This window comes from Brevibacillus sp. FIR094 (genome assembly GCF_050477165.1).
GTDB lineage: Bacteria > Bacillota > Bacilli > Brevibacillales > Brevibacillaceae > Brevibacillus.
The window spans coordinates 1-54,703 of the sequence record NZ_JBEAES010000021.1 but is presented as its reverse complement, the minus strand read 5'-3'; the positions used below and the strand labels follow the sequence as shown (position 1 = coordinate 54,703).

Below are 54,703 nucleotides of genomic sequence, written 5' to 3'. Positions count from 1 at the left end.
AAACTCACAGCCACCACCGACCGCTGCACCGTTAATCATGGCAATCACCGGTTTGGAATTCTGATCAATGGTGGACAAAAGCCCTGTCACTTTACTGAGCAATGGATGCGCCTGTTCAAAGCCGCGCGCTGCAATAAACTGATTCAAATCGCCTCCGGAAACAAAGCTCCTGCCTGTCCCCGTCACAATCAGAACCTTTACCTCAGGATCGGCTTGGCAGTCTCGCAAGACCTGATGCAGTTCATCAACCAGCTCCACGCTAATGGCATTATGTACATGCGGTCGATTTAATGTGATCGTGGCGATACCGTCCTGTTTTTGCAAAAGCAAGGTCTCCATCAAAACACCCACCTTTTTATCAGCTTGTGGCTTTATTTTACCCTTCGATGGACAAACAAAAAAGAGGAGGTCTTTCCCCCCTCTTCATTAGGACAGCAGATTTTTCATGGCGGAAGAATTGAATCCGACGATCAGGTTTTCACCGTCAGTCAGGATGGGACGCTTCAAAAGCTGAGGCTCTTCACTAAGCATTTCGAGCAGTTCCTTCACCGACATATCATTAACATCGACATCCAGGTTTTTAAAACGCTGACTTCTCGTCGACAAGATTTCATCCAAGCCATTTGAAGTCATTTTAATAATATCAAGCAGTTCTTCTGCTGTCGGTGGATTTTTGAACAAGTGACGCTCTTCGTAATTCACTCCGTTTTCTGCCAGCCATGCCTTCGCTTTGCGACAGGATGTGCAGCTAGGATAAGTGAAAAACGTTAATTTTTGTGTTTGTGTACGTTCAGCAACGGCCATTGGTTACCCCTCCATCTCATCTATCACAAATGATTTCATCTATAAAAAGCTTGCCATTTGCAGTTCTTGATGTTATGTTCAAGCTCTTACAAAAAGTTAGCCAATAAAATTTCCTTCCTTACTTTGGATTTTAATGCTTGATTAACACTATGTCAATAGTAGTTAATCTAAAAACTAGACGAAAATTTATGCGATATGCTGTTGTAGCACACTGCTACCTTAACAAGTAACACAAAATGGGATACACTTATGAAGATTGTTTTGAGAAAGGGGTATCGGCATGGACCACGATGCGCAAAAGTTAACCAGTGCTTTAGCTGACCCCACCCGTTTTTCCATTTACCAATTTGTCGCCTACAGTAAAGATTCCATCACGGTTCAGGATATAGCTGATCACTTCTCTATCCATCCTAATGTGGCACGCTTGCATTTGACGAAGTTAGAGGACGTGAATTTACTCACAGCTGTTACAGACAAAAGTGGTAAGGGAGGACGTCCCAGTCGGTTGTACTCACTGTCTGAACAGGTTGTGAGTCTGCAATTCCCACCTCGTGACTATCAGCTGTTGGCAGATATTGCGATTGAAAGTCTGCTCTCGCTCGGCGAAGCTGGCGAAGCCGCTCTAATTAAAATGGGACATCGCATTGGAACAGAGATGGCAAAACGGGCGGTTGTCCGAAGCGGAATGAATTTAGAAATAGCCTCTATGGAAGAAAAATTGGATCTGATCCATCGGATTGTCGTGGCTCAGGGATTGAAACCAGACATCGAAGCAATGGATGAAGGAAAGCTGCGGTTTCGCGTAAATAATTGCACCTTCTCTGACAGCGCAAAAAAATATCCGAATGCCGTATGCCAAATGCACAACGCTCTGTTGATGGGAATATTCGAAACGTACTTGGGGAACATTGAATTACGTGAGGATGATTCCAAAATTCGCGGATGCCAATCCTGCAACTATACGGTGATTCAGTATTAGCACCGCAAGTCCAGTCTCTCCTCCCCGGGTGACAACAATCCGTCATACCTTTATCGTTTACACGTGTTCACCTGTCCTATATAATGAGGGAGGAATCTTGTAAATCTTACCGGTCGAGGCAAAAAGGGGGGACAAAAATGGATCGTATGTATCGCGTTCTTGGTTTCTGGACCATCGTGATCGCGTTGATGGCGTTTTGGGCAGAATTGTACCCGATGGCGCTCATCTTCTTCAGTTTGACTGCTTTCTTCGTAGCGTTGAGCTACATGAATCTGACTGAACGAGTATACCTAAACATTTTCTTCGGCTTCATGTTCCTATCTTTTGTTGGATTCACGTATTACACGTTCTTCGTGATGCCTGTAGGACCACAAGAACACGCATTGCTACAATTGATCATGTAAGAAAAAAGATGCTCGCCATGAGCATCTTTTTTTGTTCTATTCTTCTTTTTTTACTCCCCGATGTCTTTCCCTTGGACCATGACCCAAAAACGCCCACCCAATCCAGCAGGATCAATCAACTGCTGGATCGCTCGATTCCGTTTCATCGCAACGCTCGTGAAAGGGTCTGTATCCATATGCGCGACTGCTTTATGAAGCAAGCCATTCCGCATCAAAAACCGATCCTGTCTCATATAGTCTATTTCCCGTAAACCAACGTTTTCTCCATACTTCTTCCACGCAGAAAAATTCACATGTGTCGTCAAGTCTTGTTCACCTATGTTGATATACGGATTCGTATGCGCCTGATGACGATGGTAGCACATCAGTGTTCCATTTTTTCGACTGGGGTGGTAAAGCTCTTCTTGCAGATCACCGTAATCAATCGTGATGACGAACCCTTTTTTCAATAGGCTGGAAACTTCTTGTCCAGCTTGCTCCATCGCCATATTTATCTCGATCCGCATGCCGATTGGCAGCTTCAAGTCCAGCTCGCGCAAGTATTCTCCTAGCGCTGGAGTCATCTCCCCCAAATACTCTTCCAACCCGTCCTCGCCAACACGGACCCATACTTCCTGCCAGCCGGCTCTGGTTTTCTCCACAATATGTACTGGAAATGCGTCCAGCCATTCATTCGAGAAAATAACCCCTTCTATTTTTTCATGCTTGGCAGCTTCATTCACGGAAGAATACCAGCGCTTTGGACCCTCGTGCCACTGAAGCGCCTCCTGCTGCATTTTCCGGTGATAGGGACTCGCCTCTATCAAAATGACCGTCAGCTCTTTGTATACCTCTGGCTTGTTCTCACGGATGCGCTCCAGCATGTGACGGCAAACAGCCCCGGTTCCACCACCGATCTCAACGAGCACAGGCGAAGTGATATCCGCCTTCTCCCATAATGCCAAGACAGCATCTGCGATTGTTTCCGCAAAGACCGGATGCACCGATGCACTCGTATAAAAATCTCCCGCTTTGCCTACTTTGGGTTGTTCGACCATATAATATCCATACGTGTCATGATAGAGGGCCAACTCCATAAAGCGCGCGAACGTAATCGCTTTCCCTGGTTGGCTTGCTATTTCCTCGCGAATCAGTTCGATCATCGTCATAAGCTCTTCTCCTGCTATCCAAATTCAACTAGATAAGGCTATAATACGAAAAGAAGCATACAATATGGAAAGGCAAAAGCAAAAGGTGAAATCATGCGCAAATTTCTTCTCGTCTTATTCCTACTTGTATGTCCACTGACGGTGTTCGCCCAGGAAGAACCCCCTACTCCTCTGGAGCAGCTCATCCTGCAGCAGCATTTTACACAAAAAGAGCTGGAGCGAACCCTCACCTTACTCAAGGAAGAAGAGACGCGGACATACGGGGAAATCGCTCAAATGGATCTTGATTTGCAACGACAAAAGCTGGTGATGGAAGCGACGCAACGCCGGGCCGGTGAGGTAGCGCGGGCCTATTACATGGGCGAGCGTACTAATCTTCTGACGTTACTATTAAATGCGGAAAATTTCAATCAGTTCTTATTGATGTACGACTTCTACGAGATCTTGTACGAGCGTGACATGTCTCGACTAGAGTCCTATCATACTGAGCGCACCAAGCTCACCGCGATGCAAACTGATAAAAAGAAGCGATTGGACCAACTTCAAACACTGCGAAAAAAATACGAGCTTCAATTAGCAGAAATGCTCGCTGTTGCTGCTGAAAAAGAAAAAAACGTACAAAAACTGGATAACCCGACGGTTGTGGAATCCATGATGAATCACTTGATTTTAGACTGGGAAAAACGTGGTTTGCCCGCTTTCCAGACCTTCTTCGGAATGCTCGCGCAGGTTATGGTTCAAGTTCCCGAGTTGGCGACGCCGGATCGAATTCAGTCGGAAGGTCTCCTCAAGCATACGTTAACCATCAACCAGACTGACTTCAACAATTTTCTGATAGAGAAAGACGCCTTGTTTAAACAATCCCATTTCTCTTTTGAGGATAACAAGCTGACCGTGGAAGGCACATATGATCAGATGGAGCTAAAGCTCGTTGGTAACTATGAGCTCGTCTCTCCTACCCAACTCAAATTCCACATTACCGAGCTGTACTTTGACGGCTTCGCCTTGCCTCAATCGACCGTGGAGGAAATGGAGGAAGCGTACGATCTCGGATTTTATCCAGAGCTGATCTCCCCCAATATCCAAGTGCAAGGCATCACGCTGATGGACGAAGAATTAAAACTCCAGCTACAATTCAATCTTCCATTTGGATTCGGAAAGAAGTAAAGCCAGCTATTTGTTAGCTGGCTTTTTTCTTGGAAACAACCTTATTGACATGAGCCGGCATTTCCTTCTGCAATTGTGTCATGTACTGGATCGCTTCTTTCGTCAGCGTAGGGTATTTCTGCCCCTGCTTCAGCTTCTCCAATGTTTCTGAAACTGGGTAAATGACATAGTTGCGCTTGTTATTTTTCCGATAAAAATGAACGTAGGTCGGAATCATTTCAGCACTTTCGATGCTGGCCTCTCCTGACTCATTCTTGTACAGCACAAGCTTCAGGATTGCTCCAACATCCTTGTAGTCCCAACGCTGCGCAGAGATGAAATTACCCAACGAATAGGCGATCAGTCCTTTGTGTTGACGTCCATCTTCGAGGGTAACCGTCTTCCATTCGTAAGGTTGTACCACATGTGGATGCGCCCCCAAAATCAAATCCGCTCCAAATGTTAGAGCTTGCTCGGCGGTCTTGATTTGTTCAGGACTAGGCATGCGTTGATACTCATTTCCGAAATGAAGCGCCACTGCAACCAGATCGGCTCCTTTTTCTCTTGCCCGTGCAATGTCTTTTTTCATCAGCGCAGGCGAAATCAGATTGACCAGATACGGCTTGCCTTCTGGAATCGCGATTCCATTCGTTCCGTACGTATACGACAGCAAGGCTAGTGTGAATCCGTCCTTGGTCAACAACAAGGGCTCATCTCGATCCTCGGGACTTGCAAACGTTCCCGTGTGTGGAAGACCGGCTTCATCGAGATATTTGATGGTTTGCAGAACCCCTTGTTCTTTGCGGTCCATCGAATGGTTATTCGCTGTCGATACCGCAGTAAAGCCAATTTCCTTCAACAAATGTGCAAGCGACTCAGGAGAATTAAACATCGGATAGCCTGAGTATTTGGCCTTGCTACCACTCATCGTTGTCTCAAGATTACCGATGACCCAGTCTGCCTCACGGAACATCGGGATGACATTCGGGAAGAATCGTTGAAAATCATAGCTTTTCGTCGCTGGGTCCCAGACGGCATCCAACTGCTCCTGATGCATCATGATATCCCCAACGGCAAGAAGGGAGATACGCTGTTCCGGAAATCTTGATGGCAAAGTCGGAGGTTGTGTCTCCTGATGATTGGGCGCTGTCTGCGGTGGTGTCGCGGGATCAGGCGCTTTCACGTTGGGAGCTTGGTTCGTCTTATCTGCTTGGGCGATGGGTGCTGCACACCCAACCAGACTCGTGCAGGCGATAACGAGAATGAGTGCCCATTTCCATGTTCGATTCATAATGAATAGCTCCTTTAGTAAATGGTGACCCCCTTCCTTTTCTCCACCATCTGACAAAATCCTCTCCCAACCTTTATAAAGAATGATGAAGTGACTTAACGAAGCATGCCTGTGACAAACGGATTGTACGTTTTCTCGTAGTCAATCGTCGTCTTCGGCCCATGTCCTGGGTAAACAATGGTTTCATCATCGAGCTCAAACAGCTTGTCTTGGATACTGATCATCAGTGTTTCGTAATCTCCTCCGAAGAGATCCGTACGCCCGATGCTCTGGTTAAACAGAACGTCACCACCGAAGCAGTGCTGGCCAATTACAAATGAACAGCTACCTGGTGAATGACCTGGCGTATGCAGCACCTGAATGTGAAATCCTGCCAGTTCCAGAGTCTGACCATCCTCCAGTTCATGCTCCGCCCGCTCACATACGATGAGTTCAGGCAAATTCCAGCGTCGAGATCCGTTCAGATCAGGGTTTGTGAGCCATTCCTGCTCTAATGGATGAATGTAAACCGGTGCTTTTGTCAATTCTCTTACTTGGTTGAGACCACCAATATGATCCAAGTGTGCATGCGTCAAAAGAATGGCAACGACGTTTTTATTCGCAAGAGCGCGAAGCAACTGATCTGGCTCCATGCCAGGGTCAATCACAATGGTTTGGTTAGTATCGGTGTTTGTCACCACATACGCATTGGTTTGAAATGCTCCCAACGCATAGGATTCAATGGCAAGATTTTGATTCGTCATAGGAAACCTCCTTGATTTTTTGATACGATAGAAAAAACACGCTTGCAAACATGGGGGTATAACATGCGCCATATGTACGGAATTGAACTGAATGTACCAGCGGGGAAGCTTCCTGGCTTCTATGCTCAAGTCATACATAAAATCGGAGATCATGTCAATGTCTTTGATCGGGACAAACTGCTTTTTATTGTAGAAAATCAAGCCGAGCTGGAGAAGCTGGAAAACATTTTGGAAAAGTTCAACATGTTAGGCGATGCCTTTTCCCTATTGCTGCTCCCATCAACAACCACAATCGATCAACTCGATGATATCGGTTTTGTCTCCCAAAATGAACATTTGTATGTATATGCAGATCAAGTTGCCATCGTAACGCTCGAGGCTTCACCCCAATCAGAAGATCAGTGGGCTGCTGTGGAGCAACTCCGCGAGCATGTTCTAGGCGTGATACCCGAAAATATACAACAACCCGATGCCTACCTGATCGATCAAAGCTTGATTCCACTGGCAGAGGGAATCGCGAAGGCTTATCAAGTGAAGCTCGTTTGGCTCCATCCGACTAAATGAATCCTGCAAAAGCAAAAAAAAGGGAGTTCTTGATAAGCGAACTCCCTTCTCCCTCTTACAATGATTTACGATCAAATCGGAACCACGCTACTTGATTGTCCACAAGACCAAAATTGGCGGTGTATTTGCTGCCTTCATATATCACTTCTTGTTCGCCTTTTCCTTTTCCATACAGCTTCTCTAACTGTTCAGCACTGTCAAACATAGCGAGTCCTCGATATGTTTTGAATTTTTGCGCGTCCTCACGTGGAACTCCTCCCAGCATGATCGATGTCAATTCACCTTTGTGTACTTTGAGCATTACCTGGGTCTGATCAACCAGTAGCATCCCCATCACAGCATCTCCCGCACCCTGCGACATCTGCTCTACCGTGTAGCTTTGCCTTGTCACCATATCCATAAAATCAGCTTTTGTCGGCTTCAAAATTTCCATCGCTTCTTTTATGTTCTGCCCGAGATAAATGCCATTTACTCCGTATTCCTTTTGATTTTCGGGGTCAAATGTAGCAGTTAGTTCCGACTGGGTCGAACACGCCGCCAAGAAAACGACTGTTAATACCCAAATCGCACTCATTCGCAAGTATTTCCACATCATTCACCTGTGCCCACCTTTGCTACCGCTCTTTTGGTTATCTTAGCGTACTCCGCAAGCATCGGGCAACCATTGGGAGACGAGCTTATTCTCGTGTTCCGCTGACTTTGCGGCGCGGTCGATTAGGCGGCAGGTTACTGTCCACCGATTGTTTGAAGTTCTCTAGTATTTTGAGGAGTGATGCGAAAAACGGTGAGCCAAACACCGCAACAATTCCCCACATCCAGGTTCCTAACTGCCACGAATTTTTTACATAAGCGGATTCAGAGCCAGTTAAAATGAGAGCCGGGTCCAGACCAAGCATGCCAAAAATGACTCCAGCAGCCAATACGGAAATAAGCAGATTGAAAAAGCGCTTGTAGTGCATCAATCGAGCAGCATGATACTGATCCTCCCAGCAATTTTCTTTCGCCTCATAGTCCGTCGCCAAAAAGGGAACGACTGATTTAAATGCTTCTGTGACACCTGCTGCAGCGCTGGACACCGCTGTTATATAAATCAAAAAAGAAATGGATGAATCCAACGTAACCATCATTCTCCCCTCCTTTGTACATATGTATGGAGATGGAGGGACAACTTGCAAATTTTTTTGCAGTTTGTATATTTCCCCTTTTCTGTTTATGCGGTAACATGTTGTTGCATGTAAATATGAGGAAGGGCAGGGATTGCTATGCAGGACTTTTCTTTTGTATGGAATCAGTACGACTTGATTCGCGGAATGTTTTTGGCGAGATTGACGGAAATAACCGAGGAAGAAGCAGACGTGGTTCCAGATGGCTTTAAAAACAACATTCGCTGGAATATTGGTCATATTCTCCTGACACAAGAATACTTGCTCCTCGGACCAGAAGGAATGAAATGTCCTCCGTATTACGCAGCGATGTTCTCGCCAGGAACCAAGCCTGCTGATTGGCAAAAAGAAGGACCTTCCCTCGAAACCTTAGCTGCAGAGCTAAAAGAGCAACATGTGCGTATTAAAGAAGAATTGCATTCCCGATTGAATGATCCATTGCCAAAACCGTTTGAACTAGGAGACAAGGGCACTATGCATACTTATGGGGAAATGATGGTCTTCACTCTTTTCCATGAAGGAATGCACATCGGATGTATTTCGTCATTGCGAAATGCGATCGTAGCTGCTAAATAAGGAATATTGATCAAAGACGCGGGTATTTTTTATCCGCGTTTTTCTTTTTACCTCCGAATCTGCAAAAAATGAAAACCGCTCCAATGAGGAGCGGTCCTTGTCGAGCCCGAATTGCTTATGGGGTTCTACCGGTTATTCTCTTTGGCTCTTCAACCTCCATCGTAGAGAAAAGTAGCTAAAGGAATCGGTTTATCTCCATACGACTTTCGTCGATTGCTTGATCATGATTATCCACGGATCTTCGCCTCCTGCAAGGCATTTCGCCGTTTACTTACATGAACCATCGGGCTCGACAAGAATAGTATGACCCCCTCGCTGCTTTTCATACATCCTCTTTACAATAAATCTGCGGCCAGTTGTGCAAGCACACTTCGTTCTCCTTTTTCCAACTGAATATGTCCAGCCAGCTTTTGGTCTTTAAATACTTCTACCACGTAGGTTAAACCGTTGTTGCTCTCATCCAGGTATGGATGATCAATCTGCTCTGGATCACCCATTAGCACAATTTTCGAGCCGTCCCCCACCCTCGTCAGGATCGTCTTCACTTCATGCTTTGTCAAGTTTTGGGCTTCATCAATGATTATAAATTGTTCTGGGATGGAGCGCCCACGAATATACGTCAAAGCTTCCACCTGTAAACTTCCCATGCCTGCCAAAATTTTATCCAGATCACCTGGGCGCTTTGTGTTGAATAAGTATTCCAAATTATCATAAATCGGTTGCATCCACGGTCGAAGCTTTTCTTCTTTTTCGCCGGGCAAATAACCGATGTCTTTTCCAAGCGGAACGATAGGTCTTGCCACTAACAGTTTTTTGTATTTTTGCTGGTCCTCGATTTGCAGCAGGCCCGCTGCTAATGCCAGCAAGGTTTTTCCTGTACCGGCCTTGCCGGTCATAGTTACTAAAGGAATATCATCTCGTAACAGCAATTCGGTTGCCATTCGTTGCTGCACGTTACGGGCTCGGATGCCCCAAATCGGATCATCATCTGATACAAGCATTTCTAGCATTTTTCCGTCCGGGTCGACTTTTCCAATCGCTGAAATAGATGGGTTGCATTCGTCCTTCAGCACTAAAAATTGATGAGGGTAAAAACGATAGCGTGGAAAACAGGAGGCCAGCTGCAGCTTTCTTGTTGCGTAGTAAGTCTTGATGATGTCGGACGCTACCATCATCTTCTGATACCCAGGGTAAATACTGGAGAACTCCCCCACAACTCGATCCGAAAGAAAATCCTCTGCGGAAATATTCAATGCATCAGCCTTGACTCTCATGAGAGCATCCTTACTTACCAAAATGACTGGTCTTGGCTGTGGTTTTCCGTTTTCCTCCTCCTGTAAGTTTAGTGCGACCGCCAAAATGCGGTTGTCATTACTCATTTCCGTGAATTGTTTCTGAAGGCGGTGGAAAGAGGAATGATTCAATTCCACCCGAAACAGCCCACCTGTTTCTAGGGTAATGCCAGTGTGCAATTGCCCCAGCTCACGAAAACTGTCAAAGAGCCGAGATACGTACCGAGCATTGCGGCCAATTTCATCCATGTACCGCTTTTTGGAATCGATTTCTTCTAATACGACTGCTGGTATGACTATTTCGTTGTCAGCGAAAGAAAACATCGCCCTTGGATCTTGCAGGAGTACGTTGGTATCCAGTACGTAGATTTTCTTCAATATCTCGCCTCCTATTACCCTTCTTATATACCCTATGCAATTTTTGGAGGGATGCTCAAGTGCGGCGACGTGATGTACTACAGTCTATGTTCAGGTCGACAGAGATAGACGACCCATTGGCAGAATGAAAATGGGCAGCCCAGAACAAAATACTTGTAACCCTGCCCTCCTCACGAAGGAAGGCAATACTGGGAAAGGGAGAATGCCTGTGAAACGGATCATGATCTACTGCCTCGGTTTTAGCTTGTTGCTTACAGCATGTATGTCGGGCAATAAACCCCCGGCGAATCAGGCTACACAACAGCCGAAGCATGCCACTCATACTCAGCGCGTTCAGCAAACAGCTCCTGAGCCTGCTTACAATCAATCTTCCCAAGCCACTGCTGATCGTCTCGCCCAACTAGCAACACGTGTGAAAAGGGTACACAGCGCCACTGCAGTGGTCTTAGGCAAATATGCGGTAGTCGGTATTACTGTGGATCCGAATCTGGATCGCCCTGAAGTTGGCGTCATTAAGTACACGGTTGCGGAAGCTCTGAAAGAAGACCCTCAAGGAGCAAATGCTGTCGTAACTGCAGACCCTGCCATCGTACAGCGGTTACGAGAAATGAGAGATGATATTCGTCGCGGCCATCCTGTTGCCGGTGTTACGGAAGAGTTAGCGGATATCGTAGGTCGGATCATTCCCCAACTGCCGCGCAGTGTGCAGCCTCGAGAAGAAACCCCTTCTCAAGTAAAAGAAAAACGCATGCACAAAGAGCCGCAAGGACAAAACAAAATCAATGCAAATCGTACAGGAACGCCTTAAAAGAAAAGAGGTATCCCCCGGATTTAAGCCCGGGAGAATACCTCTTTTTCTTTATGGATGGGTGCTTCAGATGGCAAATGATCCAAAGCTTGCTTCAAATCTGCCACCAAGTCCTCGTAATCCTCTAAACCAGCTGACAACCGGATCAAACCATCTGTAATTCCCCTTGCAGCCCTTTCCTCAGCAGGCATCGCTGCATGTGACATCGTAGCCGGATAGGAGAGAATCGTTTCCACTGCCCCGAGGCTGACAGCCACAATCGGCAATTTCACACGATCAAACAACGCTTTTGCTCGATCACGGTTCCCTACGTCAAAAGAAAGAACTGCCCCATGACCAGTCGCTTGTTGTGTTTGAATCAGATGACCAGGATGATCCTCCAGTCCTGTATAGTAAACGCGGCTTACTTGTGGATGCGATGACAACCAGTCAGCCAAGCTCGCGGCTGTTTTCGTGCTGACATCCAGTCGGGCTTTCAATGTTTTGAGACCACGCATCACCAGCCAGCAGTCCTGCACACCCAATATCGCTCCCATGCCATTCTGGATAAAATAGAGCTGCTCCCCTAACGCAGCCTCTCTGGTCACGGCCAGACCTGCCACGACGTCGCTATGCCCTCCGATAAACTTCGTTGCACTATGAATGACCACATCTGCACCAAGTTCCAATGGCCGCTGGTAATACGGGGTAAGGAATGTATTATCGACAATGACCAGCAAGCCGTACTCCTTCGCGATACGAGAAACCGCTGCAATATCTGTCACCTTTAAGGTGGGATTGGAGGGGGTCTCCAGGTAAATCCCTTTCGTCACCGGTGTAATGGCCGCACGAACAGCTTCTGTATTTGTTGCATCCACGAATGTAACGGAGATGCCCATTCTCGACAATACCTTGGTCAAAAACCGAAACGTGCCACCGTATACATCTTCCGCCACTACAACATGGTCTCCGGCTGAAAACAGCATGAACACGCTGGAAATGGCAGCCATGCCAGATGAGAATGCGAAACCGCGTGCGCCCCCCTCCAGAGACGCAATGGCTTCCTCCAAAGCCTGCCTCGTTGGATTGCCTGATCTGGCATAATCGAATGTTCCTGGCTGATCGATATCTGCCTGATGAAACGTCGAAGCTTGATAAATCGGAACCGACGACGCACCTGTGAACGGGTCAATGCAAGTCGAACCGTGGAGGATCTTGGTTGCAAAATTCATCGTACACTCCCCCCTACGACCAAACTAGCATTCAATGCCTGAAACAAATCGGCTACGACATCATCTGGATGCTCGATGCCAACCGACAGTCGCAACAATCGATCACAAACACCGACATGCTCTCTGACTTCTTGCGGGATATCGGCGTGAGTCTGCGTCGCCGGATACGTACACAATGACTCGACACCACCCAGACTTTCCGCAAAGGATACGATTTGCAGATTTTGCAGGAACAATCCCACCTGCTCTACATCGCGTACCCGGAACGATACCATCCCACTATGCCCAGTCGCTTGATTCACCTGTATTTCATGCCCCGGATGCTCTGGCAGACCTGGATAAAATACCTCCGCCACTGCCGGATGCTCACGCAGCTTTTCCGCTACAATCAAGGCATTGGATTGGTGACGCTCCATCCGCAGTGCCAATGTTTTCATCCCGCGAACGAGAAGCCAGCAATCTTGTGGTCCGAGCACAGCACCGATTGAATTGTGCAAAAACCGGATTTTTTCCGACAACTCTTCCCCTTTTGTTACGATGAGACCAGCCAGCACATCGTTATGTCCTGCCAAATACTTGGTTGCACTATGTAAGACGATATCTGCACCAAGCTCTAGTGGGCGTTGACAATACGGGGTTAAGAATGTGTTGTCTACAATCGTAAGGAGACCGTGCTGTTTCGCCAATTGCGTTACTGCTCGAATATCCGTAATCTGCATGAGCGGATTGGTTGGTGTCTCGACGAAGATCGCCTTTGTATCTGGGCGAATCGCATTTTTGAGTGCACCAATGTCACGCAAATCTACATACGAAAACGTCAAACCATAGCGAGAGAGCACTTGCTCGAACAATCGATAGGTTCCTCCGTACAGATCGAGTGAAACGATCAGATGATCCCCTTGGGAAAACAAGCCCATAACGGTATGAACAGCAGCCATTCCTGAGGCGCAAGCGAATCCTGCATCTCCTGATTCCGCTTCAGCGATGGTCTCCTCCAGAATGGTGCGAGTAGGATTAGCGGTGCGCGTATAATCATATCCAGTGCTCTGGCCCAAGGCAGGATGGCGATAAGCCGTTGCATAGTAAACAGGAAAGCTCACCGCCCCTGTTTTTTCGTCTCTGCCTACTCCCGCCTGAATCAATTTCGTTTCCAATTTCATGTCTGTTTCTCTCCCTCCAATAGTGTACGAGGGCATCAAAAAAGCCCCCTTTCCTCTGAAAGAAGGCTTTGTTTACGTCACCGTAAGCAAATCCTTCTCATCTTTCAGAGTTTGATAACTCTGCAGGAATTAGCACCATTATCTCCCTGTTAAAATACAGGTGATTGGTTGCCGGGCATCATCGGGCCAGTCCCTCCGCCGCTCTGGATAAGAAGATTGCTATTCAATTTGATTGACCCTAATACTAAAGGATCGGCAGGATTCTTGTCAACAATTTATTTCCACATGTTAATTTGCATCTTTCAAGGCGGTCATAACTTGATTGTCCAGCTTCGCTGCTGCGTTTTTGTCATACGTCTTTTCATATTGTGGTTCTACGGAAATACGGGAACCGTAAAACATAATATCACGAACGGCCTCAATTTTGATTTCTGCCATGGCCAGCTTGAGCGGAACTCCTTCCAGTCGGTCTGTTTTGACGAAAGCACGACCATTAATAGCAAAAGACGAGCCGGCACCGATCAAATGCAGGACAACTTGCGGTTCCTTCGCAATATTAGCCAAAATACGTGAGCGATTATCTACGGCAAAACGAATCGTATCGGCGCTGACAGCATACGTCCAGGACAAGGAGCTGAGCGATGGTGCCCCTGACTCATGGTCTACTGTGCCCAAGGTAACAAAACGCTCCTTTTGCAAGAGCTTGAATAAATCTTCGGAAAGAGATTGGGAAACAGTTTCAGCCATTTCAAAGCCTCCTAACAAACGTTTTGTACGTTCATTTTACCCTTCGCCTAGCTGATAGGCAAACGTTTCCTCTCCACCTTGATTCTGGTTGTCTTTTTCCCTAGACTGGTAGGTAACGATACCGAATGATGGAAGGGGATGGACAGCTTGTCGCCTACAGACCGCCTTATGCAGCAAATTGATCAAGTTCTTGAAGAGCTTCAGGAAGTTCGGAAGGTAAATGAGCGGATGCATAAAATTGCGATGTTCCTGGAAGATATCCGACTAGCAGATGTGATTCAAAATTACACAGCCCCGCGCAAGCTGCTCTGGATCAATTTCCTCGCAGGTCTTGCCCGGGGTCTGGGGTTGACTATTGGTACTGCTATCGTATTGGCATTCCTCGGCTCTCTCTTGACGCAATTTCTTTCCATCCCCATTCTGGGGGATTACATCAGACAATTGGTGGAGTACGTCGAGACTTACAAGCAGCGGCCTTAACGTTAGCGACTAGTCTCTGTCGTCGTTACGATCGTCATCGCCCTGGTCATCATCGTCATCATGATGTTTGTCGTGCTTTTTCCAATAACCATACGCGTTGCCATTGGGATGCTTATCTTTCTGCTTCCCTTTTTCTTTTTTCTTTTTGTCATCATCTTCGTCTTTATCCTCGTCTGTTGGCTTCACAGGCTCGACAATGACTTTTGTGCTTAATGCAACGTCAGTTTTCTTAACCAGCTTATCGTCTTCATACAATTCGACTTGAATTGTTTTGGCACTAAAGGAATGATTCTTGTACGACAATGTCAGCGAAAACTCGCCTTTGTCATTTGGTTTCATCTCTTTTTTCTTCCCGTCAGGAGCGATCACAAATAGTTCAGTATCGTCCTTTTTATTCCAGCCGCTTACTGTCCCCTTCACCTGTATGGACTTGGCGGCAGGATTGTTTACAGCAGTCGCCTTGATGGCATATACGGTCGCTTGATCCTTGTCAGGAGCGTTGACGATTTCTACCTGAACGGATTCGGAATCAACCTTCTTGCCATCCTCGTAAACCTCGATCAAGGCTTTTTGATCTTTTGCTGCTTGTACATCCTTTACTGAAACCGTGAAGCTGCCTACGCCATCCCACAGCTTCTTCACGTTTGCGTCTTTTTTCACGCCATTATAGGTGACAGTTACTTTGTCTGCCCCCTGCTTGACAATTCCTTTTACTTTTAATTCCTTTTTCTTCGCATCCAATACGGACATGGTATGGATGATCATTTCCTTATCTTCTTCTGCTTTTGGAACGATCTTTACCTTTTCGCTATCGACCAGCTTGCTGCCTTCATAGGCACTCACGGTTACATACGGTTCATAGGATGCATCAGGAGCTTCAAAGCTGACCGTAAAAGAGTGCTCCTTGGTCGGAACGACTTCAATGATGTCGGAATTCGGCTTTTTCACTACCACCTTGGTGACATCCGAAGTCACAATCCCCTTTATGTACACCTTGTTATTTTCAGTCTTGGCATTTACACTCACGATTTCTTCAGCATTCTCTGTCAGGCGCACTTCCAGCCAAATATCGCTGTAGTACTCATTGTAGATACGCTCCCACTCCGCTTTGTTTTCTTCCATAAACGCTTGGAGCTTCGTATTCAAGTTGATTTCTTCTACAATGATGTACAAGTGATCCGCTTGATTTTTCAAGAGCATGTTCAGCGTGGTTGGATCATTTTGAGCAAGTTCCTTCAGATTGTAGCGTGTGACTTGCTTTCCCTCGTCATTCATGACTACCTTTGTGGCACTTGGACTAGCAATCGAGCTTGCATCGGCAAAAATTGGCGTCAAACAGCCAAGAATACCTGCAGCTGTCACCACTGCTAATACGGGCTTGGTCATGTACTTTTTCAATGGTAGTTCCCCCTTCTAGTCTGCAAAAATCCCCCTGGTTGCTTGGGGCATGAATATTGACGGGAAATCATTTTCAAAAGTTGCATCATCCAAGAAACCGCGTCTTATTACCTACGAAAAGCGCTTGATACAAAAAAACTCCACCCAACTTCCGAATCATTTCGGCAAGTGGAGGGGAGTCTTTGGCCCGTTAGTTGCAGTTGTACTTGGGTTCACTTTCAATCGCGACCAATAAAGATTCGACTGATTCAGCAGGGTATCGAACTTCCACGGACTGTGAATCAGCGTTCCCAAATAGCACGTACCAGCTGCCTTCCTGACGATAGCCGATATCGCTCATTTGATGATCCTCTTGCAGCAATTGCAAGAAAAAAGCAGCTGTTTCCAAAGCAGAGCGGTCTTCTGGTCGAGCATCGGCAACCACTTGAATTTGGAGCCAGTTAAAAAGTGCATCTTCACGCTTCACGCGGTTCTCCTCACTTTCGCCCAGTTTGCTCCGGCTTGATCCGTACCTTTACAATCACGAGAATCGCGATCGCTACGAACATTGCACTTTTCACAGGAAGCTGCACATCCAAAATAGCGAAAATGAGCGCTCCAGCAAACAAAAGGATGTACAAGAGCAAGTTTTTCAAAATAGGCATGCGGATACGGGTAGCAAAGCCAAGATAATAGACGATAATTAATTCCACAAACAAAATCCAAGCCCGATATTTATCAGCCCATATGCGAAAGCTGTCATATGCGGTGAGCTGATCTGGATTCGTTGGCACATAGGTTGATGCGATTTGTATCCAGTCCATCACTTATCTCTCCTGTCTTCAAGCGGTGAAACTCCTACCGCTTCACATGCCACCTCATAGGCGGAATGAAACGAATAGTCACTCCTTTTTTCTTAGGAAAACGCTATCTTTCTTACTTTATCAGGTGGTGGATTCTGTGTCAAAAAACGGTAGGCTCTTCCATGTTGCTGGCATGAATTTTGCCGTACATGCTATGATGAAGATATGTCAGTAGAAAAAGGTGGGAATAAAATGAGCTTGTATGATATTGCCGTCAAAACCATTTCCGGTGAAGTGAAGACGTTAGCCGCCTTCAAAGGGCATGTCCTGCTAATCGTGAACGTCGCCAGCCAATGCGGCCTTACCCCTCAATACAGAGGGCTACAGGAGTTGTATGAGCGTTATCAGGATAAAGGTCTCGTCGTTCTCGGCTTCCCTTGCAACCAGTTCGCTGGACAAGAGCCAGGAACAGAAGAAGAAATCGCAACGTTCTGCGATCGAAATTACGGCGTGACGTTCCCGCTGTTTGCAAAGATCGATGTCAATGGTCCTGATACTCACCCGTTGTATCAATACTTGAAGGAAAATGCCCCGAACGAAGAAAATCCAGATATCGAATGGAACTTCGCCAAATTCCTCGTGGATAAAGACGGTCAGGTTGTAAAACGCATCAGTGCTCGTACTCAACCTGAAGAGCTCATCTCTGCTATTGAAAGTCTGTTGTAAGGACAGCCCAAACAAAAACGCCACTTCATCCCCAACAGGATCAAGTGGCGTTCTTCTTTCATGCTTATGCTTGCGGTTGTGCTTCCCAGCGTCTTTGTTTCTCATAGCGCTCACGATCTGATTTGTTCAGATATTTTTTGCGCAGACGAACGGATTGAGGTGTTACTTCACACAACTCGTCGTCGTTCAGGTATTCCAGTGCCTCTTCCAAAGACAACATGCGAGGAGCCTTCATTTTGACAGTCTCATCCTTGGTCGCAGAACGTACGTTGGTCGCATGCTTTTCTTTACATACGTTAACAACAAGATCGTTGTCACGGTTGTGCTCGCCCACGATCATGCCTTCGTATACTTCTGTACCTGGGTGAATGAACATCGTTCCGCGATCTTCTACGGACATCAAACCATACGTGGTAGCTGTTCCTGTCTCGTGGGAAATAAGTACCCCTGCGTGACGTCCTCCTACCGCTCCTGGTACAAGTGGACGATAGCTGTCGAAGGAGTGGTTGAGAATACCGTAACCGCGTGTAATCGTCAAGAACTCTGTACGATATCCGATCAATCCGCGGGATGGAATAATGAACTCCAGACGAACTTGTCCGAAGCCATTGTTGATCATGTTAACCATCTCGGCTTTACGTTGACCCAATGTCTCCATTACTGGCCCTGTGTATTCCTCAGGCACATCAATGATCAACAGCTCAGCCGGTTCCATTTTTTGACCATCGACCATACGAATGATAACCTCTGGCTTGGACACACCCAGCTCAAAGCCTTCACGACGCATGTTCTCTACCAAGATGGACAAGTGCAATTCACCGCGTCCAGAAACCACATACGCATCTGGTGAATCTGTTTCATCTACACGAAGAGATACATCTGTCTCCAGCTCAGACATCAGACGATCGCGCAGCTTGCGGGAAGTTACGTGCTTACCTTCGCGACCAGCAAACGGGCTGTTGTTCACGAGGAACGTCATCTGCAGGGTAGGTTCGTCAATTTTCAAGAGTGGCAATGCCTCTGGATGATCAATGTGGCAAACCGTTTCCCCTACGTTAATATCATCAATACCAGAAATCGCTACGATATCTCCCGCTCTTGCTGTTTTTTGCTCAACACGTTGCAGACCGGAGAAACCGAACAGCTTTTGAATCCGCGCTTTTTTCACTTCGCCTTCGCGCGTAGTGACGGATACCATTTCATTCAAGTTCATAGTTCCGCGATAGATACGGCCAATCCCGATACGACCCAAAAAGTCGTTGTAGTCCAGCATGGTTACTTGCATTTGGAGTGGAGCAGATTCGTCTGCGTCAGGTGCAGGCATATGCTCTACGATGGTGTCAAACAGTGGGCGAAGGTCGCCTTCCAGCTTATCTGGTTCAAGTCCTGCAATCCCTTGCAAACCTGAAGCATATACGATTGGGAATTCCAGTTGGTCTTCCGTCGCATCCAGATCAATGAACAGGTCGTACACTTCGTTGATAACTTCTTGAGGACGTGCATTGTCGCGGTCTACTTTGTTCACGACAACGATAGGGGTAACTTTTGCTTCCAGCGCTTTTTTCAATACAAAGCGTGTTTGTGGCATACAGCCTTCGAAGGCGTCGACGATCAACAAAACGCCATCCACCATGCTCATGATACGCTCAACCTCGCCACCGAAGTCAGCATGGCCTGGTGTATCCAAGATGTTAATCGTGAAATCATTGTATTTAACAGAAGTGGTTTTCGCCAGGATCGTAATTCCACGCTCGCGCTCCAGGTCGTTAGAGTCCATCATTCTCTCTTCTACCTGTTGGTTCGAGCGGAATGTGCCCGATTGGATCAAAAGTTTGTCAACCAGCGTGGTTTTTCCGTGGTCAACGTGGGCAATAATTGCAATGTTGCGTATGTCAAGACGCTTCATGTGAACCTCCTCTATTATGCATACCTTCCATATTAACAGGTAGTGAAACGCGGCACAATGGGCAGTTTTTTACGGGAGCCACTTCCTGAGTAAGGGACTTTATTTTCGTCATACTAAGGAAATGGAGGTGGCATACTTATGAAACGGTACGGCCCGAAATATTTGGTTGGCTTGCTTACGATTGCAACCATGGTGACTGGATGCGCAAGCTCGAGCAGCCATCCAAAAAATCAAGCACGCACACAAAGTACCACCTATCAGCAAGCCCCAGGTGCAAGGACAAGCCTCGCTCATGACTATCATGCCTACACTGGCGGAATCAATGCCCGCAATTATCGAAATGGATATACGGTCAATGGTTTTAATCAGGATTTAGCTGAACAACTCACCATGGTCGCAGATGACGTGCCTGGTGTAGAGCGTGCTACTGTTCTCGTGAGTGGCACAGATGCCGTCATCGGAATTCGTGTTCGGAAAAATTTTGGTCCTGAGCAAACGCGCATAATCGAACAGCAAGTCCACTCAGCCGTTCGTTCACGTGTTCCGAACTTCTCGATCCAAGTAGCCTCCGACGCAGCCACATTTGACCGGATTCGTGCCATCCATGCAGATATTTATGAAGAAGCCACGCATCGGACCAATCAAGTTGATGTGAGACCCGACATGAAAAGCCAGATCACCAATACATCCACGGAATTTCGTTCTCTGCTCCACGATATTGGCCGCAGAGTTCCTACTGTCACTCCATGATGACAAATAGGAATCGAATCTCCATATAAAAGAGGTGCGGAATCAGCCCGCACCTCTTGAAAACTTTTCCATTTGTTACTTACTTTGCCGCTTCAACCAGTTTCATTTCTGGCTCAACAACTTGCAGTTCACCCAAACCACGAACTAATTTCTTCGCGTAAGTTTTTTCCGGCTTCAGCACGGATACCAAGTAGTCGATGGCGATTTGCGGATCAACGGTTTCCCCACACGTGTAGCAATCCAGAGCAGCAAAGCCGCGCTCAGGATACGTATGAATGGACAGGTGGCTTTCCGAGAGAAGAACTAGTACGGTAGCACCCTGAGGAGAAAACTGCTTCGCTTGCACACTCAGTACCGTAGCACCGCATGCCTCAGCAGCCTCAATCATTTCCTTTTTCAAAAATTCTGCGTCGTTCAACAAATCAAACTGAACTCCCCATGTGTCAACAGCAACGTGTCTTCCGAAAGTCGAATATTCCATCTTTCGGTTCCCCCTTCCTAACGAGTGTGATATTAAACATCGCTAGGACCTGCGTCATTCACTAACGGGGGCGGTTTCCGTTGTTATCCACCCTTTAAAGTGAATCCTGGTTCCTAATCCTGTTTCCAACGAAAACAACAATACCATGCATCGGCCTAGTTTGACAATACCCTTTTTGAAGATTAAACAAGAACTATAAAAAAAAATTGATCAGTCGCTCGACAGTATGAAGGCACCCCCTTGCTGCAAGCGCCTTTCGTTGACATCAAATAGGTAAAGTTCTAAACTTTTCGAGAAAGGAACAAACGAGAATGGAGAGGATCGGAACACATGATCACTATCCGCAATGCCAAAGCAGAAGATTTGCCAGCACTGATCGCCATCGAGCAGCTTTGCTTTTCACCAGAAGAGGCAGCGACACCGGAAGCATTTGAGAAACGCATTCGATTGATTCCAGACAGTTTTTTTGTAGTGGAAGAGGATGGCGTCATTGCGGGGTTGGTGAATGGACCCGTTACCGAATCCCCCTTCATTACGGATGATTTGTTTCAAGAGATTAAAGAAAATCCGGCATCGGGCGGGCATCAAACCATTTTAGGATTAGCGGTTTCTCCCGCTTTTCAAAAACGAGGCATTGCTTCCATGCTCCTCACGCACCTGGAAGCCTCAGCAAGAGTGGCCGGTCGCGAGACGATCACGCTTACGTGTAAGGAGAATTTGATCGGCTACTATGAAAGTCATGGATACTTCAACAACGGTGTTTCCAGCTCAGATCATGCTGGAGCTATTTGGTACAATATGAGCAAATCATTGCAATTGCGCTAAGTGAAGGGCAAAAAAGCAAAAGCGGGCACCTCTTGTTAGGAGGAAACCCGCTTTTTGTTATCCGCTGTGTAATCACATACATAAAAAAGGGCGCCCCAGGCACCCTTTTTTCTAAACTTCTAATTCAAATAGACGTCGCGATAACGTTGCTAATCGAACATCAATTGCTGGAAGTCTTTCCGGGGCAGTTCTCTTTGCCCAATTACGCAAATCCAGCCATCGGTCCGTTTCTTGACGTAAGGACTCAATCTCCTGCTCGCTGCCATCCTGCTGGAACAAAGCCTCCAGCTCATTGGCCATGTGCAGAGAGTTATTTTCAAAGATGGACACTTCTTCGTCTCCGGTTAGCTCCTGAATGCTCACAACCGATCCTTGATCGTAGTGATACACCATTGTGAAGCCGTCATAAATCCGGTGGACAATTCCATAGCCTCGGAACGCTTTCATTGCTTTTCTCATGGCATTTGCCAGCTGCTGATCTCGGATCAGATACGAGCTGTCGCATGAGTAGCGGCTGCCAACCCGACAGAAACTCAATTGAATTTCGCCGTTCTTGTCATTCAAGATTACGTCACGATCGCCATTGTCACACACTTTGACTTGGACTGAAATGTGTTCATTGGTGAAAAGCGAAACGAACTGGTTCAGCTCTTCTTCATTCACCGTAAAATAGGCCGAGGCGTAATTAGTTGCTAAACGCTGTGCCATAAATATCTCCTCAATTCTTTTGGTTTGCATGGGTCGAGTACGACCGAACAGTTATCCAAATCAGAGGAGATACGCTAAGTGTCAACAAAAGAACGCTGTAGAACCTGGCCTTGCCCCGCGAATCGAAAATCGATTTGGGTAATGAAGGCGGATCACCTACTTTTTGTTTTTCAAGCCATTTTTGACATCTTTATTATACCTCAGGTGCCCTCAAAAGTCTTGAGCAAAATGACGATGAATTTTAGCAAAAAACCGGAATATCCGCATTCAGACGCAGGGAAATGAAAAGAACTCCCTGATTCATTCATATGCTTGCTGTTTCATTGAAATTCAGAGGGACCTATATCCCTATGGTTGAGGTCATCGCTTTTTTGATCGCAGCCTGTTCTTCTTCAGACAAATGGTAGCTCGATGTCCCTTGCTCAAGCGGCTTGGCGTACACGCGAGATTCTTCTCGTCCAAAAATGCTGGTGATCACGACACCGTTCCCAGCGTCATCTGTTACCGCCAGCGAAAAGCTAAGATCACTGCCGACATCCCCGAAGGCATTGTAACGGATAATCGCTACTTTGCCGCATTGCGCTGCCATTCGTTGTGACAGACGATTGATAGCAAACTGTTGATCGCTATGCTGCTTTTTCATTTCCTCTACCTGATCCAGCAGTCTGTGCAATCCTTCCTCGAGATTGGCTCCTCCCGTCCCTGTCATAATCCGGTTGATTGATTTCCTCAATCGACTAATCCGGACAGACTGCATAATCACGATCCATATCAGGATCAGTGTCAATGCGATGACGGCTAAAAGCAGGATCGCTACATTGGGGATTTGTGATAGGAATGCTTCCAAAACTTTTCTTCCTTTCCGGCGCGTGCGTAAATATGCTGTCAAAAACCTTCTTTATTGTACAACCGCCGGGCCTTCCATTCAAACAAGTCTTTCATAAAAACAACAATTACTAATTACGCGACTTTCACACCAAAAAAAGCGACACCCTCATTTGTTTGAGATGTCGCTTTTTCATTCTGTATTGGTTTGTGTCAAACTCATCGTCCTTTGGCTATCCTCCAGTCTGCCTACGCTTCCAAAAGCAACATTTCCCGACGGAGCTGTTTTAATCGCTCTGTGGACTGCTTCATTTGACTTTGGTCCTTGGCTTGCATCGCGTCATACAACGTCGCCAGTTCATAATCCAACTCCAGACGCAGCACCGGGATGCGTTCTTCCGAGTCACGTCGTTTCATCGCGGCAATTACCTGATCCATCGTTACATTGCAAAATTTTTCATAGATCACTTTTTTCTCAGCTCCTTTTAATTCCACTATTCTGATAACTTCTCCGTACTGGATTTGCTTCAGCAAGACGCACTCTTCAAAAGTGACCTTGATCATGGCATGCCCTTTTGCCCTCTCTACGAAGTGGTACAGTACGAGTGCTACCCTAGAATCATTGACAGGAATGCCTGCAATGTGCAGCTTATAGGACCCGTTTAAACGCTGCATTTTCCAGTCGGATCGGCCATCTGTGGTGTTCACGAGGAGGTGAAACTGCTCGGGAGATTCTTTCCACGTGACGCTCACCCCTGCTTCCACCAGGGCCTGCACCATCGCGTGCAATGTTTTGCGGTCAAACCAAACTGCCAAATGAAAATACTCCAACTCCATGCCGAGATTCATCTTCTACAGGCCCCTCCCGTTGACAGAATACTCAGATATCAATTTAGCCGCAAGGGAGTGAGTGGTATATCATATTATTCAGGCTTCGGTTTTGCTATTCATAAAACTCGGCATGTATTTTTTTCCTGGATGGTATGATATCATATGAGAATTCCAAGCTCCCTTGACGGGGACGATCGCCCTTTTCTTTCCAGCGGGGTTCGATGATGCTTAAAAGAGGTGTTTGTTACATGCTAACGTTTCCAGGCTTTCGTCAAGAAGATTTTGATGTTTTTGCCATTGATGGACTGGATGCTCGGATGGACGCGATCAAAACCAATATCCGTCCCAAATTCGAAGTACTCAGCCAACACTTTGCGCCTTTTCTCTCCGTAGCAACTGGGGATGAAATGTTTACGCACATAGCAAAGCATGCACGCCGTACGGTGAACCCACCAGCAGATACGTGGGTTGCCTGGGCTAATGATAAACGCGGTTACAAGAAACATCCGCACTTTCAAATCGGCTTGTGGGGAACACATTTGTTCGTTTGGTACGCGGTAATTTACGAGTCTCCTTCCAAAGAGATCATCAGTCATGCGTTTAACAAGCGTCTAGAGGAAGTCATCGCGATGGTTCCGGAGCATTTTCACTGGTCCCCAGACCATATGCAACCAGCAAGCACTTCTCAAAAGGAACTGGGCACGGCTGGCGTGAAAAAGTTAGTGGACAGGCTTGCACAGGTAAAAAAAGCGGAGTTGCTCTGTGGAATTACCATTGACCGTCATGATCCAATCCTAACAGACGGCGAAGCATTGATGAGTCGTCTCGAAGAAACATTTGGCGTGTTGAGTAAGCTCTATACATTAGGAAATTCTCGTGGACAGACCGCCTCCCGCTTTCTTTAGTTAAGTTATATGCAAAAGAACAGGTCCGCTTTCATTTGAAAAACGCAGGCCTGTTCTTTTGTTTTAGGAAAAAGACCGCAGTCGATCCAACGACTTGTTCACATCGCCAAACATGCGGTCAAACAATTGTTGGACGCTTGGTACATCATCAATCAATCCAATAACCTGACCTGCCCAACCAAAACCACGCTGGCTGTCGCCCTCATAAATAAATGTGCAATTGTTCTCTCCACTGATGAAGCTTTTTAACTGCTCGTAGCCTGCCCCTTCTTTTTCCAATTCGAGAATATGATCAGAGCCTGGCGTACGAACTACCCTCGCAGGTGTTCCCAGTGTGCGCTTGATAACGGCGGTATCGTGCTCCGTTCCAGTAACCAACGCATCTTTGTAGGCAGAATGCGCATGGACACATTCTTGTGTCGCAATAAATCTCGTCCCCATCTCCACACCTTCTGCACCAAGTGAAAGCGCTGCCAAAATCCCACGGCCATCGCCGATGCCACCGCTAGCCAATACCGGAATTTTCACGGAATCCACCACACGCGGAATTAAAACAAACGTTCCGATATCATCTCGTCCCAGGTGACCCCCACCTTCTTGACCAACAGCCATGACAGCATCCGCGCCAATCGATTCTGCTTTTTGTGCTTGGCGGGCAGACGCTACCAATACCAGCTTTTTGATGGGATGACCATCGAGTCTGCGCAGCAGCGGCTCTGGATTGCCTCCTGTTACCGAAACAGCTGCCACTCCTTCTTCTATCGCCACATCCAGCATGTCTTCATACGGCCGACCGTGTTGACCAATTGCATAATTCACACCAAATGGTTTATCAGTCAATGCACGGACCTTGCGAATCTCCTCCCGCAGTGCTTCAGCCGATGATAAGGACATAGCCGTGATTTGACCGAGCCCCCCGGCATTAGACACAGCCGCTGCCAAGTCTGCGTAAGCCAAATAAGCCAAGCCACCTTGAACTACCGGATATGTAATTTGAAGTAGCTCCGTTACTCTCGTTTTCATCCATTTATCACCTCGTGTAAATGACCTTCTCGGCTTACAGGCCAAACTCCTGCCACGACTCGTAAACATGAATAAAAATTCGCTTGCTTTCCCCCCCTATTTTGCTATACTCAATTTGTTTGTTTTTCCCCTTATTATTCTTGATTAGTAAAGTGAGGCGATCGTAGTGAGACAAATGAAAACTCCTTTGTTCAGCGGGTTGTTGGAGCACGCCAACCGGAACCCGATTCAATTTCACATTCCGGGCCATAAGAAGGGTATGGGTATGCATCCGGCATTTCGCGAGTTCATCGGGGACAACGCTCTTTCGATAGACCTCATCAACATTGCGCCATTGGATGACTTGCATCACCCAAAGGCAATGATTAAAGAAGCACAAGATTTGGCAGCCGAGGCATTCGGCGCTGACCATACATTTTTTTCCGTGCAAGGTACAAGCGGAGCCATCATGGCGATGATTATGGCGACATGCAGTCCTGGCGACAAAATTATCGTACCGCGTAACGTACACAAATCGATTATGTCGGCGGTTATTTTCGCTGGAGCAATCCCAATCTTTATTCACCCTGCAATGGACGAGCGTCTAGGTATTTCACACGGAATCACCGTGAAGGCCGTGCAAAAAGCACTGGAAGCCCATCCTGATGCTGCTGCCCTGTTGGTGATTAACCCAACGTACTTCGGTATTGCAGGTGACCTGCGTGAAATCGTACGTGCTGCACATAACTATGAAATTCCTGTATTGGTAGACGAAGCTCATGGTGTGCATATTCATTTTCATGAGGAACTGCCGATTTCGGCCATGCAAGCAGGTGCCGACATGGCAGCAACCAGCGTACACAAGCTGGGTGGCTCTTTGACCCAAACATCGATCTTGAATGTACGGGAAGGCCTCGTTGATGTCGATCGGGTGAAAACGGTCATGAGTATGCTCACGACGACTTCGACTTCTTACATCTTCCTCGCTTCGTTGGACATGGCGCGTCAGCATTTGGCCCTCAACGGGAAAATGCTCGCGGATCAAGCGATGGAATTGGCAGCAAAAGCACGCGATATGATTAACGAAATCCCACGCATCTACTGCGTTGGCAAGGAGATTCTTGGAAAGCCTGCTACTTTTGCGATGGACCCAACCAAGCTCCTCATCCACGTACGCGATCTCGGAATCACTGGATGGGAAGTCGAGAACTGGCTGCGTGACAAATACAACATTGAAGTAGAGATGAGCGATTTGTACAACATCCTCTGCTTCGTTACTGCGGGAGATACGGAAGAATCCATCCGTACCCTGGTAAATGGCTTGCGTGATCTGTCTGTTGAATTTTCGCACGTACAAGCAGAAGAGAAGCCTACCATCTCACTGCCGAATATCCCTGTGCTGTCCACCACCCCTCGAGAAGCATTCTATGCAGAAACAGAGACGATTCCGTTGGCGGAAGCAGCAGGTCGAGTCATCACTGAGTTCATCATGGTGTATCCTCCAGGCATCCCAATCTTCCTTCCTGGGGAGGTAATCACCGAGGAAAATATCGCGTACATTCAGGAAAACATCCGCGTCGGGTTACCCGTACAAGGTCCTGAAGATGAGACACTGAAAACGATCAAGGTCGTAAAAAGACAAACCGCCATTTCTGGCTAAGTGATCCGAACCAAAAAACGGCTGCCTCTTTCACGAGAGAGCAGCTTTTTTTATTTTTTATACAAACATTTTGAGATAAGATGAAAATGGGAAAAATCAGGAAAGGTGGGCGTTGCTGCCATGCCAGACTGGTCGTATCAAACGATGTTTCGACCACTTCTCTTTCTCATGCCACCCGAACGGGCCCGGTCTATTACCTTGCAGTCAATCGGCACTTTGGCAAAAATTCCGGGTGGTCCGCTCATCATCGAATGGATGGGACATATGGAGCCTCCCTCGCAGCTCTCCAAAACAGTTGGTTCAGTCACATTCCCTACTCCAGTTGGGTTGGGTGCCGGATTGGACCCGGAATGTATCGCCATTCAGGCGCTGTCCAAGTTCGGCTTCGGGTTTCTAGAGCTGGGGCCCGTGTCCAAAGAACCGATTGATTCTGACTGCCCCATTCAACGTGATATGGCTACGATGGATATCCACTATTCCAGTCCATTGGTAAATAATGGTATATATACCCTCGAGAGGCGCCTGGAAGGGGCATCTGGCATCGAAATCCCTATCGGAGTCAGATTGGCTTGCCGACCAGAAGCCAGCCTGAGAGAAGCCACAGAAGAGCTTCAGGAGCTCATCGACAGATTGGAGCGTTTTTGTTCGTTTTTCACAATAGATTCGCGGGCGAATATTAGACAGCCAGAATGGAGCCATACTGCGTGGAAGGAACATTTCTCCTCTTTGCGTAACAAGACGGATATGCCACTCTTGCTGGCGATCTCACCGAGCCTTACAGAAGCGGAAGCACTCCCGATTCTTACCTCGGCAAAAGAAGCAGGACTCAACGGCATCGTTATCGCTGGAGGCACGATTCAGGAAAATTCACCTTGCACGAACCACTCTGTTTACATCACGGGGAGGAGTTCACACGAGCAAGCCGTCAAATTTGTCTCCTGGGCACGGGAACAGTGGTCAGATGCCCTAATTATTGGATCAGGCGGCATTCTGGAGCCACAAAATGCTCTGACTCTTTTGGCAGCAGGTGCCAATTTTGTGCAGTTGCACAGTGGCTTGGTCTATTCTGGCCCTGGCTTGCCAAAACGAATTAACGAAGCCATCTTGCAAACACAACCAGACACTGACCCTCCTCAAGAAAACCGACCTGCTTTTTTATTTCCTTCTTGGATATGGGGAATCTTGTTGGGCGTGGGCATGATTATCGGTGGGGCACTTGCTTGGCTGGTCGCCGCAACAACCGTCGTCCTCCCCTACGATGAACGCTTTCTCGGGATGTCAGCCGACCAGCTTACACTCTTAAATGCGCAAATCCTCTCTTTTATGTCACACGATCGAATTAGTCTGGCAGGAACGATGATATCCATAGGAATTTTGTATAGCCAACTGGCTTACCATGGCCTGCGCAAAGACATTCACTGGACGCGGACCATCTTGCTCATCTCCGGTACTGTTGGATTTTCCAGCTTCTTTTTATTTATTGGATACGGGTACTTCGATTACTTGCACGCGATTTTAGCGCTCGTGTTGTTCCCCATGTTTTTGCTCGCATTACGAACACCTGGAAAGGTTCATTTGACTCGCCTACCTCCTCAGCTTCACAACGATCAGGATTGGCGAATGGCTCTATGGGGACAATTGCTCTTTGTCATCATCGGATTTGGTTTGACAGGGGCTGGTATCATCATTTCGATCATCGGCGTCACAGGTGTCTTCGTTCCTTCCGACCTCGTCTTTCTCTGTGTGTCTGCTGATACCTTGCAGTCTTACAATGAACGATTAATTCCGGTGATTGCTCATGACCGTGCTGGCTTTGGAGGTGCATTAGTTTCGAATGGCCTGGCCGTCTTGCTAATAAGCCTTTGGGGTATCAGGCGAGGAGAAGCGTGGATTTGGTGGACATTGTTTTTAGCAGGCATTCCAGGCTTTATTTCTGGCATAGGCATACATTTTACTGTTGGCTATGTTGATTTTATTCATCTCTTGCCTGCTTATGTCGCAGTTATTGTATTTCTCGTAGCACTCGTCCTTTTGAAGCCGTATTTATGCCGGACATCATAAAAGAAAACAGACGAAAGAATTCCTTTCGTCTGTTTTTCTCTCATGGAGCCTGACTCTCTTTATTCAGAATCAGTCCTCGTCTTTTTCATCATCGTCGTCTTCGTCATCATCACCCGAAGCGAAAGCCAACGTGTAAACGTACGGATCTTTGTCGCGATCATCTACCCAGACAATGCGATTTCCACCCATGCGCGGGTTTTTGATTTCCGCATCATCATCCCACTCAATATCGCTAAATGACCCCTCTTCGAAATCATACAGCTCAAAGTAGAACTGTTTGCCTTTCCCGGACAGACGATTGTCTTCGAACAAAATCATATTACGTGAAGCCTGTGGATTTTTCTGGTCGCCTTCCGTATAGCGCAGCAACGGATTGACTTTTTGACGGTCGAGGTTGTAATAATACAAATCCCAACCCGTTTTGGAATTGCCAGTATCTTCGCTCCAAACCACGAAATTATCGCCAAGCTCTGCTTTCTCGACTTTTACGTTACTACGAATTTCTCTCTCTTTATCACCTTCGATATCGTAGAGAACGATCGTTGCTTTCTTTTTACCTTCTTCGACTACCCAGGTTGCATAGTCTTGATAAATATCAACGCTCAACGGTTCACTTTTCAGCCTTGATACCTCCGTATGCTTACCAGTGGACAGATTTGTGATGATCACTTCTGCTCTGCGATCGACATTGACCCACAATAGGCGCTCTCCGTCGATTTCATAGAACTTCTCACTCGGCTTTTGATCATCATCTTCGTTTGTAATCTGCGTTTGGACGCCTTTACGAATATCGTAGGAGAAGAGTGCGTCTTCTCGCTGATCATACCAGACAACATAACGGGAACTTACGACAGGGCGAGCCGCATCGTGATCTGGGTCGCTGATGGATTTGCTCGTTCCTTTTTCCATATCGTAAAGAACGATGGAATTGTTATTCTTAGACTTTGATGCATAAGCGACATAACGATCGTGACCACTTGGATCAATAGGATCGCCTCCTACACTCCCCAGTGGAACTTGCTTTTTCTCGTCCAGATCATACAGGTGAAGCTGGAGCCTTTTATTACTGTCCTTTTTGGCATACAAAACATAGTCGCCATAAATTCTCGGCCCTACATTTCCATAAAGGTTGGAGTCAAGTTTCTTTTTGGACGATTTATCGACGGTACGGTACATCAGATTATTATCTTCAGCATACACATAATCGTCTTTGTACAAATGTACATATTCTTTGTCACTCGAACCGTTGGTCAATTCTTTATTTCTGCCATTACTGATGGTATGTACGTAGATTTGATTATAGGAGCGATTCTCGTACAAAATTTTATTCGAGGAAAGAGTAGGACGCCCTTGATCGCCTTTTTGGACGACAGCCGCCTTTTCTTCCCTCTTCTTGATATCGTAATAGTAAATATCGCCGTTGCCATCACGATCATCTTCCCATGCGACATATGCATCGCTTACCACTGGGTTGGTTGCTTTTCCACTCGCAGATACGATCTCTGTATCTCCTGTAGAAATTTTGTGCAGATAAACATCCCCGTTATCTGTCCAGACAACATTTTTATCCCCTATCTCCACTCCACTGACAGATGCTGACCCGTCTGACAACCGGGTTTCTTTTTGCTTCGAAATGTCATACAAGTAGACGTCCGAACCTCCGTCACGGGAATCAATCCACACGACATACTCACCATCGACTTTTGGATTCGTCTTTTCAGATTCCTTGTCGCCAATTTGAGTTTGCGTACCTTTATCGAGATTGTAAAGGGTTACGGCTTCTTCCCCTTCAACCATCCACACGGCATATTTTTTGGAAATGTCATAACCGGCTCCGGAAATTTCAGGCTTGCTTGCGTCGATTTTTTCTTCATCACCAATACTGTAGGCAAGCGCCGGTGTCCCGCTCCACAGAGATGTGACCAAAAGTGCAGCGGCCAGCATTCCCTGCATCGGTTTTCGCTTCATGAAACAATTCCTCCTTTTACAACGATTTTCACACTTCTCCATTATCCTTCATAAGGAAAAGGTTGTCAAAAAAAACAGGCCTCAACATAGGCCTGTTGACTATATTTTATTCTTTTTCCTGTCTGTCACCAGGTCGGCACTCACAGTTGCACACCGCATAAAGCGTTTTCACTGAATTACATTCAAAATGCTCGATGATGGTTCCGCAAGTCTGACATACGATAGTTCCCATCTATGTCCCCTCCGCATTCAATTGATTCACATATTACCATAAATGTTATGTTACATTCATCTTAATATGCCATGTCATTCGGAGTCAAGATGCATTTGTTGATAATTAGTATGTCACATTAAAACGAAATATTGTCATTCAACCAGTTCCCGATTTTTTGTAAGACTTCTTCCTTTTCAGGTTCATTCAAAATTTCGTGCCGCAAGCCCGCGAATCGTTCAAACGTATATCTGCCTGGAAGGCCCCCTGTAAACTTCTCCACTGCATCCGCATCAACCAATGTATCAGCACCTGCCTGCAAAACAAGGACAGGATGCTTGATTCGATTTCTTTCCTCCCACGCCTTCTCCATAGAGCGGTTCAATTCCGTGAACCATCTGACACTTACCTTTGAATAATTGAGCGGATCGTTCTGATAAGCAGCCTGAACAGCTTCGTCACGCGACACCATATCGGGAGTGATTCCATTAGGCATGACAAGTGTTGGCCAGACCCCGTCGAGAAACTGTGCCAATTGCTCCTTCCACGCCGGTACAGTCAGTTTCAGTTTCAAGCATGGAGATGTGAGAATTAACCCTGCCAACTCTTTACTCCGCTCATCCGTCTGAATAAAGCGAGTCGCGATGAGCCCCCCCAAACTATGCCCCATTAAAAATACAGGCTTCTCTCCCGACGCATCGGCAAGAGCGGTACTCGTCCACTCCCGTACACGGGACAAATAGTCTTCGAATGATTGAATATGCCCCCGTCTCCCAGGAGAGCGCCCCCATCCCGGCAAATCTTCCGCATATACGTCCCAGCCTGCCTGATTGAAATGAGCCGCTACATGCTCATAGCGCCCATGATGCTCTCCCGTTCCATGGACGAGAACAATCGCTCCCCGAGAATCTTTGGCCGACCATTTATGTACACCCATTCCCACTGTTCCTCCTACTGCTTGATTTCTTTCGATTATACTAAAAAACGGAAGGCCGTATTTTACAGAAAAACCAAAACGAGCAGAAGATAAACTTCTGCTCGTTACCTAATACTGATTTTCTTCAAATGGAATGGATGGTAAATGCTCTTGGAAAAACTCAGCAAGCGCGACTGCCTCGTTCTCTGAATCCAACCTGAAAATTTTTTGCAGGTATCCTGGATTCACCGCATCTTCAGAACTGAGAAGAGTCGATTGCCCTGTTTGCATACAGATCACCAACGGCTTCCCATAAAACTTGTGTGTAAATACCATGCCAAAGTCGTAGCGTGTTCCCTCTGAAATAAACCCAAGGAAACGTACATTAGCATTCTCCGAAACGTCGTATAAGTGGTCGTAGTGCTCCATCAGCAATCCCTCCTCAACAGTATTTTGCCTCCGAATTTCGTGAAATATTCGGATTATTCATTAGTATAAGCGAAAAATCACGTTTTTGCCACCCAAACAGCATCATTTACCAGACGCGTCGGATTAATAACCCTGTCTTCCCCTTCTTGAATCCATCTTACTTTTTCTGCACCATGCAACGATTGCGCGACAAAGGAGAGACATTCAAAGAACAGTTCAACTACTGCTGTACTGTATCGTTCCTCCATTTTCTCCAATGCATACGTCAATCTAAAAATATCTGGTACACTTCTTCGACTGGCTTCTAAAACTTCTTTTCCTTTTTCAGTCGGGTATACGTGAACCACACGCCCATCCAACTCCGACTTTTCGATGGTCACCATGCCTTTCTCCATTAATTTTTTGATATGAATGACAATCGATGAGGGATGCCAGAAGGTCCAATCTGCAATTTGCGTGACGCGTACACCTTCATAACAGTAGATGATCCAGAGAATGTTTAACTGTACGGAGGAATCCAATTCGGCTTCCTTCGCTGCCCGCTCCCAGTCTTCTTTGTTCACCACATCGATGGCGCGCATGGTGTTTAAAGCTTCGAATACGTGTCTAATTGAGGCCTCCTGCATGCGTATATTCCTCCATGATCCTTTATCGTTCATCTAACGGCATATAAATATGATATATATTTTACACTTTTCAGAAAAAACGCGCAATTGTTTTCGGTCGCCAACTGCCTCATTGCCAAAGAGTGGAAGACAATGCTACACTTAACGCACAGAATACCGGTACTAGGAGTGAGTGCAGTCGTGAAACTTCAATCGGCCTACATCTATTTCGTTGATGGTTCTACCGCAGCATCTGTAAGTATTGACGACGTGAAAGCCAAGTTTACGCGATACGTTGACATGACCTCAAAAACAGGAAAGCAGTTGGGCTGGACCTATGCTGACGCCGCTTTCCCTTACAACCTAGAAGAACGCCCTGAAGGAAAGGACGCGTGGTTCCTTCTCAAAGGAAAAGACCCAAACATGTACAAAGCTATCGTTGTTGGAGTCGGGAGCAAAAATGAAAACGGTTCCGAAAAGCACTACATACAGGTGTCCCTCCCTGAATCGGCCACGCATGGCGATAAAAACAAGGCAAATGAGTACTGTCGATACTTGGCACGTGATTATAAAGCAGAGCTCCATCTCTTCAACAATCGCGTTCAATACTTCCAACCTCGAAAGCCATAAAGGCAAACGGAAAAACAGTCGAGAAATATCGACTGTTTTTTCATGTTCAGGCCTATTCCCCTTGACCTCTTTCTTTCATACGAATAACAGAGAGGAAAGGGGTGAGCTTATGGAAGCGCAAGCATTTATTCAGCTGGTTGCTGACCACGCTAGAAAATCTTATCTGAACCATCGTATATTTCCCTCCATTATCATAGCGCAAGCCATACTCGAGTCAGGTTGGGGTGACAAAGTACCTGTTGACCCTGCCACTGGGACATCCTCGTACAACCTCTTTGGAATAAAGGGAACGGGACCTGCCGGATCTGTCACCATCGAAAGCAAAGAGGTGGAAAATGGGAAAACGGTCACACGTACTTCCCAGTTCCGTGCCTATGAAAATTACCAGCAATCCATGGAAGACCATGCCCAGTTTTTAAGTAAACCGGCATACAAAGACGTGCTGGCAGCCACGACTCCCGCACAAGCAGCACAAGCATTAGAAGAAGCCGGCTACGCTACCGATCCTGCGTACGCTGAAAAGCTGACGCGCCTCATTCAGACGTACAACTTGTCTCAGTACGATCAATTCACCTCAGAAGGGCCTCAAACGTTTCCTCCCTGGAAATTGGAGCTTGGCAATCGCGCAATACAGGAGGGCTTGCTGACTTCACCTGAATGGCTAAATAAGTTAGACGAACCAATGCCAGTATGGGCTGTTTTAGCGGTTGCCCTCCGACTGCTGGACAAACAGCGAGAGAAACCATGAATCCATGAATAAAAATCAAAAGCCCCATTGCCACAAGTAAATCTCGTGGATAATGGGGCTGTTTCGTATAAAAATGCAGTTGCCTCAGTCGTAACGTTGCTTGAGCACGTTGATCAAATCATTTGAGACCGGGACAGCGAATAAAACCTTCCGTCCACCATCCGAATTCCCAGATCGACGCAATATTCCAATCCTTGCGTCACTCCGTACAAAATCCATTCGGAAGACCGGTGGTTGATATCAAAATCAGTGTAAAGGTCAGTGCCATCATTTCGGATCTCTTTGCGGTACGTCACATCAAAAAGGCGTAGGACAAAAGGCAATTCAGCAAACGGAATAGCAAACTTTCGTTCTATTTCTTGCTCGAACTCCTTCGTCATGCTCCACTCTGCCTGAATGGATTGCTCATCTTTCCAGGCAATGCGTATACTCGGGCCTTCTACATCCGTGGACGATCGCGGGGGATTTGTCTCCATTCGCTCCCATCGTTCCTTTCTTTCATGTACTTGCTATCACCAAGTATATTGGCTTTTCCGTATATTATAGCACGGGGACATGCAAAGTGGAAACGCATCCAAGCCATAATTTTTAACGCCCAACTGTAAATGTATTTTCACCCACGGTTACATAAGAAGTGAATTTCTCGGATTTCATTTGAACTTGTACTTTATAAGTGCCGTATGTTTCAAGTTTTGTAGATACAAAAGGCTCAGAAAAATAGAAGCTGTTTGCATTTTGTGTGGAATATTTCCATTCTTTCCCTTTAGACACTTCTTTGCCGTCCGGTCCGATCAACACGAGTTGCATGCGCAAATCTTTGGCTACAGGCGCGTCATCAACCTCTACGAACACGTTAAACGTACGAGGCACATTTTTGTCGCTGTATCCTTTGACAGGGTTGCTGAAAACAACATTTTTATTGCGGGTCTGCTGAATCCCTTCGACCACAATAATATTTACGTTTGGCTTAATTACTTGCAATTTGCCAGATTGCTGATCGTAATCGGCGAAACCACCGAGCTTGTTCACGATTGATTCTATCGATTCTGCCTTGGATGCTGGCATTTCACTCGCTACGGTTTCCGCACCGAAAAATACGCGCATCGCACCCTCTCCCAGCGCAGTAGTGCTCCCCACCCCTGCTGCTACAGTCAACGCCAACAAGGCCGATAACCATGCTTTTTTCATGTCAATAATCCTCCTGTATGTGTGCGCGGCAGCGCTTGTTTTTCCGGAATTTCTTCTCTCTAGTTTATACGTTTGGAAAAGGAAATAGTTGTGCTGCCCTGATAAGTTTTTTCAACAATATCCACATTATCCACAAGCACAAAAACCTTAGGAAGAAAGACTTATGCACAGAGATGTTCGTAACTACTTCTTACTCTTGACGAGAATACGGCTGCGAATGACACAGAAAAAAGAGCGGCTATCCAGCCACTCTTTTTTGCTCCTGATACTGTTACTCCTGTTGCGAAAGCCATGTAAAATACTGGGAGACCATTCGAATGGCAACCTCGATCGCGTCTTCGTTCGGCTCAATTTTGGAATGGTGCAAGCCGTACGGCGTTTGCACACCCAGCCAGAACAAAAAGCCGGGAATTTCTTTCAAAAAGTAACCGAAGTCTTCTCCGGTCATGGCTTCCTTGCAGGTGATAAGAGTTACCTCTTCACATTGTTCCTGTACCCATTGCATGAAGTCTGTCGTTAACTGCTCCTCGTTGTAAACCTGGCAGTAGCCAACCCCGTAGTCAATCGCTGCCTGGCAATCAAAGCCTATTTCCACTCCCTTTACGAGAGATTCAATGCGGCTCTTGACGAGTGCCATCGATTCCATCGAAAAGGTTCGAATCGTCCCTTCTAGCCTGGACTTCTCTGCGATGATGTTCTGCTTCGTCCCGCTCTCCAGCTTGCCAATCGTTACGACAGCTGAATCCAATGGATCTATATTGCGCGAAATAATCGATTGAAGCTGTGTCACAAGATGGCTTCCTGCAACCACCATGTCATTCGCCTTGTGCGGGAAGGCTGCATGCCCCCCTTTGCCAACCAAATCGATGTACAGCTCAGAAGTGTTGGCAAACAAAATTCCTGGCTTCGTCGCAATATGACCAACTGGATATTCTGGCGCGATATGCAAAGCAAAAATGCAGTCCGGTCGCCACCCTGCAAACTCTTCACTTTCCATCATCGGCTCCGCACCGCCAGGACCTTCTTCTGCCGGCTGGAAGAGGAACAACAAATCATCTGCTACCGGATGCTCGGTAAAATGCGTCAGGAGGCCAAGAGCGATCGTCATATGCATGTCATGCCCGCATGCATGCATGTAACCTTCATGAAGCGAGCGAAACGGATAGGATGTTTCCTCTACGATCGGCAGGCCATCCATATCCGTCCGCCAGGCAATTATTCGTTTTGGCTTTGTTCCTGCCAGCTTGACCAAAATGCCTGTCCGCCACGTTTTGATCTCGATTCGCTCCTGGGGCAGCTTTTTCAAATAATCGAGCAAGTATTGTTGCGTCTTCACTTCAGCGAAGCCTGGCTCCGGTATTTGGTGCAGGTCTCGGCGAATTTGTGTAAACAAGGAAGTCGTCATATCCTACGCCTCCTTTTTCATACCTGTACTTGCTGTTAATTGCTCCTCAAACACTGCAAGGAAACGGTCCACATCGGCTTTGGTCAACGTCAGTGGCGGAAGCAGACGAACAATCGTTTTCTGCGTCACGTCAACGAGAATTCCTTCGTCAAGCAATGCTTGCTGCAAGTGGCTAACCTCTTCCGGGGTGGAAGAGAGCGGAATTCCAACCATCAAGCCTTTTCCACGTAGGGATTGCAGCTGATCCGGAAGACGCGTTCGCAACGCTTCCAACCCCGACCACAGGTACGCTATGACTTCTTCTACGTGCGCGATGAAGGCTGGATCAAGCAATTCGTCCAACACGACATTCCCCAAAGCAGCGGAAAGTGGTGATGGTGCGAACGTCGTTCCGTGATCCCCTGGCTTGAACTGGTTCATCAGCTTTGGACCAGCAATGACACCTCCGAGTGGAAGCCCTCCCCCTATCCCTTTAGCGAAAAGGACAAGGTCTGGCGTTACGCCTGCATGCTCATAAGCAAACAGCTTTCCTGTTCTGCCCATTCCTGTCTGGATCTCGTCCATGATGAATAGCATGCCTTCTTGTTCACAGATCGCAGCTACCTCTCGCAAGAACGCTTCCGTTAACGGCACGACACCGCCAGAACCCAAGACTGGCTCCATGAGGACCGCAGCAGGCCTTGCTTCTTGGCAAATCGCTCGCAATCCTTCCGTGTCCTCCACATCCAGTTCATAAACAGGAAAAGCTGGCTGAGGAAAGTCTTGATAGACGTGAGCCTGCCTCGTCAGACGCACTGCTCCGAGTGTTCGCCCGTGAAAGCTGTTGCGTAAGACAACGATACCTTCACGACCTGCTCCCTCGTTCTTCGTCCATTTATGAATCAGCTTGATCGCAGACTCTGTAGCCTCTGCACCAGAGTTGGTGAAAAACACTTTCCCACTAATGCTATTCGCAACCAAACGCTCAGCCAAACGAATAGCCGGCTTGTTTAAAAATACATTGGAAATATGCAAGAAGCGCTCTCCCTGCTCACGTAGAGCCTGTACAATGCGCGGATGCGAATGCCCCAGAACGTTTACCGCGAGTCCGGTAAACAAGTCGAGATAGCTCTTCCCGTTCGTATCGTACAAGTAATTTCCTTCGCCTTTTTCTATGGCAATCGGAAGTCTTTTGTAAGTGGAGACGATATATTGTTCATCGAGCGAACGCCAGTCCATGTGCACTCTCTCCCTTACAGCTGACGTAGCTCCTGCTTGATCTCTGTCTTGGAACGAGTTTTTTCATCGATTTGCTTGATCACGCGTGCAGGCGTTCCCGCAACTACTACGTACGGAGGTACATCTTCAATCACGACAGCACCCGCTGCAACGACAGCACCTTTTCCTACGCGTACACCTTCCAGAATGACAGCATTTGCTCCGATGACAACATCGTCCTCGACAACAACTGGCTGTGCAGATGGCGGCTCGATAACGCCTGCGATAACCGATCCCGCTCCGATATGGCAGTTTTTCCCGATAGTTCCACGTCCACCTACCACAACATTCATGTCGATCATCGTACCTTCACCGATAACGGCACCGATGTTAATAGAAGCCCCCATCATGATGATCGCATTGTTACCGATTGTCACTTGGTCACGAATAATTGCACCTGGCTCGATACGCGCTTGAATCCCTTTTGTATCCAGCAATGGAATGGCGGAGTTGCGGCGGTCGCTTTCTACCACATAATCTTCAATTTTGTCTGCGTTAGCAGCGAGCACTGGCTCAATCTCTTTCCACTCACCAAAAACAACACCAGTTGGACCAGTAATGAAGGCTTTGGAGCTCGCACCGAAGTCGATTCCCTCCAGGTTTCCTTTCATATATACCTTCACTGGTGTTTTCTTTTCGCTTTTTTGAATAAACGCGATAATTTCGTTGGCATCCATCATGTTCATAGTTACATCCTCCTCAAAATAACAGCATGGTAAATCAAAAAAAGCAATGAGTGCATTCGCTATCTCATTGCTCTTGATACTACAGAAGCAAATCATAAATAGCGCTCCACAAGAAGACATAAGGTCCCTTGTGACAGGATGTTCATTTTTCATGAGACACCCCAGCCTGTGCTACGTAGGGGCATAGCATAAGCTTCGGCGCTTTAGCCTTTCTTCCTTCTCCTGCTCCCTGGCAGATTGCGAAAAGGCTTACTCTTCTTTGGCGCACCTCTATTTAAAGTACATTATAATAATTTTATTTAACTCTACCAAAATCAATGAAACGTGGCAATAAGAAAAAAGTTATTGACAACGATTCTCATTTTCATTATTTTTATTGTTGAGAATGATACTCATTATCTAATTGGAGGTTTTACGTTTTATGAGCATTTTGATGGTATACGCGAGCATGACAGGGAATACACAGGAAATTGCTGAAGCAATTGCAGAAGGTATTCGTTCAACTGGTGCTGAGCTGGAGATAAAAGAAGTGATGGATGCGAACGCAAAAGAACTCGAAGCTTACGACGGAATCTTGCTTGGTGCCTACACATGGGGCGATGGCGAACTGCCAGACGAATGCCTGGATTTCTATGAGGAAATGGACGATATTGACCTCAGCGGGAAAAAGGTTGTTGCTTTCGGTTCTTGCGACTCCGCTTACGAGCACGTCGGTGCAGCTGTTGATATTTTGCTGAAAAAGGCGAGCGAGCGTGGTGCGGAAACTCCTCTGGAATGTTTGAAAATCGAGCTTTCTCCTACTGCAAAAGAAGTAGAAACTTGCAAAGCATTTGGGGTGTCGTTTGCTGAATTGCTCGGCTAATTGATGTTTCTCAAATACTCTGGCACATGCTATACTATCAATCCAACTTTTTAAGGAGGATTGATATCATGTCACTACATACAGACGAGATTCTCTTACGACCTCTCCAACAACAAGACGCAGCCGAGCTCCTAGAGCTTCGGCTGCGTAATCATGACTTTCTCCAACCATTTGAACCAATCCGCCCCGCTTCATTTCTGACCCTCACAGGACAGCAAGAACAGATTTCACAAGCGCAGATTGATTTTGAACGTGGTACTGCCTATGCTTTCGGCGCATTCTCCCGAGAATCCGGAAAGATGATTGGACGTGTAGCATTGTCAAATGTCGCACGTGGCGCATGGCAAAATGCGACGATTGGCTACTTTATGGATCAGGCGTGCAATGGCAAAGGCTATACGACATCAGCAGTAAATCTCGCCCTCCGCTTTGCTTTAATGGATGCTGGGCTGCACAGAGTACAAGCTGCTGTTATGCCTCGCAATCAAGCTTCCATTCGCGTCTTGGAAAAAAATCGTTTTCGCCAGGAAGGCCTTTCGTTGCGCTATTTGCAAATTAACGGTGTATGGGAGGACCATCTCCTCTACGCTCTTACTGCTGAGGAGTGGTCTTTGTAATCTCTCCGCACTTTTCGCTCTCACGCAGCCGCTCCAGGATACGCCGTTTGCGGTATAGCATCATCCCCGCTTCGGCGACATCCTGTACGGTTGAACGGTTTAAATACGCCCCGAATAAAATACCTGCAATCGGCACCATTTGAAACAATTTTTTCCACCCAAAGTTTTCTGTGTACGTAACCACGACTTCACGCCATCCCTGCAATTGCGCCATTACCTCTCTCTGCGCATTTGGATCATCAAAGCGGGAGAGCTCAGCGAGTATCGCTTTTTTCCCTACGATGTCGGATGAAGCAAACTGCAAGCATTTGACGACAAACAGCCGCTCTCTCTTCTCTTCAGGTCGATAGCCATAGGCAAGAGCCATTTCTTGTAATACTTTGAGGGATGTCCCCATCAATAACGGGATATCGATCGCGAGGGTAAAAATCCCTCCGAAGCCAGTCGTCGCACCTTGTACCGTGGCAAAATTCGCACGTGAATCCTTCAGCTCCATTGCGACATCATTCATGATCGTAAGCGGTACAGCAGCAATTTCTTCTTTGCCAATCACAGACGTACCCTGTCCCTCTAACCGTTTGCCAAACCGTTTGTAAATCGGTTCATCCTGCACCAAATAGGTTCCACCTGTCTCGAGAAAGGCTGCCATTTCATCTACGGCTTTTCCCAGCTTCTCTTGAACGAATGCAGGCGTAATCCGATCCAACAGAACAAAAGGAAGTCTGCCAAGCTTTTCCCAGAACCACAAGTCGTTCTGGTCCTTCTCCCAAGCCTCCACTTCACGTAATGCCGTAACTAATGTCTCCCTAGACTCGCTCAAACCCCACAACCTCCCTGGCTGCTCACTCAGATTCTCCTCGCTTCCACTGACATTGGTTGCGCAAGATGGACTTAATGTAGTCCTGCAACGCTTCTGACGTGGCATGACAGACGAATTCTTTTTTATTTCTTACGATTCCCAGCTTCAAATGTTTCACTTGCTCTCCTTCGATCTGAAAGCCGAACTTCTCCAGGATCACCTTCTGCTCGTTTGTCACAGGACTTCCTCCCTTGTAGTCGAAAACCCCCATGCCAAAATGCAAGGGGGTCTACCTTCCTACTTCACTTCAATTGTAATCGTCAATGTTTCATTGCGCTCATTTACACCGGTTTTCTTATTATACTTTCTTTTGGAGTTGATAACCGTGCAGGTCTTATTGGTGAGCGTATTCGTTACCTTGATCTTGTATTCTCCGGGCTTATTCGTATCGATATACCTTTTTATATTCAGTGATTCAAGTCCCTCGCCATCGTCGTCATCACCTTTGCTAGGCTTGATGCTAGCGATCTGTTCCTCCCCGAAAAAGACCTCGATCCGATTTTCTGAGGAAATGGTACCGTTACTATGCTTCCGACTGGCACCAATACCGATTTCGCCATGTTTCCATTCAAATTTCGGCATATAGTATGCCTTCTTTTCGCTCTTATCCCTGATCTTTTTGGATCCGACAAGCTCAGCATGAGTAGCGATCAGCCTTAGGTCTTCCCATTCTTCGAGATCCTCGCCTACGTTCACGGTGATCTTTTGTCCGTCCCGGTATTCCTTGCCACTCTCACTTCGAAGAAGAAGTGGCGAACTTGGCGGAGATATACCTGTATCACCCGGCTCACATGCTGGATACGTCTTGATTGGAGGCAAATCTTCTATTACTTGAACGTAGCCGCACCATACTTGCGCCGGGTCTCTTTTGCTATAGTAGTTGACTTTGTAGCGACCTGGCTTATAGCCGGACAACAGCAATGCCGTGTGATCCCAATTCAATTTGCTATCGTCGACAATGACGTTATCAATCGCCCACACACCCGGCCCCTCATCATCATCCGCTTCACTTCCATATTCAATGTGCTCGGCAGCAGTTGCCAGCCAGATCATATGAACAGGATTCTGATACAGCTTGACTGTATTATCAGAGGAATACAGGTTCATCTTTTCTACCGTCGGTGTTGATTGTTCGTTCTGCTTCATCAACACATCCATTGTGACATTTCCACTAGCAGGGCCGCAGGCATTTGGTGCACCTGGAACTTGTATTTGAACCGTTGTCGCCGAAGTATCGCCCCACAACGACGATTTATCTTTTTGCACCGAAACAGGCTCAAAGGTAACAGCAATTGTGATTCCAGCCAGTCTCTCAGGAATGTCCACCTCAAAATGTTGCGCGTCTGTCAAGGTTTGTCCTGTTCCGTTCACCGACCATCTTCCTGGGATTGGCGAATACAAGGGAACCTTCCCTGGTGCTGCTGGGGCTGTTATTTTCTGATCTTGCGTCAGCTTTTGACCGCTTGTATCTGTTCCCATGTACAGCTCTGCAACGCCTACTTGAATCGTCGTCATCCAAGGTGACATGGTTGTATCATCCGGAACAAAGAGGAGCTCATACTGCCCCGTCAACAATGTCCCCGTCGAAAAAATTGTCGTCGCAGGAACAGACCTCATCTCTGTACTCGTGGACTTATTTGTTAGTTTCCATGTGCCCGGTAAAGAACTGGTGAAGTCGTGTGAACCCATCATGCCAAAAATAGCCGTTTGCCCACCACTTGGTACTGGTTCTCCCTCTGCCTTTTCCCCATTAAATATGCTCGGGTAATTTTTGGCCTCTACAATAAATCTCACATGCAACGTGCTGCTCTTCCCTTTGGCATCCGTCACAATAAAGGTCAAGCTATGCGAGCCAGCAGACAGCTTTTGTGCTGGAATAGTAAACCGAGGTACTTGCCATTTGAAAGAAGTCTGTGACGAGGTATTTTCGGCTTGATACTCCGATAACTCTACGCCATCCAATAAAACTTGCTTCCGATTGAGGTTGGTGCCAGTTCCATAAGTGGTCTGTATCACGTCAATATCAAGTGGTGTCTCGGGAGGAAGAATAAACTCATCGTTCTTCACCCAGTTCCAACCATTTGAATCCAATCCTGCAACCTGATAATCGTTAAAGATAACCATATCGTGAACAGGCTGCTGCCGGATTGGCTTAGATACTTGGCTGTTTTTTTTCATGGATGCTGTTGCCCCGGCCCCCATGGCTGACGGTACTGACACACCTGACAATAAGGTGCCCGTTGCCAAACACACTAGAAGTGCTTTTACAACCCATTTTTTCACGAATTGTCCTCCTACTTTCTTCCTTACAATTTTTCAACTGTGATCATTCGACAAAAACGGCGAAATATCCTTTACAATCGTAGAGCTTTTTCGCGAGCTAGATATAGTTAAATACTATTCAGTTTATAATTTATATAGATTTGACTTATATCTCTCCAGTCGGTAAAAATGGATGAAAGGGAGGGAATTCAGATGATTCGAACCAATCAATGGAATGCCGGGCTGTACGACGCCAAGATGAATTTCGTTTCTGAATACGGCAAAGGCTTAGTGGACTGGCTACAGCCGGCTCCAGGAGAAAGCATTCTTGACTTAGGCTGTGGAACAGGCGACCTGTGTGCGCAACTATCGCTTGCAGGAGCAACTGTGACAGGAATCGACTTTTCTGTCGCCATGATTGAGGCTGCTCGCCAAAAATATCCGCAGTTTGCCTTTGAAGTAGCCGATGCGCATACGTATCGTACAGATGTCAGCTACGACGCTGTCTTTTCTAATGCCGCACTCCACTGGATGAAACGTCCTGCTGAAGTCGTTGAAACCATTTGGTTGGCTCTTGCTCCCGGTGGACGCTTTGTTGCCGAATTCGGAGGACACGGCAATTGCGGCCAAATCACAAAGGCATTGCAGACTGTTTTGGCACGAAAAGGAATATCCGCGGATGAGCGCTCACCTTGGTATTTTCCCAGCATTGGAGAGTACACGACTCTTTTGGAGAAGCAAGGCTTCCACGTCGTACTTGCCTCTCATTTTGATCGTCCGACAGTCATGGCTGATGGAGACTTGGGGCTGTCGCATTGGTTGAATTCTTTTTGCAGTCCTTTTTTTACGGGACTGTCCTCAGATGAAATCCAGCAAGTATGTAGGGAGGTCACTGACTTACTGCGTCCTGCGCTGTTTCAAGAGGGTCACTGGGTGCTCGATTACAAGCGTATTCGCGTCCTTTCCCATAAGAAAGCAGAGAATGATACGCTAAAGGGGGAAGCTGCACGATGACCCGTATTGCCTGTCTCCACGGACATTATTCGAATATTTCCCTCTTATCAGATGCGTTCGCAGCCTTTGACGTAGAGCTCATTCATTTTGTTGATCCTAGTTTACTCCTGCAAAACGCAGGAACACCTGTCCATACCACGGAACAATCACAGGCTAAATTACGTGATCAACTAGTCTGGATGCAGAGCTGCGCCGTCGATGCAATCGTGATCACTTGCACGCAGTATGCCGCACTGGTAACACCAGAGGATGAGGCAACTGCCTCTGTCCCCATCTTCACAATCGATGGACCTTTTTTTCATGAGCTTGCACGCTATACAGAGCCACAAGTTCTGCTGTTCTCCAATCCCGCTACTGTCCAACCTACGATGGAGCGTCTCGTACAACACGCCCATTCCCATAACCTTCATCCAGAGATTCAAGTGAACATCGTCGAAAATGCTTTTGCCCTGCTCATGGAAAACAAGCAGGAAGCGTACAGGGAAGCGATAAAAGGTGCCCTGTCTCAGCTCCATCAAACGTTTCCAGACCAACCTATTGCAGTGGCACAGCTCTCCATGGCACCTGTTGCCGATCAGTTCGCAAAGGAAAACGGCTGTACAATTTCCCATCCTTTACATAGTTTGACGTCGCGAATGACCGCAACGTTACGTATGCGTTCAAACCGTTGAAAAGCATTTGCATGTAAAAAAACAGCCCCGTTTGCTTAGGTCTTTGGCCAGTGGCAACGGGGCTGTCGCTATAAACGAATTCGATTGGCTTTTACATGCCTTCGGAGTTGGTCACCAGAACCTCTTCTCCCTCATTCAAGCCGCCTTTGATTTCAATAAAATCATATCCTTCAATACCGATTTGTATGTCTTTCGGCATTGGATCTCCGGTGCTCGGATCTTTCACCATTACGGTTCCCTGACCTGGCCCCAGGATTTCAACTGCATTGCTTGGCAAGCGCAAGACATTCTGTGCTTGGGCGACGATAATATCGTTGTCACCCGTCATCCCATGCTTGAAATCAGCCTTGTCTAGTAGTTCCACTTTAACCGCGAAACGAACTTCCTTGTCTTCTTTTTTCCCTTCTTTCGGGAGCTCTACGACTTTGCCTTTAAACGGCTCGGTACCAAACGCATACACATAAACATCGACATTTTGTCCGATTTTAATCTGTGGAATATCAAGTTCTCCAACGGCTGCCATAAAGTAAACAGAAGTCGTATCCATAATAATGGCTGCAGGGTCTGATCCTGGCGCTTCGCCTTCTTTTACACCTAGCTTGGTGATGACACCGCTGATTGGCGCTGTTACTTGGTTCTTCGCAATTTCACGCTTTTTCTGCTCCATGTTCAATAAGGACCCTTTTAACGCTAGTTCTTTTTCCATCAGCTCCATACCGGACGCTTCCATATCCATCTTGAACAGTTGTTGCCCTACTTTGACTACATCGTCCTTTTTTACGTCGAGCTTGCCGATTTTCCCGTAAGTACCAGCCAAGATTTCTATTTCATCTGGCAACTGGAATTCTTTCTGATTTCGGCTTACATATAAGAGACCCTTATCATCCGTGTACTGTACCTCACCCTTGTCCCCAACATAAATGGCTCCAGGCTTCTTGACCAATACCTCGACATTGTGAATTCCGCCAGCACCTTCTACTTTTTCACCAATTCTATCCACTTCCGTGACAACACCATCCACAAAATACATGGAAGTCGGAATGAATACCTTCACTTTTTGACCTATACTGAATCGTTCAGACTCATAGGAGGTAAATTGCCCAATAATTTTCAAATAGTCGGTATTAGCAAGTTTGGCGACTACGGTTTCTGGTCTGACATCTTGCCCTTCTTCCACTGAGACTTCGATGACTTTCCCTTCCTTGGTAGCCGTGATCTTGTCTTTTTTCTGTTTAATTTCACTTAGCTCTTTTTTCGCCTTTAAAATGTCCAGCTCCAGCTTTTGAATTTCTAGCTGTGCATCCGAGCTGTCTATCGTGAACAAGACATCGCCTTTTTTTACAGACTGCCCTTCCTTGACTAGCACACGTTGCACCTTGCCGTTGAGCTCTGGCTTGACTTCCTCACGCGCCTTCGCTTCCACTGTACCTGCTGAGTTGATCGTCTTCTTGACATCACCACGTTCCACGAGCGCTGTCGGGAAGGTCGGTTTTTCTTCTGGCTTTTCTTCTGTAACCTCTTCGCCCTTGAAGTACGAATAGCCGTAATAGCTTCCTCCTCCAAGAACGGCCACAACCGTGGCGATAATGATCCATTTTTTCTTGTTCATCTTACGTTCCTCACATTTCATCACTTATTCAGATCGAATCGCTTGCAGTGCACTTAAACGAGACGCACGAATCGCCGGGAAGATTCCCGCCAACACCCCAATAATAAAGGAGAAGCCAATTGCAAAGAGTGCCAGCCAGCCTGGAATGACCGCCAATTTTGTTGGCTCAGCCTCTGGATTACCACCGCCGTAGCCCATGTTCAGACTATCCAAGAGACCTCCAGACGCTCCGAAGTAATTCACGAGCTCAACCGCTCCCCACGCCATGCCGAGACCAGCCAGTCCACCTATTAAACCAATAAAGCCTGATTCCATTAAGAACAGCCAACGAATATTCAACACAGTGGCTCCGATTACTTTCATGATCCCAATCTCTTTGGTTCGCTCTAAAATTGACATGATCATCGTATTGACGATTCCAATGGTTGCGACGAGCAAGGAGATTGCAGCAATTCCTCCGAGGACCATCTGAATCACGAAGAAGAAGTTATTGATGGTTTCCAGCTCACGTGCAGGCGACCATACTTCAAAGCCTTTTTCCTTCAACGCTTTGACTACACCCTCGACTTTTTCACGAGATTCTACCTTGACTGTAATTCTGTCAAATTCAAAGGTATCCTTTTTGGCTTTATCGCGTGATCTGCGCGATGCTCCTTCTTCGACTTCGTCACCTCGACTGCGCGTGACCCACTCATTCAGCTCTTTCACAACGTTAATCGGTACATAAACCGCGGCTGAAGAGTTACGTTCTTCAGATTTCTTTAATTGACCGACAACCTTCACACGCAGTTCTTTTTTCTCGTATTTCGGTTCATCGTCGATGCGATATTCGCGTGACAAGATGAGAGTCCCTGCTCTGTCTACGAGATTGAAGGCCAGTGCTTCTCCGCCCCCTATATCAGGAGGTGGCATCTGAGACATTTCATGCCGTCCAGCTCCGGCCTTTCTTCGCCGTTCCTCGCGCTTTTCCTTTTCGACGTCGCGCATTTCTCTGGAAACATCGAAAGCAACCACTATCTCTTGTGGCGCCCCTGTCAGATAGCTTCCTTTTTCAATGTCATCTTTGCGATAGGCAGCCGACTCATTCACATCCACCCCAATAAGCTGTACGTAACCTTCTCGTCTACCTACCTTTAGCTTCGCTTGCTCTCGTAATTCTTTTATCGGCATAACTGCCTGAATGCCAGGAATCTTTTTTAATTCCTGCACTGCTTGCATATTCAGCTTCTTGACTTTATCCTCTGGAACATCGATCCATTCGCCATTTTCCTCGTACCAACGCAATGGCTCGACGTCCATCTCTGTCAAGTTCCCGAAGTTCTCCAAGCTTTTTACCGCACTTTCCTTAAGCCCTAAACTAAGTGCCATCATCGCCACGATTGCAGCCGTTCCGATCATAACACCAACCGACGTGAGGGCTGTCCGTAGCTTCATTCGCCACAGATTCCTCCAGACGATGCGAAAAGAATCTATTACCTTCACTGTTTGTTCACCTCATACCCTCGCCTACGCTGGTCTTGTCCTTTTTTGTACAACCCGTCCGTCCTGGAGATAAATGACGCGGTCGGACTGTTCCGCTACTTCCTGCTCATGGGTAACGATGATGAACGTAGTCCCATTTTCCTTGTTCATTTCTCTCATTAATAAGAGAATTTCTTGTTCCGTCTTCGAGTCCAGGTTCCCCGTCGGCTCATCCGCCAAGATGATGCCAGGCTGATTGACGAGCGCTCTCGCAATACTGACACGCTGCTGTTGTCCACCACTAAGCTCATTTGGTCTGTGGTCGATACGCCCTTCCAGCCCTACCCGGTGTAGGATTTCCGTTGCTTTGGCCCGACGTTTTTTCGTACTTTCGCCTGCGAAAATCAAGGGAAGCTCTACGTTTTCCAACGCAGTCAGATTTGGGAGCAAATTGTATGACTGGAAGATAAAGCCCATATTTTTACGGCGAAACATGCATAGTTCGTTTTCGCTGTAGCTGGAAATCTGTGCTCCGCTAACCGTGACACTCCCTTCCTCCGGCTTGGTCAAACCTGCAAGCAAATTCAAGAGCGTAGACTTACCGGAACCCGACGAGCCGCACAGAGCCACGAATTCACCCTTGTTGATATGCAGGTTGATATCATACAGCACGGGCACTTTGATTTTCCCAGTTCCGTAGCTGTGATTGACATCTGTCACCGTCAGCTCTCCTGTTGAATTGACCATCGTTTGTCGCACCTCATTCTCATTCGTTCTTTCAAAATGGAAGCTTTCGTAAACATCACATACTAAAGACGTAACATTTCGCAAAACGTAACGCTATTTCGGAAACAATTTACGATTTACAGAATAACCATATTTTCTTCAAAAATATGTAACAGCTATGTAACCTTTTGCACGCTGTAACGTAATACAATGTAGATGTCAACAAACCATGGAGGGTCGAAGAAGATGACTATCTATCGCTTTTTATTTGAAACAGCAACACGCAGATGGGTTGAAATCATCAAGGCACCCAGTATGTTTGAGGCAGCAAAGCAAGCCAAACAGCTTGCAACCAAGCGTTCCAAGTCCATGTCCACTACCATCAGCTTCTCTTTTCACCACGCTGCTTCTCAAGCATAAATGCACACATACATAAACCGCTTGCCCACTACGGGAAGCGGTTTTTATATTTTGGGGATATTATTGACAGCACCGATTTCTTACTCTTTAATATAGAGAGAGGCATTACAGTGCATGACAGTATAGATCCGCTTCGATTGTGCAGCGGTATACAAAGGGAGATAATCACAATGACCATGAAGAAAGCACTCACCATTGCAGGTTCCGACACCAGCGGCGGAGCTGGTCAGCAAGCAGACCTCAAAACGTTTCAGGAGCTTGGTGTTTTCGGGATGACCGCCCTCACCGTTATCGTAGCCCAAGATCCACATAACGAATGGTTTCACGAAGTGTTTCCGATCGATGTTGCGATCCTGGAAAAACAAATCGAAACCGTACTCGCAGGAATTGGCGTAGATGCTGTAAAAACAGGGATGCTCGGAACCACTGAACTGGTTGACCTCGCTACCCGTAAAATAAAACAATACGAGTTGAAAAATGTTGTCGTTGACCCTGTGATGATCTGTAAGGGTGCAGACGAAGCACTCCATCCAGAAATTGCAGTCAGCCTGCGTGAAGTCTTGCTCCCGCACGCAGCAGTTGCGACACCTAACCTGTTCGAAGCTGGTATTCTCAGCCAAATGGGCGCACTGAAGAGTGTCGATGACATGAAGGAAGCGGCAAAGCGCATCCACGACTTCGGCACCTCTTATGTCGTTGTAAAAGGCGGCAGCAAGCTTCAAAGCGGCAATGCCGTAGATGTTTTCTATGACGGGAAAACGATCGAAGTATTGGAATCAGAGCGCTTTGAAACGAGCTTTACTCATGGTGCCGGCTGCACGTTCTCGGCTGCAATCTGTGCTGAATTGGCAAAAGGAAGCTCTGTACACAATGCAGTAGCTGTTGCCAAAGAACTTATTACCGAAGCGATTCGCCACTCGTTTGCACTCAATCAATATGTGGGACCTACTAATCACGGTGCGTACCGCATGAAAAAACACGGCGAAGCGATCTGCTAATTACATCCTTGTAAGCAAAAACTCCTGACCATATCCGAGTCTTTCTCGGCGGGTCAGGAGTTTTCTTATATTTACGCTTGTTTTTTGATAGCGACCTCGGGATTGATTGGGGTAGCTTTTCGTTTCATACGTACGGAAGACACTGTAAATACGATGAGCGCAGACCAGATGAATCCAAAGCTGATGAGATGTGTTTGGGTGAAAGACTCACCGAACAAGAAAACAGCTGATAGGAGCGATATCGTAGGCGCCAAGTATTGAATGAAGCCCACAACGGAAAGTGGGAGTCTAGTCGTTGCTAAGGCGAACCAGTAGAGTGGCATGGCAGTAGCTACCCCCGCGAGCGTCAGCAACAAAAGTTGCCACCACGCTAAGGATGTCATCGTCTCCGTCCCATTGACCTGTAGCATCAACAGATAACCGAAAGCAATAGGGGCCACAAACAGCGTCTCCCATGCCAGTCCGATCATCGCCTCCATCCGAACGAGCTTTTTCGCCAAGCTGTAAAAAGCAAAGGTCAGGGCAAGTGATAGAGAGACCCATGGAATCTCACCGTACTGGAAGGTGATGAACATGACTCCGAAAGCCGCGAGTATAAGCGCGAGCCATTGCCCAGCATGCATTTTTTCTTTTAAGAAAATGACTCCGAGCAGGACGGTGATGAGAGGATTCATGTAATAGCCAAGACTCGTTTGCATGACTTGATCGTTATTCACTGCCCAGATAAAAATGAACCAATTTGCGCTGATTAGCAGGGAACATATCGCTAATGCTCCGAACATTTTAAAACCAGTAACCGCTCCCCACATACTACGCCAACGTTTCGTTACCTGAATAATGATTGCGACAAAAATAATCGACCAGACGATTCGATGAGAGAGTATCTCCCATGCCCCCATTGCCTGAAACAGCTTCCAATAGAGCGGGAGTAACCCCCAAGCCAAATACGCCACAATTGCGTAAATAATCCCCTGTCTCATCCTTGCTCCTCCATGTGTTTCGCCTTCTCTTTGTCTACAGACGACTTTTTGAACTTCTTCTATGGAGTAGTGTAACGGAAATAAGAAAAAACAGCTATGTATTCTCACGAAGAATAAGGAGTCCTCTACACTTTCATCCGTTACCATATTACCAATGCATGCAGCTATCTAATTACCTTAGTAGCACAGTAAAGAGTGGACAAAAATTTTATTGTACCACTTTTAGACCTATAGTACAATAGTCATTATTCTTCCGAGTTTAGTCATACGAAAGGAACTTTTACTTATGACATACTGGCGATCTATCTTTTTAGTTTTAGTCGGCGCGTGCAGCTACGGTGTCCTCTCGATCTTCATGAAGCATGCTTTTCAGCTCGGCTTTACGCCATTCGAAATGAGCGGAAGCCAATTGATTTTTGGCGGCCTGATCATGACGGTCATGGCCATCTTTTTCTCCAAGCAACGGTTTTCGTTTAAGTATTTGTTGCTTTTGGCACCAGCCAGCCTCATGATGGCCTCAACCAGTCTTTTTTACCATCAGGCTGTTAGCCGGGTCTCTGCTTCGCTCGCAATCGTTCTCCTCTTTCAGTTTACCTGGATCGGTGTCTTGCTGGAGGCGATTGTGGATCGCAAATGGCCCACCGCTGAAAAATGGGTGTCTCTGCTTATGCTTGGAGCAGGGACGGTTCTTGCAAGTGGACTGGGCGAAAGTGGCATTCAGAGTGTAGACATGGTTGGACTGATCTTCGGTCTGATGTCTGGCGCGACCTTTGCCCTGGTTATTTTCTTCAGCGGGCGAATTCTCCCTGGAATGGATCCATACTTGCGAAGCGCGATCTCGATTAGTATGGCTGCCCTGATGCTCTCGATCGTGTATCCACCGACTTTCCTGATCAATGGTCAGCTTCTGCAAGGTTTGCTGCCGCTCGGTCTTTTGGTTGCGATCTTCGGTTCGGTCATCCCGATCTTCTGTTTGGCTGTCGGTGTGCCGCGGATCGGTAATGGACTAGCTACCATCTTAAGCGCGGTGGAGCTTCCCACTGTCGTACTCTTGTCGAGTTTCGTGCTTCAAGAGGCTGTCTCTCTCCCACAATGGGGTGGCGTATTCATGATCCTCGCTGCCATTTGCGTGCCGCAAGTAAAATGGCGGAAACAATTCTCTCCTTCTCACTCCCTCGAGCAGGAAAGAATGTAGCGTCGTTTCCTATACACAGCATACAAAAAGCGTGCAGACGAGTTGTTCTGCACGCTTTTTTGTTGGTACATCCCTTTCTTATAGAAGGTAGTAGATTCTCTGACTCGAATTTATTTGCGAAGACTACCACTCAAGGGGGAAAAAGTATGGAAAAGCGGCACAGGGTGCTATTCCAGCAGCTAGAGGATTATCGACAGGAGACGTTAAAAGCTATCGATGGTTTGACGGATGAAGATGTGAACATCATTCCCAATGGTTTCTCTAACAATATCTTGTGGAATCTGGGGCACATCTATCTCGATCAGTATTTATGGATCGCTCACCTTACAAAAGAAACGATCCCACTACCCCCTGGCTTCAACGAATGGTTTAACTTCGGGACAAAGCCTGCTGACTGGGACACACCACCACCGAAACTCGCAGTCCTCGCCTCCTTATTACAAGAACAACCTCTGAAGATACAAGCTGCTTACAAGGATCGATTAGAAGAAGAATTTCCTGCAACTGAATCTGGCATGCATACGATTGCACAAGTGCTTGTCCGAACGATTTTTCACGAAGGGGTGCACCTCGCCTCCCTCAATACGATCCGGAGGTTTCTTGGCAAATGAATCAGATCATAACGCCTATTTTTCGCATGTTTGACGCTGAGAAGGCAAGAGAACATGCAAATTTCCTCTCTATCGTGCACGCTTCATCTATCCGAGCATCACGGGGATGCTTGTCCTGGCTCGGCGATTCGCGTGCAGGTAGAGGACATTGAGCTTTTTCATCAGTCACTATTGCGTCAAGGATACAAGTACGCTTGTCCTGGTCTAGAGGAGACGCCGTGGGGAACGCGTGAAGTGAGCGTGACCGATCCTTTTGGCAATCGCCTTCACTTTTATCAGCCTGTTGCTCATTCGTAAACAGATACAAAGAAAGCCCAGCCGGAGTTCCTGTACAGGAGCCTCCGCTGGGCTATTTCATTTTACATTTTAAAGATATATGGGGCGATCGATGGGACTTGAACCCACGAGTGCCGGAGCCACAATCCGGTGCGTTAACCCCTTCGCCACGACCGCCATATATAGGGTTTACTTGGTGCGGTCGAGAGGACTTGAACCTCCACGGTGTTGCCACCACTAGAACCTGAATCTAGCGCGTCTGCCAATTCCGCCACGACCGCATATAAAAATGGTGGAGGCTGACGGGATCGAACCGCCGACCCTCTGCTTGTAAGGCAGATGCTC

General features: G+C 46.9%; 60 protein-coding genes, 2 tRNA genes, 1 pseudogene and 2 riboswitches (1 of these 65 cut by a window edge). Of the genes and pseudogenes, 24 read left to right on the top strand and 39 right to left on the bottom strand.

Features of this window, described 5'->3' with window-relative positions; translation table 11 throughout:
- Both ACQ5DJ_RS19140 and ACQ5DJ_RS19135 read right to left on the bottom strand, forming a co-directional pair.
- A protein-coding gene (locus ACQ5DJ_RS19140; protein WP_429843857.1) for an enoyl-CoA hydratase/isomerase family protein crosses the window boundary here: on the bottom strand, positions 1-339 show its 5' end (the start). 429 nt of this gene lie to the left of the window's left edge; 339 of the gene's 768 nt are visible here — the first part of the coding sequence; the start codon lies at positions 337-339; its stop codon lies off the left edge, out of view.
- Positions 340-426: 87 nt separating this feature from the next.
- Positions 427-804: a Spx/MgsR family RNA polymerase-binding regulatory protein gene (locus tag ACQ5DJ_RS19135; RefSeq protein WP_007723299.1), complete on the bottom strand. Its 378-nt coding sequence runs from the start codon at positions 802-804 to the stop codon at positions 427-429.
- 280 nt (positions 805-1,084) lie between these two features.
- On the opposite strand from ACQ5DJ_RS19135, the gene ACQ5DJ_RS19130 reads away from it, so the two are divergent.
- Together ACQ5DJ_RS19130 and ACQ5DJ_RS19125 are read left to right on the top strand one after the other, a co-directional pair.
- Positions 1,085-1,783, top strand: coding sequence for a helix-turn-helix transcriptional regulator (locus ACQ5DJ_RS19130; RefSeq protein WP_429843856.1), 699 nt, complete (start codon positions 1,085-1,087; stop codon positions 1,781-1,783).
- A 137-nt stretch (positions 1,784-1,920) separates the two neighbouring features.
- Positions 1,921-2,187, top strand: a complete 267-nt coding sequence (locus tag ACQ5DJ_RS19125) for a DUF2626 domain-containing protein (protein WP_007723294.1) — start codon at positions 1,921-1,923, stop codon at positions 2,185-2,187.
- 50 nt (positions 2,188-2,237) lie between these two features.
- Here ACQ5DJ_RS19125 and ACQ5DJ_RS19120 read toward each other — a convergent pair whose 3' ends face one another.
- Positions 2,238-3,335: a class I SAM-dependent methyltransferase gene (locus ACQ5DJ_RS19120; RefSeq protein WP_429843855.1), complete on the bottom strand. Its 1,098-nt coding sequence runs from the start codon at positions 3,333-3,335 to the stop codon at positions 2,238-2,240.
- Positions 3,336-3,428: 93 nt separating this feature from the next.
- On the opposite strand from ACQ5DJ_RS19120, the gene ACQ5DJ_RS19115 reads away from it, so the two are divergent.
- Positions 3,429-4,502 (top strand): hypothetical protein, encoded by a 1,074-nt coding sequence (locus ACQ5DJ_RS19115; RefSeq protein WP_429843854.1) that lies wholly within the window; start codon positions 3,429-3,431, stop codon positions 4,500-4,502.
- Positions 4,503-4,515: 13 nt separating this feature from the next.
- Here the strand turns inward: ACQ5DJ_RS19115 and ACQ5DJ_RS19110 are convergent, their stop codons facing one another.
- Together ACQ5DJ_RS19110 and ACQ5DJ_RS19105 are read right to left on the bottom strand one after the other, a co-directional pair.
- Positions 4,516-5,772: a CapA family protein gene (locus ACQ5DJ_RS19110; RefSeq protein ID WP_429843853.1), complete on the bottom strand. Its 1,257-nt coding sequence runs from the start codon at positions 5,770-5,772 to the stop codon at positions 4,516-4,518.
- A 95-nt stretch (positions 5,773-5,867) separates the two neighbouring features.
- Positions 5,868-6,515: an MBL fold metallo-hydrolase gene (locus ACQ5DJ_RS19105; protein WP_017249586.1), complete on the bottom strand. Its 648-nt coding sequence runs from the start codon at positions 6,513-6,515 to the stop codon at positions 5,868-5,870.
- A gap of 63 nt (positions 6,516-6,578) precedes the next feature.
- On the opposite strand from ACQ5DJ_RS19105, the gene ACQ5DJ_RS19100 reads away from it, so the two are divergent.
- The gene (locus tag ACQ5DJ_RS19100) at positions 6,579-7,079 is read left to right on the top strand and encodes a hypothetical protein (protein WP_429843852.1); all 501 of its coding nucleotides are present in this window, start codon (positions 6,579-6,581) and stop codon (positions 7,077-7,079) included.
- Positions 7,080-7,134: 55 nt separating this feature from the next.
- On the opposite strand, the gene ACQ5DJ_RS19095 is transcribed toward ACQ5DJ_RS19100, so the two are convergent.
- Positions 7,135-7,674 (bottom strand): hypothetical protein, encoded by a 540-nt coding sequence (locus ACQ5DJ_RS19095; RefSeq protein ID WP_429843851.1) that lies wholly within the window; start codon positions 7,672-7,674, stop codon positions 7,135-7,137.
- A gap of 82 nt (positions 7,675-7,756) precedes the next feature.
- Entirely contained in the window at positions 7,757-8,203 is a 447-nt protein-coding gene (locus ACQ5DJ_RS19090) for a hypothetical protein (RefSeq protein ID WP_392427854.1), read from the bottom strand.
- Positions 8,204-8,341: 138 nt separating this feature from the next.
- Here ACQ5DJ_RS19090 and ACQ5DJ_RS19085 point away from each other — a divergent pair, with 138 nt between their 5' ends.
- On the top strand, positions 8,342-8,818 hold the full coding sequence (locus ACQ5DJ_RS19085; RefSeq protein ID WP_429843850.1) for a DinB family protein: 477 nt from the start codon (positions 8,342-8,344) through the stop codon (positions 8,816-8,818).
- A 335-nt stretch (positions 8,819-9,153) separates the two neighbouring features.
- On the opposite strand, the gene ACQ5DJ_RS19080 is transcribed toward ACQ5DJ_RS19085, so the two are convergent.
- Positions 9,154-10,488, bottom strand: a complete 1,335-nt coding sequence (locus tag ACQ5DJ_RS19080; protein ID WP_221869094.1) for a PhoH family protein — start codon at positions 10,486-10,488, stop codon at positions 9,154-9,156.
- Between the two features lie 202 nt (positions 10,489-10,690).
- Here ACQ5DJ_RS19080 and ACQ5DJ_RS19075 point away from each other — a divergent pair, with 202 nt between their 5' ends.
- A complete protein-coding gene (locus ACQ5DJ_RS19075; RefSeq protein ID WP_429843849.1) occupies positions 10,691-11,296 on the top strand; it encodes a YhcN/YlaJ family sporulation lipoprotein in 606 nt (201 codons plus the stop codon).
- Between the two features lie 23 nt (positions 11,297-11,319).
- On the opposite strand, the gene ACQ5DJ_RS19070 is transcribed toward ACQ5DJ_RS19075, so the two are convergent.
- The 3 genes from ACQ5DJ_RS19070 to ACQ5DJ_RS19060 form a co-directional block, all read right to left on the bottom strand.
- Positions 11,320-12,507, bottom strand: coding sequence for a trans-sulfuration enzyme family protein (locus ACQ5DJ_RS19070; RefSeq protein WP_429843848.1), 1,188 nt, complete (start codon positions 12,505-12,507; stop codon positions 11,320-11,322).
- On the bottom strand, positions 12,504-13,667 hold the full coding sequence (locus ACQ5DJ_RS19065; protein ID WP_429843847.1) for an aminotransferase class I/II-fold pyridoxal phosphate-dependent enzyme: 1,164 nt from the start codon (positions 13,665-13,667) through the stop codon (positions 12,504-12,506). Before ACQ5DJ_RS19065 ends, ACQ5DJ_RS19070 begins: the two co-directional genes overlap by 4 nt.
- 94 nt (positions 13,668-13,761) lie before the next feature.
- A riboswitch (SAM riboswitch) is annotated at positions 13,762-13,881 on the bottom strand.
- Positions 13,882-13,955: 74 nt separating this feature from the next.
- Positions 13,956-14,414 (bottom strand): pyridoxamine 5'-phosphate oxidase family protein, encoded by a 459-nt coding sequence (locus ACQ5DJ_RS19060; protein ID WP_429843846.1) that lies wholly within the window; start codon positions 14,412-14,414, stop codon positions 13,956-13,958.
- Between the two features lie 138 nt (positions 14,415-14,552).
- Between ACQ5DJ_RS19060 and ACQ5DJ_RS19055 the strand changes: the two genes are divergently transcribed.
- A complete protein-coding gene (locus ACQ5DJ_RS19055; RefSeq protein ID WP_007723262.1) occupies positions 14,553-14,894 on the top strand; it encodes a DUF5665 domain-containing protein in 342 nt (113 codons plus the stop codon).
- 9 nt (positions 14,895-14,903) lie between these two features.
- Here ACQ5DJ_RS19055 and ACQ5DJ_RS19050 read toward each other — a convergent pair whose 3' ends face one another.
- The 3 genes from ACQ5DJ_RS19050 to ACQ5DJ_RS19040 form a co-directional block, all read right to left on the bottom strand.
- A complete protein-coding gene (locus tag ACQ5DJ_RS19050) occupies positions 14,904-16,292 on the bottom strand; it encodes a hypothetical protein (RefSeq protein ID WP_429843845.1) in 1,389 nt (462 codons plus the stop codon).
- Between the two features lie 190 nt (positions 16,293-16,482).
- Positions 16,483-16,758: a hypothetical protein gene (locus ACQ5DJ_RS19045; RefSeq protein ID WP_429843844.1), complete on the bottom strand. Its 276-nt coding sequence runs from the start codon at positions 16,756-16,758 to the stop codon at positions 16,483-16,485.
- A gap of 10 nt (positions 16,759-16,768) precedes the next feature.
- Positions 16,769-17,095: a YlaH-like family protein gene (locus tag ACQ5DJ_RS19040; RefSeq protein WP_429843843.1), complete on the bottom strand. Its 327-nt coding sequence runs from the start codon at positions 17,093-17,095 to the stop codon at positions 16,769-16,771.
- Positions 17,096-17,326: 231 nt separating this feature from the next.
- Here ACQ5DJ_RS19040 and ACQ5DJ_RS19035 point away from each other — a divergent pair, with 231 nt between their 5' ends.
- Positions 17,327-17,800 carry a glutathione peroxidase gene (locus ACQ5DJ_RS19035; RefSeq protein WP_429843842.1) on the top strand — a complete coding sequence of 158 codons (474 nt, stop codon included), beginning with the start codon at positions 17,327-17,329 and terminating at the stop codon, positions 17,798-17,800.
- A 64-nt stretch (positions 17,801-17,864) separates the two neighbouring features.
- Here the strand turns inward: ACQ5DJ_RS19035 and typA are convergent, their stop codons facing one another.
- A complete protein-coding gene (gene typA / locus ACQ5DJ_RS19030) occupies positions 17,865-19,706 on the bottom strand; it encodes a translational GTPase TypA (RefSeq protein ID WP_429843841.1) in 1,842 nt (613 codons plus the stop codon).
- Between the two features lie 138 nt (positions 19,707-19,844).
- On the opposite strand from typA, the gene ACQ5DJ_RS19025 reads away from it, so the two are divergent.
- On the top strand, positions 19,845-20,456 hold the full coding sequence (locus ACQ5DJ_RS19025; RefSeq protein WP_429843840.1) for a YhcN/YlaJ family sporulation lipoprotein: 612 nt from the start codon (positions 19,845-19,847) through the stop codon (positions 20,454-20,456).
- Positions 20,457-20,535: 79 nt separating this feature from the next.
- On the opposite strand, the gene speD is transcribed toward ACQ5DJ_RS19025, so the two are convergent.
- Positions 20,536-20,937, bottom strand: coding sequence for an adenosylmethionine decarboxylase (speD, locus tag ACQ5DJ_RS19020; RefSeq protein ID WP_007723244.1), 402 nt, complete (start codon positions 20,935-20,937; stop codon positions 20,536-20,538).
- Between the two features lie 330 nt (positions 20,938-21,267).
- Between speD and ACQ5DJ_RS19015 the strand changes: the two genes are divergently transcribed.
- The gene (locus tag ACQ5DJ_RS19015; RefSeq protein WP_429843839.1) at positions 21,268-21,762 is read left to right on the top strand and encodes a GNAT family N-acetyltransferase; all 495 of its coding nucleotides are present in this window, start codon (positions 21,268-21,270) and stop codon (positions 21,760-21,762) included.
- 111 nt (positions 21,763-21,873) lie between these two features.
- On the opposite strand, the gene ACQ5DJ_RS19010 is transcribed toward ACQ5DJ_RS19015, so the two are convergent.
- The 3 genes from ACQ5DJ_RS19010 to ACQ5DJ_RS19000 form a co-directional block, all read right to left on the bottom strand.
- A complete protein-coding gene (locus ACQ5DJ_RS19010; RefSeq protein ID WP_429843838.1) occupies positions 21,874-22,470 on the bottom strand; it encodes a hypothetical protein in 597 nt (198 codons plus the stop codon).
- A 340-nt stretch (positions 22,471-22,810) separates the two neighbouring features.
- Positions 22,811-23,317 carry a DUF4446 family protein gene (locus ACQ5DJ_RS19005; protein WP_429843837.1) on the bottom strand — a complete coding sequence of 169 codons (507 nt, stop codon included), beginning with the start codon at positions 23,315-23,317 and terminating at the stop codon, positions 22,811-22,813.
- 227 nt (positions 23,318-23,544) lie between these two features.
- Positions 23,545-24,144 carry a hypothetical protein gene (locus ACQ5DJ_RS19000; RefSeq protein WP_048033797.1) on the bottom strand — a complete coding sequence of 200 codons (600 nt, stop codon included), beginning with the start codon at positions 24,142-24,144 and terminating at the stop codon, positions 23,545-23,547.
- 230 nt (positions 24,145-24,374) lie between these two features.
- On the opposite strand from ACQ5DJ_RS19000, the gene ACQ5DJ_RS18995 reads away from it, so the two are divergent.
- A complete protein-coding gene (locus ACQ5DJ_RS18995; RefSeq protein ID WP_429843836.1) occupies positions 24,375-25,031 on the top strand; it encodes a YktB family protein in 657 nt (218 codons plus the stop codon).
- 63 nt (positions 25,032-25,094) lie between these two features.
- Here ACQ5DJ_RS18995 and ACQ5DJ_RS18990 read toward each other — a convergent pair whose 3' ends face one another.
- On the bottom strand, positions 25,095-26,054 hold the full coding sequence (locus tag ACQ5DJ_RS18990; protein ID WP_429843835.1) for an NAD(P)H-dependent flavin oxidoreductase: 960 nt from the start codon (positions 26,052-26,054) through the stop codon (positions 25,095-25,097).
- A 166-nt stretch (positions 26,055-26,220) separates the two neighbouring features.
- Between ACQ5DJ_RS18990 and ACQ5DJ_RS18985 the strand changes: the two genes are divergently transcribed.
- Together ACQ5DJ_RS18985 and ACQ5DJ_RS18980 are read left to right on the top strand one after the other, a co-directional pair.
- Complete coding sequence (locus tag ACQ5DJ_RS18985) at positions 26,221-27,693, top strand: aminotransferase class I/II-fold pyridoxal phosphate-dependent enzyme (RefSeq protein WP_069849688.1); 1,473 nt, start codon at positions 26,221-26,223, stop codon at positions 27,691-27,693.
- A gap of 120 nt (positions 27,694-27,813) precedes the next feature.
- Positions 27,814-29,754 (top strand): dihydroorotate dehydrogenase, encoded by a 1,941-nt coding sequence (locus tag ACQ5DJ_RS18980; RefSeq protein ID WP_429843834.1) that lies wholly within the window; start codon positions 27,814-27,816, stop codon positions 29,752-29,754.
- Between the two features lie 69 nt (positions 29,755-29,823).
- Here ACQ5DJ_RS18980 and ACQ5DJ_RS18975 read toward each other — a convergent pair whose 3' ends face one another.
- From ACQ5DJ_RS18975 to ACQ5DJ_RS18955, 5 genes are all read right to left on the bottom strand, one after another.
- Positions 29,824-31,722, bottom strand: coding sequence for a hypothetical protein (locus ACQ5DJ_RS18975; RefSeq protein ID WP_429843833.1), 1,899 nt, complete (start codon positions 31,720-31,722; stop codon positions 29,824-29,826).
- 106 nt (positions 31,723-31,828) lie between these two features.
- Positions 31,829-31,954 carry a GapA-binding peptide SR1P gene (locus ACQ5DJ_RS18970; RefSeq protein WP_429843832.1) on the bottom strand — a complete coding sequence of 42 codons (126 nt, stop codon included), beginning with the start codon at positions 31,952-31,954 and terminating at the stop codon, positions 31,829-31,831.
- A 118-nt stretch (positions 31,955-32,072) separates the two neighbouring features.
- Positions 32,073-32,870: a lysophospholipase gene (locus tag ACQ5DJ_RS18965; protein ID WP_429843831.1), complete on the bottom strand. Its 798-nt coding sequence runs from the start codon at positions 32,868-32,870 to the stop codon at positions 32,073-32,075.
- A 108-nt stretch (positions 32,871-32,978) separates the two neighbouring features.
- The gene (locus ACQ5DJ_RS18960; RefSeq protein WP_015892160.1) at positions 32,979-33,278 is read right to left on the bottom strand and encodes a DUF3055 domain-containing protein; all 300 of its coding nucleotides are present in this window, start codon (positions 33,276-33,278) and stop codon (positions 32,979-32,981) included.
- Positions 33,279-33,355: 77 nt separating this feature from the next.
- Complete coding sequence (locus ACQ5DJ_RS18955; RefSeq protein ID WP_007723208.1) at positions 33,356-33,904, bottom strand: MarR family winged helix-turn-helix transcriptional regulator; 549 nt, start codon at positions 33,902-33,904, stop codon at positions 33,356-33,358.
- Between the two features lie 180 nt (positions 33,905-34,084).
- On the opposite strand from ACQ5DJ_RS18955, the gene ACQ5DJ_RS18950 reads away from it, so the two are divergent.
- Both ACQ5DJ_RS18950 and ACQ5DJ_RS18945 read left to right on the top strand, forming a co-directional pair.
- Positions 34,085-34,513 carry a DUF1885 family protein gene (locus tag ACQ5DJ_RS18950; RefSeq protein WP_429843830.1) on the top strand — a complete coding sequence of 143 codons (429 nt, stop codon included), beginning with the start codon at positions 34,085-34,087 and terminating at the stop codon, positions 34,511-34,513.
- A 109-nt stretch (positions 34,514-34,622) separates the two neighbouring features.
- The gene (locus tag ACQ5DJ_RS18945) at positions 34,623-35,261 is read left to right on the top strand and encodes a glycoside hydrolase family 73 protein (protein WP_429843829.1); all 639 of its coding nucleotides are present in this window, start codon (positions 34,623-34,625) and stop codon (positions 35,259-35,261) included.
- Between the two features lie 113 nt (positions 35,262-35,374).
- On the opposite strand, the gene ACQ5DJ_RS18940 is transcribed toward ACQ5DJ_RS18945, so the two are convergent.
- The 5 genes from ACQ5DJ_RS18940 to dapD all read right to left on the bottom strand — a co-directional run bounded on the left by ACQ5DJ_RS18940 (position 35,375) and on the right by dapD (position 39,797).
- The gene (locus tag ACQ5DJ_RS18940; protein ID WP_007723202.1) at positions 35,375-35,737 is read right to left on the bottom strand and encodes a DUF4912 domain-containing protein; all 363 of its coding nucleotides are present in this window, start codon (positions 35,735-35,737) and stop codon (positions 35,375-35,377) included.
- A 112-nt stretch (positions 35,738-35,849) separates the two neighbouring features.
- Complete coding sequence (locus ACQ5DJ_RS18935; protein WP_376897616.1) at positions 35,850-36,449, bottom strand: hypothetical protein; 600 nt, start codon at positions 36,447-36,449, stop codon at positions 35,850-35,852.
- Between the two features lie 271 nt (positions 36,450-36,720).
- Positions 36,721-37,854, bottom strand: coding sequence for an N-acetyldiaminopimelate deacetylase (locus ACQ5DJ_RS18930; protein WP_429843828.1), 1,134 nt, complete (start codon positions 37,852-37,854; stop codon positions 36,721-36,723).
- 3 nt (positions 37,855-37,857) lie between these two features.
- Positions 37,858-39,072 (bottom strand): aspartate aminotransferase family protein, encoded by a 1,215-nt coding sequence (locus tag ACQ5DJ_RS18925; RefSeq protein ID WP_429843827.1) that lies wholly within the window; start codon positions 39,070-39,072, stop codon positions 37,858-37,860.
- Between the two features lie 14 nt (positions 39,073-39,086).
- Positions 39,087-39,797, bottom strand: a complete 711-nt coding sequence (dapD, locus tag ACQ5DJ_RS18920) for a 2,3,4,5-tetrahydropyridine-2,6-dicarboxylate N-acetyltransferase (RefSeq protein WP_429843826.1) — start codon at positions 39,795-39,797, stop codon at positions 39,087-39,089.
- Between the two features lie 91 nt (positions 39,798-39,888).
- A riboswitch (Lysine riboswitch) is annotated at positions 39,889-40,078 on the bottom strand.
- 140 nt (positions 40,079-40,218) lie between these two features.
- On the opposite strand from dapD, the gene ACQ5DJ_RS18915 reads away from it, so the two are divergent.
- Positions 40,219-40,659 carry a flavodoxin gene (locus tag ACQ5DJ_RS18915; protein WP_429843825.1) on the top strand — a complete coding sequence of 147 codons (441 nt, stop codon included), beginning with the start codon at positions 40,219-40,221 and terminating at the stop codon, positions 40,657-40,659.
- A 68-nt stretch (positions 40,660-40,727) separates the two neighbouring features.
- Positions 40,728-41,276: a GNAT family N-acetyltransferase gene (locus tag ACQ5DJ_RS18910; protein ID WP_429843824.1), complete on the top strand. Its 549-nt coding sequence runs from the start codon at positions 40,728-40,730 to the stop codon at positions 41,274-41,276.
- Here the strand turns inward: ACQ5DJ_RS18910 and ACQ5DJ_RS18905 are convergent.
- The 3 genes from ACQ5DJ_RS18905 to ACQ5DJ_RS18895 are packed head-to-tail and all read right to left on the bottom strand — an operon-like array spanning position 41,251 to position 44,418.
- Positions 41,251-42,105, bottom strand: a complete 855-nt coding sequence (locus tag ACQ5DJ_RS18905; RefSeq protein WP_429843823.1) for an EcsC family protein — start codon at positions 42,103-42,105, stop codon at positions 41,251-41,253. The genes ACQ5DJ_RS18910 and ACQ5DJ_RS18905 overlap by 26 nt on opposite strands.
- Positions 42,106-42,118: 13 nt before the next feature.
- On the bottom strand, positions 42,119-42,313 hold the full coding sequence (locus ACQ5DJ_RS18900) for a hypothetical protein (RefSeq protein ID WP_429843822.1): 195 nt from the start codon (positions 42,311-42,313) through the stop codon (positions 42,119-42,121).
- A gap of 59 nt (positions 42,314-42,372) precedes the next feature.
- Positions 42,373-44,418, bottom strand: coding sequence for a hypothetical protein (locus ACQ5DJ_RS18895; RefSeq protein WP_429843821.1), 2,046 nt, complete (start codon positions 44,416-44,418; stop codon positions 42,373-42,375).
- Positions 44,419-44,610: 192 nt separating this feature from the next.
- On the opposite strand from ACQ5DJ_RS18895, the gene ACQ5DJ_RS18890 reads away from it, so the two are divergent.
- Together ACQ5DJ_RS18890 and ACQ5DJ_RS18885 are read left to right on the top strand one after the other, a co-directional pair.
- Positions 44,611-45,411, top strand: coding sequence for a class I SAM-dependent methyltransferase (locus tag ACQ5DJ_RS18890; RefSeq protein WP_429843820.1), 801 nt, complete (start codon positions 44,611-44,613; stop codon positions 45,409-45,411).
- The gene (locus tag ACQ5DJ_RS18885; protein ID WP_429843819.1) at positions 45,408-46,082 is read left to right on the top strand and encodes a hypothetical protein; all 675 of its coding nucleotides are present in this window, start codon (positions 45,408-45,410) and stop codon (positions 46,080-46,082) included. The genes ACQ5DJ_RS18890 and ACQ5DJ_RS18885 overlap by 4 nt, the downstream gene beginning before the upstream one ends.
- 91 nt (positions 46,083-46,173) lie before the next feature.
- On the opposite strand, the gene ACQ5DJ_RS18880 is transcribed toward ACQ5DJ_RS18885, so the two are convergent.
- Genes ACQ5DJ_RS18880 through ACQ5DJ_RS18870 form a run of 3 tightly spaced genes read right to left on the bottom strand, consistent with a single transcriptional unit; the run spans position 46,174 to position 49,899 of the window.
- The gene (locus ACQ5DJ_RS18880; RefSeq protein ID WP_429843818.1) at positions 46,174-47,691 is read right to left on the bottom strand and encodes an efflux RND transporter periplasmic adaptor subunit; all 1,518 of its coding nucleotides are present in this window, start codon (positions 47,689-47,691) and stop codon (positions 46,174-46,176) included.
- Positions 47,692-47,715: 24 nt separating this feature from the next.
- Positions 47,716-49,173: an ABC transporter permease gene (locus ACQ5DJ_RS18875; RefSeq protein WP_429843817.1), complete on the bottom strand. Its 1,458-nt coding sequence runs from the start codon at positions 49,171-49,173 to the stop codon at positions 47,716-47,718.
- A gap of 24 nt (positions 49,174-49,197) precedes the next feature.
- Positions 49,198-49,899, bottom strand: coding sequence for an ABC transporter ATP-binding protein (locus tag ACQ5DJ_RS18870; protein ID WP_429843816.1), 702 nt, complete (start codon positions 49,897-49,899; stop codon positions 49,198-49,200).
- A gap of 225 nt (positions 49,900-50,124) precedes the next feature.
- On the opposite strand from ACQ5DJ_RS18870, the gene ACQ5DJ_RS18865 reads away from it, so the two are divergent.
- Both ACQ5DJ_RS18865 and pdxK read left to right on the top strand, forming a co-directional pair.
- Positions 50,125-50,298, top strand: coding sequence for a hypothetical protein (locus tag ACQ5DJ_RS18865; RefSeq protein ID WP_007723176.1), 174 nt, complete (start codon positions 50,125-50,127; stop codon positions 50,296-50,298).
- Positions 50,299-50,468: 170 nt separating this feature from the next.
- Positions 50,469-51,296, top strand: a complete 828-nt coding sequence (gene pdxK / locus ACQ5DJ_RS18860) for a pyridoxine/pyridoxal/pyridoxamine kinase (protein ID WP_429843815.1) — start codon at positions 50,469-50,471, stop codon at positions 51,294-51,296.
- Between the two features lie 71 nt (positions 51,297-51,367).
- Here the strand turns inward: pdxK and rarD are convergent, their stop codons facing one another.
- Positions 51,368-52,276: an EamA family transporter RarD gene (gene rarD, locus ACQ5DJ_RS18855; protein ID WP_429843814.1), complete on the bottom strand. Its 909-nt coding sequence runs from the start codon at positions 52,274-52,276 to the stop codon at positions 51,368-51,370.
- 286 nt (positions 52,277-52,562) lie between these two features.
- Here rarD and ACQ5DJ_RS18850 point away from each other — a divergent pair, with 286 nt between their 5' ends.
- The 3 genes and pseudogenes from ACQ5DJ_RS18850 (at position 52,563) to ACQ5DJ_RS18840 (ending at position 54,379) form a co-directional block, all read left to right on the top strand.
- Positions 52,563-53,471: an EamA family transporter gene (locus ACQ5DJ_RS18850; protein ID WP_429843813.1), complete on the top strand. Its 909-nt coding sequence runs from the start codon at positions 52,563-52,565 to the stop codon at positions 53,469-53,471.
- A 146-nt stretch (positions 53,472-53,617) separates the two neighbouring features.
- Positions 53,618-54,082, top strand: coding sequence for a DinB family protein (locus ACQ5DJ_RS18845; protein WP_429843812.1), 465 nt, complete (start codon positions 53,618-53,620; stop codon positions 54,080-54,082).
- Positions 54,079-54,379 (top strand): annotated as a pseudogene (locus ACQ5DJ_RS18840) (glyoxalase superfamily protein). Before ACQ5DJ_RS18845 ends, ACQ5DJ_RS18840 begins: the two are co-directional and overlap by 4 nt.
- Before the next feature lie 80 nt (positions 54,380-54,459).
- Here the strand turns inward: ACQ5DJ_RS18840 and ACQ5DJ_RS18835 are convergent.
- Positions 54,460-54,535 (bottom strand) — tRNA-His (locus tag ACQ5DJ_RS18835).
- Positions 54,536-54,552: 17 nt separating this feature from the next.
- A tRNA-Leu gene (locus ACQ5DJ_RS18830) sits at positions 54,553-54,639 on the bottom strand.
- Positions 54,640-54,703: the final 64 nt, after the last annotated feature.

What these genes read in the sequence shown, in the direction of transcription:
- ACQ5DJ_RS19010 (WP_429843838.1), bottom strand. Translation starts at nt 22,470, where the DNA reads ATGGCACAGCGTTTAGCAACTAATTACGCCTCGGCCTATTTTACGGTG.
- ACQ5DJ_RS18965 (WP_429843831.1), bottom strand. Translation starts at nt 32,870, where the DNA reads ATGGGTGTACATAAATGGTCGGCCAAAGATTCTCGGGGAGCGATTGTT.
- ACQ5DJ_RS18870 (WP_429843816.1), bottom strand. Translation starts at nt 49,899, where the DNA reads ATGGTCAATTCAACAGGAGAGCTGACGGTGACAGATGTCAATCACAGC.
- ACQ5DJ_RS18910 (WP_429843824.1), top strand. Translation starts at nt 40,728, where the DNA reads ATGTCACTACATACAGACGAGATTCTCTTACGACCTCTCCAACAACAA.
- pdxK (WP_429843815.1), top strand. Translation starts at nt 50,469, where the DNA reads ATGACCATGAAGAAAGCACTCACCATTGCAGGTTCCGACACCAGCGGC.
- ACQ5DJ_RS18995 (WP_429843836.1), top strand. Translation starts at nt 24,375, where the DNA reads ATGCTAACGTTTCCAGGCTTTCGTCAAGAAGATTTTGATGTTTTTGCC.
- ACQ5DJ_RS19110 (WP_429843853.1), bottom strand. Translation starts at nt 5,772, where the DNA reads ATGAATCGAACATGGAAATGGGCACTCATTCTCGTTATCGCCTGCACG.
- dapD (WP_429843826.1), bottom strand. Translation starts at nt 39,797, where the DNA reads ATGAACATGATGGATGCCAACGAAATTATCGCGTTTATTCAAAAAAGC.
- ACQ5DJ_RS19035 (WP_429843842.1), top strand. Translation starts at nt 17,327, where the DNA reads ATGAGCTTGTATGATATTGCCGTCAAAACCATTTCCGGTGAAGTGAAG.
- ACQ5DJ_RS18975 (WP_429843833.1), bottom strand. Translation starts at nt 31,722, where the DNA reads ATGAAGCGAAAACCGATGCAGGGAATGCTGGCCGCTGCACTTTTGGTC.
- ACQ5DJ_RS18935 (WP_376897616.1), bottom strand. Translation starts at nt 36,449, where the DNA reads ATGAAAAAAGCATGGTTATCGGCCTTGTTGGCGTTGACTGTAGCAGCA.
- typA (WP_429843841.1), bottom strand. Translation starts at nt 19,706, where the DNA reads ATGAAGCGTCTTGACATACGCAACATTGCAATTATTGCCCACGTTGAC.
- ACQ5DJ_RS19120 (WP_429843855.1), bottom strand. Translation starts at nt 3,335, where the DNA reads ATGACGATGATCGAACTGATTCGCGAGGAAATAGCAAGCCAACCAGGG.
- ACQ5DJ_RS18890 (WP_429843820.1), top strand. Translation starts at nt 44,611, where the DNA reads ATGATTCGAACCAATCAATGGAATGCCGGGCTGTACGACGCCAAGATG.
- ACQ5DJ_RS19105 (WP_017249586.1), bottom strand. Translation starts at nt 6,515, where the DNA reads ATGACGAATCAAAATCTTGCCATTGAATCCTATGCGTTGGGAGCATTT.
- ACQ5DJ_RS18940 (WP_007723202.1), bottom strand. Translation starts at nt 35,737, where the DNA reads ATGGAGACAAATCCCCCGCGATCGTCCACGGATGTAGAAGGCCCGAGT.
- ACQ5DJ_RS18915 (WP_429843825.1), top strand. Translation starts at nt 40,219, where the DNA reads ATGAGCATTTTGATGGTATACGCGAGCATGACAGGGAATACACAGGAA.
- ACQ5DJ_RS19115 (WP_429843854.1), top strand. Translation starts at nt 3,429, where the DNA reads ATGCGCAAATTTCTTCTCGTCTTATTCCTACTTGTATGTCCACTGACG.
- ACQ5DJ_RS19130 (WP_429843856.1), top strand. Translation starts at nt 1,085, where the DNA reads ATGGACCACGATGCGCAAAAGTTAACCAGTGCTTTAGCTGACCCCACC.
- ACQ5DJ_RS18945 (WP_429843829.1), top strand. Translation starts at nt 34,623, where the DNA reads ATGGAAGCGCAAGCATTTATTCAGCTGGTTGCTGACCACGCTAGAAAA.
- ACQ5DJ_RS18955 (WP_007723208.1), bottom strand. Translation starts at nt 33,904, where the DNA reads ATGCAGGAGGCCTCAATTAGACACGTATTCGAAGCTTTAAACACCATG.
- ACQ5DJ_RS19000 (WP_048033797.1), bottom strand. Translation starts at nt 24,144, where the DNA reads ATGAATCTCGGCATGGAGTTGGAGTATTTTCATTTGGCAGTTTGGTTT.
- ACQ5DJ_RS18990 (WP_429843835.1), bottom strand. Translation starts at nt 26,054, where the DNA reads ATGAAAACGAGAGTAACGGAGCTACTTCAAATTACATATCCGGTAGTT.
- ACQ5DJ_RS19025 (WP_429843840.1), top strand. Translation starts at nt 19,845, where the DNA reads ATGAAACGGTACGGCCCGAAATATTTGGTTGGCTTGCTTACGATTGCA.
- ACQ5DJ_RS19060 (WP_429843846.1), bottom strand. Translation starts at nt 14,414, where the DNA reads ATGGCTGAAACTGTTTCCCAATCTCTTTCCGAAGATTTATTCAAGCTC.
- ACQ5DJ_RS19065 (WP_429843847.1), bottom strand. Translation starts at nt 13,667, where the DNA reads ATGAAATTGGAAACGAAATTGATTCAGGCGGGAGTAGGCAGAGACGAA.
- ACQ5DJ_RS19085 (WP_429843850.1), top strand. Translation starts at nt 8,342, where the DNA reads ATGCAGGACTTTTCTTTTGTATGGAATCAGTACGACTTGATTCGCGGA.
- ACQ5DJ_RS19095 (WP_429843851.1), bottom strand. Translation starts at nt 7,674, where the DNA reads ATGATGTGGAAATACTTGCGAATGAGTGCGATTTGGGTATTAACAGTC.
- ACQ5DJ_RS18845 (WP_429843812.1), top strand. Translation starts at nt 53,618, where the DNA reads ATGGAAAAGCGGCACAGGGTGCTATTCCAGCAGCTAGAGGATTATCGA.
- ACQ5DJ_RS19090 (WP_392427854.1), bottom strand. Translation starts at nt 8,203, where the DNA reads ATGGTTACGTTGGATTCATCCATTTCTTTTTTGATTTATATAACAGCG.
- ACQ5DJ_RS19040 (WP_429843843.1), bottom strand. Translation starts at nt 17,095, where the DNA reads ATGGACTGGATACAAATCGCATCAACCTATGTGCCAACGAATCCAGAT.
- ACQ5DJ_RS18980 (WP_429843834.1), top strand. Translation starts at nt 27,814, where the DNA reads ATGCCAGACTGGTCGTATCAAACGATGTTTCGACCACTTCTCTTTCTC.
- ACQ5DJ_RS19125 (WP_007723294.1), top strand. Translation starts at nt 1,921, where the DNA reads ATGGATCGTATGTATCGCGTTCTTGGTTTCTGGACCATCGTGATCGCG.
- ACQ5DJ_RS18865 (WP_007723176.1), top strand. Translation starts at nt 50,125, where the DNA reads ATGACTATCTATCGCTTTTTATTTGAAACAGCAACACGCAGATGGGTT.
- speD (WP_007723244.1), bottom strand. Translation starts at nt 20,937, where the DNA reads ATGGAATATTCGACTTTCGGAAGACACGTTGCTGTTGACACATGGGGA.
- ACQ5DJ_RS18850 (WP_429843813.1), top strand. Translation starts at nt 52,563, where the DNA reads ATGACATACTGGCGATCTATCTTTTTAGTTTTAGTCGGCGCGTGCAGC.
- ACQ5DJ_RS18960 (WP_015892160.1), bottom strand. Translation starts at nt 33,278, where the DNA reads ATGGAGCACTACGACCACTTATACGACGTTTCGGAGAATGCTAATGTA.
- ACQ5DJ_RS18970 (WP_429843832.1), bottom strand. Translation starts at nt 31,954, where the DNA reads ATGGGAACTATCGTATGTCAGACTTGCGGAACCATCATCGAGCATTTT.
- ACQ5DJ_RS18885 (WP_429843819.1), top strand. Translation starts at nt 45,408, where the DNA reads ATGACCCGTATTGCCTGTCTCCACGGACATTATTCGAATATTTCCCTC.
- ACQ5DJ_RS19015 (WP_429843839.1), top strand. Translation starts at nt 21,268, where the DNA reads ATGATCACTATCCGCAATGCCAAAGCAGAAGATTTGCCAGCACTGATC.
- ACQ5DJ_RS19055 (WP_007723262.1), top strand. Translation starts at nt 14,553, where the DNA reads ATGGACAGCTTGTCGCCTACAGACCGCCTTATGCAGCAAATTGATCAA.
- ACQ5DJ_RS18930 (WP_429843828.1), bottom strand. Translation starts at nt 37,854, where the DNA reads ATGACGACTTCCTTGTTTACACAAATTCGCCGAGACCTGCACCAAATA.
- ACQ5DJ_RS19135 (WP_007723299.1), bottom strand. Translation starts at nt 804, where the DNA reads ATGGCCGTTGCTGAACGTACACAAACACAAAAATTAACGTTTTTCACT.
- ACQ5DJ_RS19070 (WP_429843848.1), bottom strand. Translation starts at nt 12,507, where the DNA reads ATGAATTTTGCAACCAAGATCCTCCACGGTTCGACTTGCATTGACCCG.
- ACQ5DJ_RS18925 (WP_429843827.1), bottom strand. Translation starts at nt 39,072, where the DNA reads ATGGACTGGCGTTCGCTCGATGAACAATATATCGTCTCCACTTACAAA.
- rarD (WP_429843814.1), bottom strand. Translation starts at nt 52,276, where the DNA reads ATGAGACAGGGGATTATTTACGCAATTGTGGCGTATTTGGCTTGGGGG.
- ACQ5DJ_RS19075 (WP_429843849.1), top strand. Translation starts at nt 10,691, where the DNA reads ATGCCTGTGAAACGGATCATGATCTACTGCCTCGGTTTTAGCTTGTTG.
- ACQ5DJ_RS18880 (WP_429843818.1), bottom strand. Translation starts at nt 47,691, where the DNA reads ATGAACAAGAAAAAATGGATCATTATCGCCACGGTTGTGGCCGTTCTT.
- ACQ5DJ_RS19100 (WP_429843852.1), top strand. Translation starts at nt 6,579, where the DNA reads ATGCGCCATATGTACGGAATTGAACTGAATGTACCAGCGGGGAAGCTT.